48 protein-coding genes (2 of these 48 running past the window's edge) are annotated in these 57,671 nt (G+C 47.8%); 25 read left to right on the top strand and 23 right to left on the bottom strand.

The window, feature by feature from the left end; all coding sequences use genetic code 11:
• Together glnE and BM359_RS10940 are read right to left on the bottom strand one after the other, a co-directional pair.
• Positions 1–1,105: the 5' portion of a bifunctional [glutamate--ammonia ligase]-adenylyl-L-tyrosine phosphorylase/[glutamate--ammonia-ligase] adenylyltransferase gene (gene glnE, locus BM359_RS10945; RefSeq protein ID WP_054489189.1), read on the bottom strand. It extends 1,766 nt beyond the left edge of the window; only the first 1,105 of its 2,871 coding nucleotides appear in the window; it begins with the start codon at positions 1,103–1,105; its stop codon lies beyond the left edge, outside the window.
• A 7-nt stretch (positions 1,106–1,112) separates the two neighbouring features.
• On the bottom strand, positions 1,113–2,612 hold the full coding sequence (locus BM359_RS10940) for a CYTH domain-containing protein (protein WP_054489191.1): 1,500 nt from the start codon (positions 2,610–2,612) through the stop codon (positions 1,113–1,115).
• 225 nt (positions 2,613–2,837) lie between these two features.
• Between BM359_RS10940 and putA the strand changes: the two genes are divergently transcribed.
• A complete protein-coding gene (gene putA, locus BM359_RS10935) occupies positions 2,838–6,005 on the top strand; it encodes a bifunctional proline dehydrogenase/L-glutamate gamma-semialdehyde dehydrogenase PutA (RefSeq protein WP_054489194.1) in 3,168 nt (1,055 codons plus the stop codon).
• A gap of 50 nt (positions 6,006–6,055) precedes the next feature.
• Here putA and BM359_RS10930 read toward each other — a convergent pair whose 3' ends face one another.
• The 4 genes from BM359_RS10930 to BM359_RS10915 form a co-directional block, all read right to left on the bottom strand.
• Positions 6,056–6,493, bottom strand: coding sequence for a hypothetical protein (locus BM359_RS10930; RefSeq protein WP_054489196.1), 438 nt, complete (start codon positions 6,491–6,493; stop codon positions 6,056–6,058).
• Complete coding sequence (locus tag BM359_RS10925) at positions 6,483–8,267, bottom strand: acyl-CoA dehydrogenase C-terminal domain-containing protein (protein ID WP_054489198.1); 1,785 nt, start codon at positions 8,265–8,267, stop codon at positions 6,483–6,485. The genes BM359_RS10930 and BM359_RS10925 overlap by 11 nt, the downstream gene beginning before the upstream one ends.
• A 109-nt stretch (positions 8,268–8,376) precedes the next feature.
• Entirely contained in the window at positions 8,377–9,084 is a 708-nt protein-coding gene (locus BM359_RS10920; RefSeq protein ID WP_054489200.1) for a general secretion pathway protein GspB, read from the bottom strand.
• A gap of 2 nt (positions 9,085–9,086) precedes the next feature.
• Positions 9,087–10,517 carry an ExeA family protein gene (locus BM359_RS10915; RefSeq protein ID WP_054489203.1) on the bottom strand — a complete coding sequence of 477 codons (1,431 nt, stop codon included), beginning with the start codon at positions 10,515–10,517 and terminating at the stop codon, positions 9,087–9,089.
• A 109-nt stretch (positions 10,518–10,626) separates the two neighbouring features.
• Between BM359_RS10915 and BM359_RS10910 the strand changes: the two genes are divergently transcribed.
• The gene (locus BM359_RS10910; protein ID WP_054489205.1) at positions 10,627–11,739 is read left to right on the top strand and encodes a tRNA nucleotidyltransferase/poly(A) polymerase-related protein; all 1,113 of its coding nucleotides are present in this window, start codon (positions 10,627–10,629) and stop codon (positions 11,737–11,739) included.
• On the opposite strand, the gene folK is transcribed toward BM359_RS10910, so the two are convergent.
• Entirely contained in the window at positions 11,736–12,245 is a 510-nt protein-coding gene (folK, locus tag BM359_RS10905) for a 2-amino-4-hydroxy-6-hydroxymethyldihydropteridine diphosphokinase (protein ID WP_054489207.1), read from the bottom strand. The two genes, BM359_RS10910 and folK, sit on opposite strands and share 4 nt — an antisense overlap.
• An 11-nt stretch (positions 12,246–12,256) precedes the next feature.
• Complete coding sequence (gene folB, locus BM359_RS10900) at positions 12,257–12,640, bottom strand: dihydroneopterin aldolase (protein WP_054489209.1); 384 nt, start codon at positions 12,638–12,640, stop codon at positions 12,257–12,259.
• Between the two features lie 97 nt (positions 12,641–12,737).
• Between folB and plsY the strand changes: the two genes are divergently transcribed.
• Positions 12,738–13,328 (top strand): glycerol-3-phosphate 1-O-acyltransferase PlsY, encoded by a 591-nt coding sequence (gene plsY / locus BM359_RS10895; RefSeq protein ID WP_054489211.1) that lies wholly within the window; start codon positions 12,738–12,740, stop codon positions 13,326–13,328.
• On the opposite strand, the gene tsaD is transcribed toward plsY, so the two are convergent.
• Positions 13,312–14,346, bottom strand: a complete 1,035-nt coding sequence (tsaD, locus tag BM359_RS10890; RefSeq protein WP_054489395.1) for a tRNA (adenosine(37)-N6)-threonylcarbamoyltransferase complex transferase subunit TsaD — start codon at positions 14,344–14,346, stop codon at positions 13,312–13,314. The two genes, plsY and tsaD, sit on opposite strands and share 17 nt — an antisense overlap.
• 126 nt (positions 14,347–14,472) lie before the next feature.
• Here tsaD and BM359_RS10885 point away from each other — a divergent pair, with 126 nt between their 5' ends.
• Positions 14,473–16,029 (top strand): amidase, encoded by a 1,557-nt coding sequence (locus BM359_RS10885; RefSeq protein WP_054489213.1) that lies wholly within the window; start codon positions 14,473–14,475, stop codon positions 16,027–16,029.
• On the opposite strand, the gene BM359_RS10880 is transcribed toward BM359_RS10885, so the two are convergent.
• Together BM359_RS10880 and BM359_RS10875 are read right to left on the bottom strand one after the other, a co-directional pair.
• Positions 16,007–17,047, bottom strand: coding sequence for a metallophosphoesterase family protein (locus BM359_RS10880; RefSeq protein WP_054489216.1), 1,041 nt, complete (start codon positions 17,045–17,047; stop codon positions 16,007–16,009). The two genes, BM359_RS10885 and BM359_RS10880, sit on opposite strands and share 23 nt — an antisense overlap.
• Positions 17,047–18,081: a type IV pilus twitching motility protein PilT gene (locus BM359_RS10875; protein WP_054489217.1), complete on the bottom strand. Its 1,035-nt coding sequence runs from the start codon at positions 18,079–18,081 to the stop codon at positions 17,047–17,049. The genes BM359_RS10880 and BM359_RS10875 overlap by 1 nt, the downstream gene beginning before the upstream one ends.
• A gap of 36 nt (positions 18,082–18,117) precedes the next feature.
• On the opposite strand from BM359_RS10875, the gene BM359_RS10870 reads away from it, so the two are divergent.
• Genes BM359_RS10870 through BM359_RS10855 form a run of 4 tightly spaced genes read left to right on the top strand, consistent with a single transcriptional unit; the run spans position 18,118 to position 20,637 of the window.
• Positions 18,118–18,828, top strand: a complete 711-nt coding sequence (locus tag BM359_RS10870; protein ID WP_054489219.1) for a YggS family pyridoxal phosphate-dependent enzyme — start codon at positions 18,118–18,120, stop codon at positions 18,826–18,828.
• Positions 18,828–19,652 (top strand): pyrroline-5-carboxylate reductase, encoded by an 825-nt coding sequence (gene proC / locus BM359_RS10865; RefSeq protein ID WP_054489221.1) that lies wholly within the window; start codon positions 18,828–18,830, stop codon positions 19,650–19,652. Before BM359_RS10870 ends, proC begins: the two co-directional genes overlap by 1 nt.
• Before the next feature lie 8 nt (positions 19,653–19,660).
• Positions 19,661–20,188 (top strand): YggT family protein, encoded by a 528-nt coding sequence (locus tag BM359_RS10860; protein WP_054489223.1) that lies wholly within the window; start codon positions 19,661–19,663, stop codon positions 20,186–20,188.
• 23 nt (positions 20,189–20,211) lie between these two features.
• On the top strand, positions 20,212–20,637 hold the full coding sequence (locus tag BM359_RS10855; protein ID WP_054489224.1) for a DUF4426 domain-containing protein: 426 nt from the start codon (positions 20,212–20,214) through the stop codon (positions 20,635–20,637).
• On the opposite strand, the gene BM359_RS10850 is transcribed toward BM359_RS10855, so the two are convergent.
• Positions 20,634–22,364 (bottom strand): potassium/proton antiporter, encoded by a 1,731-nt coding sequence (locus tag BM359_RS10850; protein WP_054489226.1) that lies wholly within the window; start codon positions 22,362–22,364, stop codon positions 20,634–20,636. The genes BM359_RS10855 and BM359_RS10850 overlap by 4 nt on opposite strands.
• A gap of 137 nt (positions 22,365–22,501) precedes the next feature.
• On the opposite strand from BM359_RS10850, the gene rdgB reads away from it, so the two are divergent.
• Both rdgB and hemW read left to right on the top strand, forming a co-directional pair.
• Positions 22,502–23,113: an RdgB/HAM1 family non-canonical purine NTP pyrophosphatase gene (gene rdgB, locus BM359_RS10845; RefSeq protein WP_054489228.1), complete on the top strand. Its 612-nt coding sequence runs from the start codon at positions 22,502–22,504 to the stop codon at positions 23,111–23,113.
• Complete coding sequence (gene hemW / locus BM359_RS10840) at positions 23,110–24,261, top strand: radical SAM family heme chaperone HemW (RefSeq protein WP_054489230.1); 1,152 nt, start codon at positions 23,110–23,112, stop codon at positions 24,259–24,261. Before rdgB ends, hemW begins: the two co-directional genes overlap by 4 nt.
• Before the next feature lie 16 nt (positions 24,262–24,277).
• On the opposite strand, the gene trmB is transcribed toward hemW, so the two are convergent.
• On the bottom strand, positions 24,278–24,994 hold the full coding sequence (gene trmB / locus BM359_RS10835; protein WP_054489231.1) for a tRNA (guanosine(46)-N7)-methyltransferase TrmB: 717 nt from the start codon (positions 24,992–24,994) through the stop codon (positions 24,278–24,280).
• Between the two features lie 112 nt (positions 24,995–25,106).
• On the bottom strand, positions 25,107–26,198 hold the full coding sequence (locus BM359_RS10830) for an OmpA family protein (protein WP_054489233.1): 1,092 nt from the start codon (positions 26,196–26,198) through the stop codon (positions 25,107–25,109).
• Positions 26,199–26,313: 115 nt separating this feature from the next.
• Here BM359_RS10830 and mutY point away from each other — a divergent pair, with 115 nt between their 5' ends.
• The 4 genes from mutY to BM359_RS10810 all read left to right on the top strand — a co-directional run bounded on the left by mutY (position 26,314) and on the right by BM359_RS10810 (position 30,157).
• Positions 26,314–27,357 carry an A/G-specific adenine glycosylase gene (gene mutY / locus BM359_RS10825; protein ID WP_054489396.1) on the top strand — a complete coding sequence of 348 codons (1,044 nt, stop codon included), beginning with the start codon at positions 26,314–26,316 and terminating at the stop codon, positions 27,355–27,357.
• 7 nt (positions 27,358–27,364) lie between these two features.
• Positions 27,365–27,637 (top strand): oxidative damage protection protein, encoded by a 273-nt coding sequence (locus BM359_RS10820; protein ID WP_054489235.1) that lies wholly within the window; start codon positions 27,365–27,367, stop codon positions 27,635–27,637.
• Between the two features lie 154 nt (positions 27,638–27,791).
• Complete coding sequence (gene proB, locus BM359_RS10815; RefSeq protein ID WP_054489237.1) at positions 27,792–28,907, top strand: glutamate 5-kinase; 1,116 nt, start codon at positions 27,792–27,794, stop codon at positions 28,905–28,907.
• Entirely contained in the window at positions 28,904–30,157 is a 1,254-nt protein-coding gene (locus tag BM359_RS10810; RefSeq protein ID WP_054489239.1) for a glutamate-5-semialdehyde dehydrogenase, read from the top strand. Before proB ends, BM359_RS10810 begins: the two co-directional genes overlap by 4 nt.
• Positions 30,158–30,235: 78 nt before the next feature.
• Here the strand turns inward: BM359_RS10810 and BM359_RS10805 are convergent, their stop codons facing one another.
• Both BM359_RS10805 and BM359_RS10800 read right to left on the bottom strand, forming a co-directional pair.
• Positions 30,236–32,221 carry a 3-deoxy-D-manno-octulosonic acid kinase gene (locus BM359_RS10805; protein WP_054489242.1) on the bottom strand — a complete coding sequence of 662 codons (1,986 nt, stop codon included), beginning with the start codon at positions 32,219–32,221 and terminating at the stop codon, positions 30,236–30,238.
• Between the two features lie 5 nt (positions 32,222–32,226).
• The gene (locus tag BM359_RS10800; protein ID WP_054489244.1) at positions 32,227–33,003 is read right to left on the bottom strand and encodes a hypothetical protein; all 777 of its coding nucleotides are present in this window, start codon (positions 33,001–33,003) and stop codon (positions 32,227–32,229) included.
• Between the two features lie 123 nt (positions 33,004–33,126).
• Between BM359_RS10800 and BM359_RS10795 the strand changes: the two genes are divergently transcribed.
• Together BM359_RS10795 and BM359_RS10790 are read left to right on the top strand one after the other, a co-directional pair.
• Entirely contained in the window at positions 33,127–34,683 is a 1,557-nt protein-coding gene (locus tag BM359_RS10795) for a cryptochrome/photolyase family protein (RefSeq protein ID WP_054489245.1), read from the top strand.
• 11 nt (positions 34,684–34,694) lie between these two features.
• Complete coding sequence (locus BM359_RS10790; protein ID WP_054489247.1) at positions 34,695–35,231, top strand: lipocalin family protein; 537 nt, start codon at positions 34,695–34,697, stop codon at positions 35,229–35,231.
• Here the strand turns inward: BM359_RS10790 and BM359_RS10785 are convergent.
• Positions 35,228–37,006, bottom strand: coding sequence for a DEAD/DEAH box helicase (locus tag BM359_RS10785; protein WP_054489249.1), 1,779 nt, complete (start codon positions 37,004–37,006; stop codon positions 35,228–35,230). The two genes, BM359_RS10790 and BM359_RS10785, sit on opposite strands and share 4 nt — an antisense overlap.
• Positions 37,007–37,350: 344 nt before the next feature.
• On the opposite strand from BM359_RS10785, the gene BM359_RS10780 reads away from it, so the two are divergent.
• From BM359_RS10780 to nspC, 9 genes are all read left to right on the top strand, one after another.
• On the top strand, positions 37,351–38,793 hold the full coding sequence (locus tag BM359_RS10780) for an NAD-dependent succinate-semialdehyde dehydrogenase (RefSeq protein ID WP_054489398.1): 1,443 nt from the start codon (positions 37,351–37,353) through the stop codon (positions 38,791–38,793).
• Positions 38,790–40,163, top strand: coding sequence for an aldehyde dehydrogenase family protein (locus tag BM359_RS10775; protein ID WP_054489251.1), 1,374 nt, complete (start codon positions 38,790–38,792; stop codon positions 40,161–40,163). Before BM359_RS10780 ends, BM359_RS10775 begins: the two co-directional genes overlap by 4 nt.
• A gap of 82 nt (positions 40,164–40,245) precedes the next feature.
• Positions 40,246–41,097: a thioredoxin gene (gene trxA, locus BM359_RS10770; protein ID WP_054489253.1), complete on the top strand. Its 852-nt coding sequence runs from the start codon at positions 40,246–40,248 to the stop codon at positions 41,095–41,097.
• Between the two features lie 76 nt (positions 41,098–41,173).
• Complete coding sequence (gene zapE / locus BM359_RS10765) at positions 41,174–42,295, top strand: cell division protein ZapE (RefSeq protein WP_054489400.1); 1,122 nt, start codon at positions 41,174–41,176, stop codon at positions 42,293–42,295.
• Between the two features lie 250 nt (positions 42,296–42,545).
• Positions 42,546–43,964, top strand: coding sequence for a sodium-dependent transporter (locus BM359_RS10760; RefSeq protein WP_054489255.1), 1,419 nt, complete (start codon positions 42,546–42,548; stop codon positions 43,962–43,964).
• Position 43,965: 1 nt separating this feature from the next.
• Positions 43,966–45,804, top strand: a complete 1,839-nt coding sequence (locus tag BM359_RS10755) for a tRNA(Met) cytidine acetyltransferase TmcA domain-containing protein (RefSeq protein ID WP_054489257.1) — start codon at positions 43,966–43,968, stop codon at positions 45,802–45,804.
• A 65-nt stretch (positions 45,805–45,869) separates the two neighbouring features.
• Complete coding sequence (locus BM359_RS10750; protein ID WP_054489259.1) at positions 45,870–48,026, top strand: prolyl oligopeptidase family serine peptidase; 2,157 nt, start codon at positions 45,870–45,872, stop codon at positions 48,024–48,026.
• 72 nt (positions 48,027–48,098) lie between these two features.
• Positions 48,099–49,298 (top strand): saccharopine dehydrogenase family protein, encoded by a 1,200-nt coding sequence (locus BM359_RS10745; protein ID WP_054489261.1) that lies wholly within the window; start codon positions 48,099–48,101, stop codon positions 49,296–49,298.
• A gap of 15 nt (positions 49,299–49,313) precedes the next feature.
• Entirely contained in the window at positions 49,314–50,447 is a 1,134-nt protein-coding gene (gene nspC / locus BM359_RS10740; protein ID WP_054489263.1) for a carboxynorspermidine decarboxylase, read from the top strand.
• 35 nt (positions 50,448–50,482) lie between these two features.
• Here nspC and BM359_RS10735 read toward each other — a convergent pair whose 3' ends face one another.
• The 6 genes in view from BM359_RS10735 to BM359_RS10710 are tightly spaced (at most 37 nt apart) and all read right to left on the bottom strand, a layout consistent with a single transcriptional unit that may run on beyond the window.
• Entirely contained in the window at positions 50,483–51,109 is a 627-nt protein-coding gene (locus BM359_RS10735) for a tetratricopeptide repeat protein (protein WP_054489265.1), read from the bottom strand.
• A 37-nt stretch (positions 51,110–51,146) separates the two neighbouring features.
• A complete protein-coding gene (locus BM359_RS10730) occupies positions 51,147–51,935 on the bottom strand; it encodes a type III pantothenate kinase (protein WP_054489267.1) in 789 nt (262 codons plus the stop codon).
• Entirely contained in the window at positions 51,922–52,917 is a 996-nt protein-coding gene (gene birA, locus BM359_RS10725; protein WP_054489269.1) for a bifunctional biotin--[acetyl-CoA-carboxylase] ligase/biotin operon repressor BirA, read from the bottom strand. Before birA ends, BM359_RS10730 begins: the two co-directional genes overlap by 14 nt.
• Positions 52,914–53,915: a UDP-N-acetylmuramate dehydrogenase gene (murB, locus tag BM359_RS10720; RefSeq protein WP_054489272.1), complete on the bottom strand. Its 1,002-nt coding sequence runs from the start codon at positions 53,913–53,915 to the stop codon at positions 52,914–52,916. The genes birA and murB overlap by 4 nt, the downstream gene beginning before the upstream one ends.
• Entirely contained in the window at positions 53,912–57,385 is a 3,474-nt protein-coding gene (locus tag BM359_RS10715) for a PAS domain-containing hybrid sensor histidine kinase/response regulator (protein WP_054489274.1), read from the bottom strand. The genes murB and BM359_RS10715 overlap by 4 nt, the downstream gene beginning before the upstream one ends.
• Positions 57,382–57,671: the final stretch of a response regulator transcription factor gene (locus tag BM359_RS10710; protein ID WP_054489278.1), read on the bottom strand. It continues 343 nt past the right edge of the window; only the last 290 of its 633 coding nucleotides appear in the window; the start codon falls outside the window, past its right edge — the gene reads right to left on this strand; it ends in the stop codon at positions 57,382–57,384. The genes BM359_RS10715 and BM359_RS10710 overlap by 4 nt, the downstream gene beginning before the upstream one ends.

The following is a 57,671-nucleotide window of genomic DNA, read 5'->3' as shown; positions in this document are numbered from 1 at the left end:
TTAAGTCTAACTCAGTCAGTTCATTCATCGCTTTATAAACCGAGCGTGTCTGCAAAGATTTTTCCTGTCCCCCGCGAATAAGCTGATGTGCCTGAACAATGAACTCGACTTCTCTGATGCCACCGGCACCCAGCTTTATATTATTTTTCACGCCCTGGCGCCGGGTTTCCTGCGTAATAAGAAGCTTCATTTTACGCAAGGCTTCAATCGCACCAAAATCAATGTAGCGACGATAAACGAAGGGTCGTATTAATTGCTGAAATGCCTGCTGGTATTGTTCATCTGCGCCTATCATCCGGGCTTTTACCATAGCGTAACGCTCCCAGTCACGCCCTTGCTCCTGATAATAATGCTCTAACGCGTTAACACTGGTCACTAAAGGACCCGACTGGCCAAAAGGCCGAAGCCTCATATCAACCCGGAAAACCTGGCCGTCGGCGGTCGTTTCATCGAGTAAACCAATAAGCGACTGCGCCAATCGTTTATAAAAAACACCATGCTCTAAGTTACGGCCCGGCCCCTGAGTCTCACCTTGCTCAGGGAACGCAAAAATAAGATCGATATCCGACGAAAAGTTTAATTCCCTTCCGCCCAGTTTTCCCATACCAATAATCAACAGCGGCAGGAGGTTGCCTCCGGCATCAAGCGGCTTACCATGACGGTTAATATAACGATCGAACAGCCAACTTAAGCTTTCGCTGATTGCAGCATCAGCAATAGCACTATAGTGAGCCAGAGACTCTTTTAGAGAAAGTTGCTGTAAAATATCAGCGGTGGCCAGCTTTGCCATCCAGCAATGACGCAATTGCCGAAGGCACTTTTTGGCGTCCTCTTCACTATTTAAAGGTTCTAACGCCTCTGCAATATGCGCTTCATAGCCGCTCACGTCGGGCAGCTGAATGGCTGTCTTACTAGCAACAAAAAGCTCAGTGACCAATTGCTCGGGATAACTTTCTGCTACGCGGCCTATGAATGGGCTTACAGCAAATAAAGACCTTAGCAGTTGCTGCTGTTCATTGTTTAACAGGGAACCGGAAGCAACATCCTGGTAGCGTTGCCAGGCGGCCTCACTCTCTTTAAGTAATTCTTTGCCGGGAGTCAGCATAGCTACCTTAATTCATCCAATAGGGTTCACGTTTCAGAGCTGCTTTTCGCGAATACTCCAGCGCTTTCAACAAGGATTCTCGCTGCACCTTTTGCCATTCCATTAACTTTTCATCAATTTCGTCGTCACGTTCTTTGATACGTTCATGCAAAATATGCAGGGCCGTAATTTCGCGGATGCCTCTTGCTAAATCTTGCCACGGCAAACGGAATTTTTCCCTTAAGTCAGGATCAAACAAATGACCGAAGCACGTCCCCATAAGCAAGCTGTTTTGCAGGGGGGTCAGCAATTTCAGGTAACCTTCTTCATTTAATCTTTCGTGCTCTGAAAAAGCCGTTTGCACGAGTTGCCAGTCACTTTTCAATAGCTGGCTGCTCCAGGGCAAAACTGGCTGCTCCAACTCTTCGGTCATTTCTTCTTTGAAAAGAAATTCAGACAGTTCCAGTAGCGTTCTCTGATAGCTGACGGAGTGAACCAGCTCCGAAACTTCCGTCAGCCTTATCACATCCTCCTGGCTATTAAGCAGCGACTCATAAAGCTTGTTATAGCGCTTAAGCGCGCGATGATACGCCCCATCTTCAGCGGTTAATTCGTCCAGCCCTTCAAAACGTTTTAACCACTGCAGCTTCGACATTATTTGCGAGATATTGGTCAGTAGCCGGCGCTCTCCTATACCATTTTCAATCAGCTGCTCCAGTACAACCTGCACCATTTGAATACCATCTGCCATGCCCTGCACGGCTCTTACACTGGGCTGAAACTCCAGACAGGCTTCATTGTGCTGCCAATGACGTAGCCCCGATTCTAACGACCGATATAATGCCTGACCGACATTATATTCCGACTTTAGCGGTACGTAATGCATCTGCGTAAATGGTTCAAGCAGGCTTTTCCCTGCTAATAAGTAACCTCTTGCAGCTTTACTGAGCGAGCCTACTCTCGCACCCGCTTTTTTAACCAGTTCATTTGCCAGTCGATAGGCCTCAGTTAAAGAGCCCTTTTGCACTTCAAGCTCAATTTCAGCTATCGGCTCACGTTGCTCCCCGGACTCAATATAGCCATCATCAAAAACCATCTCGATAACACCTTCACCACTGGGGAGTCGCCATTGGGTTCGGGTGAAGTCAGTAACAAACAAGGTGTCTAAGTCTCGCTGAATATCGTACACCGGGAAGTCATCCGGCCATATTTCGTTGTCAAATAAGGTTAAGTCAGGCTTGTCTTTATCAACATTTACATTGTACTCGGGTCTTTGATGCATACCGCCCATAACCCGACCAGCTAATTTGATTGTTTGCTCTTTATGATCTTTATAGCTACGTATCCGTAATCCAATATCGAACTGACGTAAACGCAAATCGGATGTGTCAAAGTAAGCGTTTGTAAGTTCAAACTGCTCTTTATTGGGCTTAGCCTGATTAGCATCCGCCAACGACTGGCAGACTTCGAGTGCTTTTTCTCGTTGTTCCGGAGCAATCAGTAATTTGAGCTCAACTTCTTGTGACATAAATCGATTCCGATGCGTTTAATAAGTTAGATTAAAGGTACTGGCTTGGCGGCTAACGGTCAACAAACACGGGCATTTAGTTCACTTGACACTAAGGGTGAAAAGTTGCAACGTGAGATCCGACCATAAAGGGTCTTTACCAGCGCAATAATAAGCTTATACTTGCGCTGATTCCCAACATTGGGGAAGCACGCCGAGCTTCGGCCTGGCTATACAGGAGATGCTATGTTCAAAGCGAGTGAGGTGCTATCCAAACAGCATCAGGCTGAGGACTTAAAGTCCTTACAGCAGGCAATCACTGACAATTATATTGTTGACGAAGACCAATATATGCGTGAGCTACTGCCGCTGGTTCCTGCTGATGATGAAACGGTTAGCGCAGTTACCGAGCGCGCAGCTAAATTAGTTGAGCAAGTGAGGGAACGGGCAGATAACGGCGTTGTTGACGCCTTTTTGCAAGAGTACAGCCTGGATACTAAAGAAGGTATCATTTTAATGTGCCTTGCCGAGGCACTGTTACGTATACCCGATGGTTATACAGCAGACGCATTAATTCAGGACAAACTGTCCGGCGGCGACTGGCAAAAACACATGGGCCAGAGCGCCTCATGGTTAGTCAATTCCGGTACCTGGGGTCTGGCACTGACAAACAGTGTAACGAACCCCACCGGCAAGCCAATGGAAACACCACGCGGTGCTTTTCGACGCCTTATCCGTAAGCTCGGCAAGCCGGTCATTCGCAAGGCGACGTACACCGCCATGCAAATTATGGGTAAGCAGTTTGTGCTGGGACGCAGCATTGAGGAAGCCCTGAAAGAAAGTCGCGACAACCGCGACAAAGGTTATACTCACGCTTACGACATGCTTGGTGAAGCCGCATTGACTATGAAGGATGCGAACTACTACAAGCAGCAGTACGTCAACTCAATTAAGACCATTACCAAAGAAGAATTTAATAACCCGGATGCACCACGACCGACCATTTCAATTAAATTATCGGCATTGCATCCACGTTATGAATCAGCGAACCACGAGCGCGTACTGACTGAGCTTGCCACCACCTTAACTGACTTAGTTAAGCTGGCAAAAGAAGCCGATGTTGGGGTGACCATTGCTGCCGAAGAGGCCGACCGCCATGAGCTCTCGCTGGAATTATTTGAAAAAGTCTATCGCAGCGGTGTTTGCAAAGGCTGGCCTCGGTTTGGTCTGGTAGTCCAGGCCTATTCAAAACGTGCCCTGCCAACTTTATGTTGGATAACAGCTCTGGCCAAAGAGTGTGGCGACGAAATACCGGTACGCCTCGTTAAAGGCGCCTATTGGGATAACGAAATTAAGTGGACGCAGGAAAATGGTCTGCTTGGCTACCCGGTGTTTACCCGCAAGTCTCATAGTGATATTTCCTATCTGGCCTGCGCACGCTATTTGTTAAGCGACGACACCGACGGAGCTATTTATCCGCAGTTTGCTACTCACAATGCTCAAACCTTTGTAGCCATTGAACAAATGAACGAAACCCATAAGCGGCGCATTGAATATCAACGCTTACACGGCATGGGTGACAGCTTATACGACACCATAATGGAGCAAAATCCGGGCATGGTTGTGCGCATCTATGCGCCAGTTGGCCCACACAAAGATTTGCTGCCGTATTTAGTTCGTCGTCTGTTAGAAAACGGTGCTAACTCGTCGTTTGTTCACAAGCTGTTAGATTCAGATACGCCAGTCAATGAACTGGTTGAACACCCCATGAAAACAGCTTCAGGTTACGAAAAATACGCAAACAGCAAAATTCCACTTCCCCCGCAAATGTATGGGGATCGCACAAATTCGTTAGGATTGAATATGAATATTCACTCACAAGCAGATGATTTTATTGCAGCGGTTCAACAGTACCGTGACAAACAATGGCAAGGCGGTCCCATCGTTGATGGAAAAACCGTAGAAACCGACCATCATGTCAGTATTACCAGCCCTCAGGAAACGGCCAAGAATGTAGGCCGCATTTATTGGGGCGATAAAAAGCTTTCTGAGCAGGCATTACAAAGTGCCAACGCCGCCTACAAGTCCTGGCGCGATGTGCCTACCGAAGAGCGCGCGAAATGCTTAGAGAAGTTTGCCGACTTGATGGAAGCTAACCGCAATGAGCTGATTGCTCTGTGTTCAGTCGAAGCCGGTAAAGGCTTACAGGACGGTATTGACGAAGTTCGTGAGGCGGTCGATTTTTGTCGCTATTACGCTAATCAGGCCCGCGAGCTAATGGGTAAACCCATTCAGCTGCCAGGACCGACAGGCGAAGACAACGAGCTGTTCGTTGAAGGTCGCGGCACCTTTATCTGTATCAGCCCGTGGAACTTCCCGTTAGCAATTTTCGTCGGTCAGGTTGCGGCAGCGTTAGTTACCGGTAACTCAGTTATTGCCAAACCGGCAGAGCAGACTGGTTTAATTGCCTACCGCGCGGTGCAGTTAGCTTTAGAAGCAGGTATTCCGGGCAACGTATTGCACTTTATGCCGGGTAGTGGTGCCGAGGTCGGTAGCTACTTAACCAGCCAGGAAGATATTGGCGGTGTTTGCTTCACCGGTTCAACCTATACAGCTCAGGCAATTAACCGTGCATTAGCGGCACGTACTGGTCCAATCGTACCTCTGGTAGCTGAAACCGGCGGACAGAACGCTATGATGGTTGATTCCACCGCCCTGCCGGAACAGGTTGTCACTGACGTTGTCGCCAGTGCCTTCCAGAGCGCCGGACAACGCTGCTCGGCCCTACGTGTTCTCTTTGTGCAGGATGACGTGGCTGATCGCATTATCGACTTGCTACGCGGTGCTATGGAAGAGCTGCAGGTTGGCGACCCATTACTGCATGAAACCGATGTCGGTCCGGTTATTGATGGTATCGCTAAAACCAATCTGGAACAGCACATTTCCGATATCCAGCAGGCAGGTCGCTTAATCGCTCGTGCCCCAATGCCGGATTACGCTATGGGTGGCACCTTTGTCGCACCAACCGCCATAGAAATTGACAGTATTAGCCAATTGGTTAAAGAAAACTTTGGTCCAATACTGCACGTGATTCGTTATAAAACCAGTGAAATTGATGAGGTTATTGACAGCATCAACAACACCGGCTTTGGTTTAACCTTTGGCATTCACAGCCGTAACGAAACCTTTGCGTACGATGTTGCAAGCCGTATCGATGTGGGTAACGTCTATATTAACCGTAACCAGATTGGCGCAATTGTCGGAGTGCAACCATTTGGTGGTCGAGGCATGTCAGGTACCGGGCCAAAAGCTGGTGGTCCACACTACCTTACTCGTTTCATTACCGAGAAAACGCGCAGTGATAACATTACTGCCGTTGGTGGTAACGCAACGCTCTTGTCTTTAGACGATTAAAAGAAAAGTAAGGCACAAAAAAGCCAGCGATTCCTCGCTGGCTTTTTATTTTATTCTTCGTAATTTTTCAATTCTATTTGATAGTCATCCAACTTCTGCCTGAGGCTATCATTAAAAACGATAATAATTTCCTGCCGACGTCCTTTTTCATCAGCAAAACTCAACCCGGCCAGGTCTTTCTCGTATCGGTGTAATACCGGTGGTTTATCGAGCTGATAAGTTCTGGGAGGCAAAATCAGGCGCTTTTCCGTCAATTCAAGGTCACGATAAAACGCAGCCGGCTGCAATGGCCTGAATTTCACGACAATCGTCATAACAATCGCCATGGTCAGCAATGCGCCCGTGATGATAATCCACAGGGGAACTGCATCACCAATATAAATTGCCATCCATATCGCTAAAAAGAAGCCGCCCCACGCTTGGGGGCGGCGACTGTCACGATAAAACGTCAGTGCTGTTTCTTGTGATTTTTCGTTTTTAGAAGTCATCGTCACTATGTAAGTAAAGGCTCTCACTGCCGTCTTTTATCGCTAAAGCCAGGCTATGAATACGTGGCAGAATACGCGCAAAATAGAAGCGGGCCGTTTTTGTTTTGGTTGCCAAATAGGGTTTCTCGTTTACCAGTGGCTCAGCTGCTATCGCCATCTTCAACCACAAGTAAGCGTAAGAAACATAACCCACCAGATGCAGATACTCAACCGCTACGCTGTTAACAAGGTTTTCATCGCCCGCGGCCTTTTGCAGTACTTCCTCGCTGACACCATTCAGTATATTCAGCGCCTGCTGCAATTGCTCACGCTGCTTGATCCATTCACTGCCGGTAGCCGTTTCATCCAGAAAGCTCTGAATTTCTTCATTAAACGGCTGCAATAGTTTGCCTTGCGAACCAAACACTTTACGACCCAATAAGTCCAGTGCCTGAATACCGTTTGTGCCCTCATAAATTTGCGCTATACGAGTATCACGAACCAACTGCTCCTGACCCCATTCCCGCACGTAACCATGGCCACCAAAAACCTGCTGCCCGTGAATCGTGCACTCGAGTCCGGTGTCAGTTAAAAAGGCTTTAGCGACAGGTGTCAATAACGCGACCATCGCGTCTGCTTTTTGTCTAACCTGCTCATCTTCCGCGTATTTCGAGCGGTCGAGCTGCTGACCCACCCAGGTTGAGAACGCGCGACCGCCTTCAGTAAGCGACTTCATGGTCAGCAACATACGGCGCACGTCGCCGTGCACTAAAATTGAGTCAGCTTCGGCCTGGTCGTTGCGAGTTGCTTTAGCGCCACGTCCCTGAATGCGATCTTTAGCGTATTCCAGAGCATTTTGATAGGAGCGCTCCGCAGCTCCCAACCCTTGAATGCCAACCCCCAGACGCTCGTAGTTCATCATGGTGAACATAGCCGGCAGCCCGCGATGAGGTTCACCGACCAGCCAGCCTTTTGCGCCGTCAAAGTTCATGACGCAGGTGGCTGACCCATGAATACCCATCTTGTGTTCTATTGAGCCACAGCTAACGGCGTTACGCTCGGTCAGGTTGCCTTGCTCATCGGACAAAAATTTAGGCACCACAAACAAGGAAATGCCTTTTGTACCTGCCGGAGCATCAGGTAATTTGGCCAACACTAAATGAACGATATTCTCCGCTAAATCGTGTTCGCCACCGGTGATAAATATCTTAGTGCCGCTGATAGAAAAACTGCCGTCCTCAGCTGGTATCGCTTTACTGCGAATAATGCCTAAATCTGTTCCGGCATGAGATTCTGTCAGGCACATAGTGCCTGTCCACTCACCTGAAACCATGCGCGGTAGATAATGATTCTTCAGTTCGTCACTACCATGCGAGTTAATTGCCATAATAGCGCCGGAGGTTAAGCCCGGGTAAAGAGAAAAGGCGATATCGGCGCTACAAAGCATTTCTTCGTATTGAGCCGACAAAGACTTAGGTAAACCCATGCCGCCAAAGTCCGGATTAGCTGTTACGCCAACCCAGCCGCCTTCAGCCAACTGACGAAAGTTTTCTTTGTAACCTTTAGGAGTTGTTACTACCCCATCTTCAAATTTAACGCCTTGCTCGTCGGCTTCACGGGCCAGCGGCGCTACTAAGTTTTCAGCAACCTTGGCACCTTCATCCAAAATAGCACCGGCAGTTTCGACATCCATCATGTCGGCAAGCTCAGGGGTTTGCTGCCAGTCGTCGGCAACTCGGAATACATCGTGCAGGACAAAGTCCATATCGTCGCGGGGAGCTCTGTAGTCAGCCATATCATTACCTCTTGTATGAATCACAGGGGCATTCAAACAAATAATTCAAACGCCTGTTTAAACTTTATCGCACAAGAGTATGAATCCCTTTGCGGGATGTCAATAATTTCTACGGTTGCCAGTCTTCTAAAGCGGCTTGTGAGAATGCTTGTGAATCCATCACCAACACCACTTTCTGCGGCTCTATTCTCAGAATAGTCAATTGATTCAGCGCATCGCCCTCGTATAGTCGCTGGCCATTGAGTTCAATCCATCGCTGGGACGCACTGGAACGGTACATATGGCTATCGTAGCTAAAGGCTGGCACCTGTCGCTGAAATGAACGCGAAAGCTCACCTAGTGGCGGAATAACGCTTGTATCGGCATTATCACTAGTGTTACTACCGGTATCATTCACTGCGGCTTCAAAACGCTCTAACAAGTCGGGCGACACGGCAGACAAATCGAGAGCTTCACGCTGTGGTTCTGTTTGTTCGGGTTGAGATGCGTCCGTGGAAGCTGGCTCTGGCAACTCTGAGCGCTTAGCAACCTCGACTGTTTCTTCTTGCGGTTCAGCATCCCAGCTTATCGCTTCAACGGTTTCGGTTTTCCCCCAACTAAAGCGCTCCGCCGCAACAGTTTCAGGCTCTGGTTCTTTCGCGAGCCACTGAGCGGTTCCTGCCCCCAGCACTCCCCCTGCAACAATTATTGCGGGCCATATTAGCCACCCCCAACGTCGGGTACTATTGTCGGTAGCCATTAAAGACGCGTCTAATATTGACCGTTGCTTTAATAGCGGCGACTGCTGTTGCTTTAATGCTTTTAATAAGGAGGACATGACTAACTCTCTTTACTCGCTCTTTTATTCAATCTGGGCCCAAAATCTGAAGCTCTTGAGGCCAGCCATGCCATCGTTGCTTCATCAAACTTGCCGGTCACGCGAAGTCCCTGGCTCTTTTGCAACGCTTTAAACTGCTCCTCAGATGACTTTTTTTGCCATTCTGAACTTACATGTTCGCGCACTTGTTCACGCACCCACTGTTCTTTTTCATCTGGACTGTCTGCCAGCGGTTTCTGGTACAAAATTAAAAAGGCACCATTCCAGCCGTTAGTGTCTATAGCCGTACCATCGGTAACCAGATTCGCCATTTTGTCGCGTTTATAAAGTAAGGCCGGGTAATTAATACTGCGCAACTGTTGCAGGCTTTGCCGTAACTCCAGGCAAGCAAGGTCATATTGTTCTACCCACTTGCAAAAATCGGTGTCTAACGGAGGCTCTGGTAAACCCCATACACTGGCCAGCTCTTGCGCTGCCTTATACTGCATGGTGGTTGTCCTGTCCGGCTCAGGGGCCGTTTCTCTGACCAGGCTATAGCTTCCTATAGCACTGGCCACGAATAAGATAAGTGCGCCAGCCCAACGCCAGAAGGGTGACTGGTGCTTAACACCGCTTCTTCTGTCAGCCGGACCATTGAGCTCGGCATGTGCTTGTTGTAAGTGCCGTGGTAAAACTTCTGCACTTGATTCCGTATAGGCCGCCAGTAGTGCCCGGTCGCAATACAGGTTTAATAAACGGGGAATCCCCTGAGTCAGTTGATGCGCTTTACGCGCCGCAGCTGCACTGAAAAGTGGCCGGTTCGCTCCTGCCACCTGAAGTCGATATGCAATATAACGTTGAGTATCAGCTTCTGTCAGCGGCAAAATATGATAACGGGCGGTAATTCGCTGTGCCAGCTGACGCAATTCCTGCCTGCGCAATAGATCCTGAAGCTCTGGCTGACCAATTAAAATCACTCGCAATAACTTTCGATCATGAGTTTCTAAATTGGTTAACAACCGCAACTGTTCCAGCACTTGCGGGCGCAAATGCTGAGCCTCATCAATAAGCACCACACACTGACGACCTTCATCATTGGCTTTCAGGAAAAACTGACTGAGTTTGTCAGTCAAGGTTTTACGAGTGGCGGATCGTTTTTGATAACGGATACCAAATTCATCGCACAAACTGGCAAGCAATTCGTCCTCATTCAGCATAGGGTTCAGAATAAAGGCGGTTTCAGTCGACTCTGGCAATTGTTCCAGCAACGCCCGCGACACCGTGGTTTTTCCCGTCCCCACTTCACCGGTCAATAAGATAAAACCACCGCTGCCCTGCAGCCCTTGCGTGAGGTGCGCTAAAGCTTCCTGATGCCGTTCACTCAGGTAAAGGTAGTTTGGGTCCGGGGCAATAGAAAAAGGCTCTGCCTGAAGACCAAAATAGTTTTGATACATATCGGTCCGCTACTGTGCTGATGTTATTATTTGTCCAACAGTGTAACGACTTGCTTGCACATCGACCAGTGATTCGACATGATCATGCCAAACAAAGTTGAGGTGAACAGTGGAAGTCTATTTAGTCGGTGGCGCAGTACGCGACAAACTCCTTAAATTACCCGTGCATGAACGCGACTGGGTGGTCGTTGGCGCCCGCTCAGAAGAGCTGCTGAACCAGGGTTTTCAGCAGGTGGGTAAAGACTTCCCGGTGTTTTTGCACCCGGATACGCATGACGAATATGCGTTAGCCCGTACCGAACGAAAGTCAGGCAGAGGTCACACAGAGTTTACCGTTTATGCCTCGCCAGAGGTTACTCTCGAGCAGGACCTTGCTCGTCGTGACTTAACCATTAATGCCATTGCAGAAAGCGAAGACGGAACAATTATTGACCCTTACAAAGGTGTGCAGGACCTTGAGGCTCGTAAACTGCGACATGTATCAGAGGCTTTTACAGAAGACCCTCTCCGAGTTTTGAGAGTTGCACGGTTCGCGGCTCGTTTTGCACATTTAGGGTTTAGTGTGGCTGCAGAAACCCAGCAGCTACTGCAACAGATGTCGGAAAGCGAAGAGCTCAGTCACTTAGTTCCCGAGAGAGTCTGGAGAGAATGGGAAAAAGCACTGTTAAGCGAAACACCTTCCGTCTTCTTAAACTTACTTAAAAGTATCGACGCACTGCCCCAGGTTTTACCGGGTATCACGGCCGGTGATAGCCAGCTGCAAAGACTCAACAGGACTTCAGCTTATTCAGATTCGGCAATACTGCGTTTTGCCTGTTTATTTGTAGAGCAAAAGACACCCGATGATATCAAGCAGTTTTGTCGCCGACTGGCTATTCCAAACCACTACCGCGATGCCGCGACCCTTGCCAGGAATAATGAGCTCTTTATAACCCAGGCTAAGCTTCCTGAGGCAGAGTCGCTTTCGGCCACTTTAAAACAAATTGACTACTGGCGACGCCCGGAGAAACTCGAGCAGTTACTTCAATTAAGGGAAGCCGAGTTTAGTCGGTCAGAACAAAAGACAACTATTGATAAGCAGCACCAAAAACTGCGCTTAGCTGCCGAGAAAGCGTCAGCACTTAGTTCTCAGGCTTTGCAGCAGCAGGGACTCACCGGTAAAGCACTGGGCAATGCACTGCGTGAACAGCGCGAGCAAATACTTGCAGAGGCGCTGGTTTAACCCTCCAGCCAGCCAGTATTTTCAATAGGCTCTAACTGCTGCGGCACCTGCTTGTTGGACGCCTGATACTGTTCCCACAGTTGCTGATAACTGACTTCCAAAACAGGATGCAGAAGATCGCCAGCAATTTCAGCTAACGGCCAGAGAACAAACGCATTTTCAAGGATCTCAGCACGTGGTAATTGCGGCTGTTGCGCTCGTATTACATCATCATAGAGCAGCACGTCAATATCCAGCGTCCGTGGACTGTACTTGGCACTTTCAGGCACTCGTCCATTTTGCTGTTCAATGCGCTTACACTGGGCTAAAACCTCGGTAACCGAGCGGCTTGTCTCCACTTCTACCACCAGGTTGTAAAAATCACTGCCGGAAAATCCAACCGATTCACTGCGAAAAATTCGTGAACGCTGACGCCAGCCAAAGCTTTTGGCAATTGCTTCTAAGCCGGCACGAATGTATTTTTCACGATCCGTATTAGAGCCTACCCCGAGAAAAACTTGCGCCACAACCTTACCTCTTACCCAAACGGACTATCAAACACGCTTCGGCGAACCGTAACCGCAACATTTTTCGCATTGGGCACTGCCCCGGGCTTAGCTACGCGCACTTCAACATTCTGAACACCAAACTCATTCAGAATTAAGGTAGCAACCCCTTCAGCAACCGTTTCAATTAACTGTCTCGGCTTCTCTGCCACCCAGGCAGAAACCCGCTCGCTGACCAGAGCGTAGTCTAAAGCGTCATCGATATTGTCGGTAGTTGCTGCACGCTGGTTGTCCCAGCTCATTTGAATATCCAGCACTAACGACTGTTTTTTTTCTTTTTCCCAGTCGTAAACGCCAATAATGGTTTCTATGGTTAGACCCTCAATACTGACGACATCAATATCTGCTTGTTCCATTTGTGTTAACCCGTGGTAATTGCCCAAAAAACCGCTTATTCTATGGGCATTGACTTTTAATCGCAGTCTACCTTAACCAACGAGGGATTCGTACCCCATGACAGCGCTTACTTTACTGATGATACTTTCAGCCTACCTTCTGGGCTCTATCAGTAGCGCTGTGGTTATCTGCCGGCTTTGGGGGCTGCCTGATCCGCGCAAAGAAGGCTCTGGTAACCCCGGAGCAACCAATGTTTACCGGGTGGGCGGAAAGATTCCCGCACTATTAACTCTTTGGTTTGATGTTTTAAAGGGTATGGTTCCGGTATGGGGGTCTTACTTTCTCGGCATTGAACCATTTTTCCTTGGCTTAATTGCCGTTGCTGCCTGCCTTGGCCATATCTTCCCGCTTTACTTCCATTTTCGTGGCGGCAAAGCCGTAGCGACCGCCTTAGGTGCGATGTTTCCTGTGGCCTGGGAAATGGCCTTATTGCTTATTGTGACCTGGTTATTAGTTTTCCGTATAAGCCGGGTATCTTCTTTAGCCGCTCTGGTAACCGTTTGCCTGGCACCGTTTTATGCTTATTGGATAAAACCTCAATACACGGTGCCGGTTATTATGATTTCACTATTAATTCTCTGGCGTCACCAGGCCAATATTCTGCGCTTGTCGTCGGGCGAAGAAAAAGCCTTTAAACGGCGTCGTTAATATTCACCATAGGTTTCAAATCCGTCATCGGCCATCTTGGATGTGTTTTTACTGCCAGTGACTCACGTTCTCCCGCTTGTAACCGCAGGGCGCCAGCTAAAGCAATCATCGCACCATTGTCGGTGCAGAACTCAGTACGGGGGTAAAACACCTGCCCATTTTGCTTTTGCAACAAAGCCTCAAGTTTGGCGCGTAAGTGTTTATTGGCACTGACACCACCAGCAACGACTAAACGCTTGTAGCCGGTTTCTTTTAATGCCCGGCGACATTTGATCACCAGCGTATCAACGACCGCATCTTCAAATGCCCGTGCAATATCGGCCAGAGTCTGCTCGTCATTATCATTAGCGGCCAGAGTATTAGCTGCGGAGGTTTTCAAACCACTGAATGAAAAGTTAAGCCCGGGTCTGTCAGTCATTGGTCTGGGGAAAGTAAACCGTTCACTGTTACCTTGTTCTGCCAGCGCGGCCAGTCGTGGTCCTCCCGGATAATCCAGCCCCATTAGCTTAGCCGTTTTATCAAATGCCTCGCCAGCTGCGTCATCGACGGATTCGCCCAGCAAATGGTAATCGCCTATGCCTTTTACCTGCACTAATTGAGTATGGCCACCAGACACGAGCAAAGCAACAAACGGGAATTCGGGTTGGTTCTCTTCCAGCATAGGAGCCAGCAGATGCCCTTCCATATGGTGAACACCCACTGCCGGCAAGTTCCAGCCGAAAGCTAAACTGCGGCCAATGCAAGAGCCAACTAACAGTGCCCCGACTAACCCCGGCCCCATGGTATAGGCCACGCCGTCTAATTGCTGATGTGTAATACCGGCTTCTTTAAGCGCCGCCTTAATTAACGGTAACGTTTTACGCACATGGTCACGAGAGGCAAGTTCGGGCACCACACCACCATAGTCTGCATGCAATTTAACCTGAGAATACAGCTGGTGTGCCAGTAACCCTTTTTCAGTGTCATACACCGCAACCCCTGTCTCATCACAGGAGGTTTCAATACCCAATACCCGCATAGCGCTAACCACTTCAGTTCTTTATCGACAATTGCTGCCATTTTACCTGATTTTTATTCGCATGACTCGCCTTACGTCCAAAGTTATGCCACTTTATGAAAACACAAAAACAACAAGGGTTTAAGCATGAGACAACTGGTTTCACTTCTGTTTGTTCTGGCCTTAACAGCCTGCCAGACATCACCTGCAGATCACACCGAATTTACCTGGCAGGATGCATCTGTAACTGAGCTTCAGCAAGCCATGAACGAGGAGCAACTAACTGCCGAACAGCTCACACAGTATTACCTGCAACGCATCCACCAAAACAATCAGCAGGGTCCCGAACTAAGAGCGGTAAATAGCCTGAATGAAAACGCATTAGCTGATGCCAAACGGCTGGATAAAGAGCGCCAGCAGGGAAAAATTCGCGGTCCACTGCATGGTATACCGGTTCTTCTGAAAGACAACATTGATACCGCCGAGGGCATGCCAAACACCGGAGGTTCGCTTCTGTTTGCAGAAAATTACCCGGAAGACGACGCATTTTTAGTGCAACAACTGAGAAATGCCGGTGCGATTATTCTGGGCAAAGCCAACTTAAGTGAATGGGCTAACTTTCGTTCAACGCGTTCAAGTTCAGGCTGGAGCGCCATAGGCGGTCAGGCCGTAAACCCTTATGACAGAACCCGTTCAACTTGTGGTTCAAGTGCAGGTTCCGCTACTTCAGTCGCGGCAGACTTCGTTGCGCTATCGGTCGGTACGGAAACCGATGGTTCGTTAGTCTGCCCTGCCGCTGTTAACGGCATTGTCACCATAAAACCAACACTGGGGCTTATCAGTCGCGACGGTATTATTCCTATCGCACACAGTCAGGACACCGCAGGTCCAATGGCACGCACTGTCACCGGCGCTACCTTGATGCTCGATGCAATGAAAGCACATGACCCGGGCGACCCTGCCGGCTACCGCAGTGAAACAACCTTTGCTTCTCATTTAAAAACAGACGGACTAAAAGGCAAACGCATTGGTGTGGTTCGCAATTTAATGGGATACAACGAGCTACTGGACAAACAATTTGAACAACAGCTTGATATTCTGAAAGCGCAGGGGGCGCAACTTGTTGATGTCGAAATGCCAACCTACGGCGAATACGGCGGTGACGAGTTCACAGTACTGCTGTATGAGTTTAAGACTGACATGGCTTCGTACCTTGCCGACACCCAGCTTCCTTACCGCAACCTCGGCGACATGATAGAAGCCAATAATGAACTGGCTGAACAAGAGCTTTTATTATTTGGCCAGGAACTTTTTGAAATGGCCAATGCGCAGGAAGATGAAGCGGCTTATCAGCAGGCCCTGGCTAACAGCAAAAAGCTGGCCGGTAAAGAAGGTATTGATACCATGCTTAGCGAAAACAACCTTGATGTACTCATTGCTCCAACAACCAGCCCGGCCTGGAAAATTGATCATGTTCTCGGAGACAATTATTCAGGTTCGGCCAGTTCACCCGCGGCAGTTGCCGGGTACCCGCACATCACCGTGCCGATGGGGTACATTCAAATAGGTGACGAACCGGCTCTACCTGTTGGAATGAGCTTTTTTGGGGCAGCACGCTCTGAAGCAACACTGATAGAAGCGGCTTTTGCTTACGAACAAGCCACACAACATCGTATAGCTCCTAATCTGGTTGCAACTGACTAAGGTTAAGTTTACGACTATCGAGCGGCCGGCCATCAATATCTCTGAGCGTTAATACCAATTCCGGCTGCTCTTTCCATATCACTTCAATTTGACCATAACGGCTTTCCGTAAAAGCCTTTCCGTCGCGATAACTCGACTGGTAAGGCGTATCACCGTCAAAGTTAATAGTACCCGGAGTTACCTGCCATAGTGGGTAAGAAAGAAACTCGTCAGACTTTGCAAATTCACCAAAAAACCTATCGCCGCTGGCCAAGAGTAAACCAGAGGGCTTCAGCTCAGTTAACAATTCTTTTAAGCGTTTTTGTTCACGTTTATAGAGCGCCCAACTGTCATAGCCGTTTGCCGGAGCCAGTACCGGTGTCGCGCTCATAATAATACGAACCTCAGCTGGCTTTTGTAACTGTTCAGCAAGCCACTGCCATTGTTCATCACCCAGTAAGGCACCGGTATTATTTGCCTGATAAGGACCTAAGTCAGAATTAAAACGGCGCGTTTGGCGCTCCATCCACCCCACGGTAGTGAGTGGGTCTCTATTCCAGCGCCCATCGAGCACAATGACTTGAACACGTTGTGGTTCACTGCCAAAAATCACGCTCTTAGCGATACCGTGCGTCTGAAAAAGTCGTTCCGAGGTTGCGGGTTCGCGCCAGAAGGTCAAAAAGTGATTCCTGACGGCATAGCGATTCGGGTTATTCTTGCCACCGTTGCCATCCAGGCTGTAGTCGTTACGGTTCCACACGGACATTACTGCCGAGTTGCGGCGTAAAACCCTCGGCCCCCGGTAACGGTTAAAAACCTCGTAGGCATCGAGTAGGTCATCCATATCATCAGCATCGACATCAACCGTGTCGCCCAGAAAAACAAACACTTCAGGCTGTGCGTGGTTAACGGCATCCCAGATTTCCTGCCGACTGGTATGGTCAATGCAGCAACCAAAGGCCACTCGTGTTGATTGTTGTGCCGACACACTGGACGCAAAGGCCAGTAGTAAAAACAGCCAAACACTCCGTATTTGCATCAGAAATCCTCTTTATTCACCGCGCAGCGGCGCGCCTCACTTGCTTCTATATCGCCACGTGCCACCAATTTCTTGAGCGCCTGATCCAATGTTTGCATGCCACGCTCTGCCCCTGTTTGTATGGACGAGTACATTTGCGCCACTTTATCCTCACGGATAAGGTTCTTGATAGCGGGTGACGACAGCATAATTTCATGGGCAGCGACGCGACCACCGCCAACACGCTTCAGCAGACTCTGTGAAATTACTGCACGTAATGACTCCGACAGCATAGAGCGGATCATGGGCTTATCATCCCCCGGGAACACATCAATTATACGGTCAATGGTTTTTGGCGCCGACGTTGTATGCAAAGTACCTAAAACCAAGTGTCCTGTTTCAGCTGCTGTCATGGCTAAACGAATGGTTTCCAAGTCACGCATTTCCCCTACCAGGATAACGTCAGGGTCTTCACGCAATGCAGAGCGAAGCGCCGCACTGAAACTTCGCGTATCCCGGTGTACCTCGCGCTGACTGACCAGACTTTTCTGGTTGTCGTGAACAAACTCTATCGGATCTTCGATAGTCAAAATATGTAACGACCTGGTTTGGTTTAAATAATTGACCATAGCCGCTAAGGTCGTTGATTTACCGGAACCCGTTGGCCCGGTCACCAAAACTAAACCACGGTTGGCACTGACAATGTCTTTAAATATTTCAGGAGCGTCCAGTTGTTCCAGTGTGGTGACTTCACTGGGGATCATACGAAACGCTGCCGCAATACCTTTTCGTTGTGTGAATACATTCGCCCGGAAACGCGCAATGCCTTCAAGCTCGAACGAAAAGTCACACTCAAATTTTTCTTCAAACTCCTGCCACTGACCTTTGCTCATCACCTCAAACAACATATCTTTCAGCTCATCAGGCTGGTGCTCGGGTTGATTTAATGGCCGAATGTCCCCATCCACTCTAATCATAGGAACACTGCCGGAAGACAGATGTAAGTCCGAGGCATTTTGTTTCACACTAAAGGCCAGTAATTCGTTAACATTCATATATCTTATTCCTGAATCAGTGAGATGACGGTGGCAATGACAACTAAGGTATCAGAAAAGATAACAAATAATCTTGCGGAAATACGTCAGCAATTGCAGATTTTAGCCGAAGAGTCGCAACATGGGCAGTCAGTGAAACTGCTAGCCGTGAGTAAAAAACACTCTTTGGATGCAATAAAAGCCGCAATCGCCGCCGGACAAATGCATTTCGGCGAAAACTACGTTCAGGAAGCGGTTGATAAAATCACCCAGCTAAAAGAACACATACCCGACCCGGTCCAGTGGCACTTTATTGGACCGATTCAGTCCAATAAGACAAAAGATATTGCTCAGAACTTTGACTGGGTACAAAGCGTGGAGCGGGAAAAAATAGCTCGCCGCCTGAATGAACAGCGCCCAGACAGTCTCGAGCAACTCAACATTTTACTACAGGTGAATATTGACGACGATGACAACAAGTCGGGTCTGGCGCCAGAGCAAGTTGAAGAATTAGCTGAGTATGTGATGAGCTGCTCAAAGCTTAAATTACGCGGCTTAATGACCATACTCAAAGCAGGAACAACGGAAGAGCAACGCAAGCAAAGTTTTCAGCACATGTTTCGCCTTTATGAGCAACTGCAACAAACCTGTGGCGAGCAAATTGATACCTTATCCATGGGGATGTCGGGCGATATGCGACAAGCAGTGCTTGAGGGTGCTAACATGGTACGTATTGGAACAGCAATTTTTGGAGAACGGGAGTCCTAATGAACGACATTCGCAATATTGCCTTTATCGGCGCAGGTAACATGACACAAAGCATTGTCGGTGGTATGTGTAAAAGCGGTTACCCTGCTGACAAAGTCTGGGTCAGTAACCCCAGCGATGCCAAATTAGAGAAAATGAAGTCGGAGCTGGGCGTTAATACCAGCAATGACAATCTGGAAGTTGTGAATAATGCTGATGCTATCGTATTGTCCGTTAAGCCTCAGTTAATGGCAGAAGTTTGTGCTCACTTACGTGAAAATATCCACAACCTGACCGACAAACTAATTATTACCATTGCTGCGGGTATTCGTATTCCGAAATATCGCGAGTATTTAGGCGAAAACATCCGTATTATCCGCGTTATGCCCAATACGCCATCATTGGTTGGCCAGGGCATGTCGGGGTTAGTCACAGACAACTCAGTGGACGATGCCGATAAAAACTTTGTCACAGAAGCATTTAACGGTGTAGGTGAAACCCTCTGGGTTAGTGATGAAGATCAGCTCGATATTCTCGGTGCTGTTGCCGGAAGCGGACCAGCTTACTTTTTCGAGTTTATGGACAGCCTTGCAAAAGCAGCGACCGAGCTTGGCTTTGATGCAGAGAAAGCCCGCGCAATGGTTCAGCAAACCTGTTTAGGCGCCGCACAAATGGCTAAAGAAAGTGAACTGTCATTAGAAGACTTGCGCAAGCAAGTCACCAGTAAAGGCGGCTCAACAGCTAAAGGTGTTGAAGCCTACCAGGACTCTGACTTACACGGCATTTCGGAAAAAGCCGTAAAAGCAGCGGTAAACCGTAATCAGGAAATGGCGAAACTCTTCTAGGAGTCACTATGAATAACGCCCTCACATTTTTAGTCGCCACCCTAATTGATCTGTATCTGATCATTGTGCTGTTGCGACTCTGGATGCAGTTAACCCAGGCAGACTTTTACAACCCGGTCAGCCAATTTGTGTATAAAGCAACACAGCCCGTTGTCGGACCGCTTCGTAGCTTCATGCCAATGATAGGTAAGCTGGATACTGCCAGTTTAATATTTGCGCTAGCGCTAGGCATGTTGAAAGTGGCAGCTTTGGTCTGGCTAAATGGTCTGGCTGTGGGTCCACTGGTTATTGTCATTCAGGGCATACTAACAACCATTAGCAGCCTGCTGTCGATGCTGTTCTGGGTATTGATAATCCGCGCCATACTCAGTTGGTTCTCACAGGGGTATAACCCGGTAGAAGCCATGCTGCATCAAATTACAGAGCCTCTGTTAGCACCTGTACGTAAAGTTATTCCGCCAATTGGTGGCCTAGATTTATCGGTACTGGTTGTTATTATTGCCCTGCAGTTTTTACGAATATTAATTGGCGTTTAACGTTACTGGTGGAGGATAAAGTGATGAGTAAAACATTCTTTGTTAAGACAGTAATAGCTATGTCCATGCTGCTCTCTGCCAGCCTTATGGCTGAGCAAAAAAAGACTCTTGGTCAATGGGATGTTCACTACAGCGCTTTTTCCTCCACCTTATTAGCTCCGGCAGTAGCAACGCAATATGACTTAACCCGAAGCGCCTCAAAAGGTGTACTTAATATTGCCGTGCTCGACAAACAAACTCAAAAAGCACAAACCCCTGGCGTTACCGGGCAAGTTATTAACCCGCTGGGCCAAATACAGGAACTCGAGTTTCAGCAGGTAACAGAAGGCGATGCCAGTTACTATCTGGCACAGTTTAATTACACCAATGCCGAAACCCTGCGCTTTACTATTGAAGTTGGTGACCAGCAAACGCTTAAATTTAACCAGGAGTTTTGGTTAAACGACTAGCCTTTTACCGGCTTGACACCAATTGACTGGATATCGCCTTTGTCACTGACTTTTCGTACGGTCAGAATAACATCACCTAAACGTATGGTGTCGCCAATAACCACTCGCCGGTGGAATTTCAGCAAGAAATAGTCGGATATCGTCGTGCTCAATAAACCTTCGTTAAGTTCCCCCACAGGGTAGAAGCTACCGACATCGGCCAGCGTCAGATCGCCACGTAACGTGAAGTCACCAAAGAAGTCTTTTTCTGATACCTTTAAGCCTTTACCACCTGATGCAAGAATTCGACTGACCTCGTCAATATCTTTCACCGTAGCAGCCACCAGCAAACCGTCACCTTCTTCAACCATGGGCTGGGTTTCCGGCTGCAACCATTCGCCGTCGCGGATCAACCCAACGAAAGTGGCAGGCGCAGTTAACTTCAGCTCTTTCCAGGTATGGTCACAGGCAGGTGAGTTTTTATCAATGCGATAAAGCCAGACCTCCAGCGCCTCTTTACTGGGCACAGATGATAGTGGCATACGTTGCTGCGGTTTTGCTTTTAACGGCACTTCCAGCCCCAGCCAGCGCGCTACCGGCGCAATACTCCAGCCCTGAATAATCAATGAAATCATTACCACAACAAAAGCAATATCGAAGTAAAGCTCCTGATTTGGTACGCCACTCAGCCATGGGAATAAAGCCAAAATAATGGGGACGGCTCCTCTTAACCCCACCCAACTAATAAACACCTGCTCTCGCCAAGGAAAGCTAAAGGGCAATAAACTCACCACCACCGCCAACGGACGAGCAATAAATATTAGAGTAAAGGCAATACCAATTGCGACCGGTGCGTTAGCGACTAAGTAAGAAGGAACAACAAGTAATCCGAGAATGAGGAACATCGCTATCTGGCTGAGCCACGCCAGCCCGTCCTGCACCTGCAGAATATGAACCAACTGAGGCAACCGGGCGTTACCAATAACAAACCCCATTAAATAAACAGCCAGAAAGCCGCTGGCGTGCAGTTTCGCCGTTAATGCGTAAATGGAGATAGCACAGGCTACGGCCAATAAGGGGAAAAAGCTAAAGCTTAACGGCAGTTTTCGAGCGGCAATAATGAATAGCCGCCCACCTAACCAACCTATTGTCAGACCGCCAATTAACTGCCAGACAATATCAAGACCTATCCAATACCAATCTGGAAAACTGCCACTGGCTACGGCGCCGGTCATCGTTAAAGTCAGAATGACCGCCATTGGATCGTTACTGCCCGACTCTATTTCAAGTGTTGAGGCAACCCGCTCTTTAATTTGTAGTCCTCTGGATTGAAATATACCAAACACCGCTGCCGCGTCAGTTGAGCTCAGTATCGCCCCCATAAGCAAAGCTGCAGGCCAGGGCAAAGAAAACCAATAAACAGCGAGGGAGGCAACTAAGGTACAGGTTAAGGCAACACCTATTGTTGCCAGGCTAATGGCAGGCCACAAGGCGACCCGAAAGCGTTCTGGGTGAGTTCGCATCCCCCCGTCAAAAAGGATAATGACCAGAGCAGCAGAGCCTATAAAAAAGGCGATATCCGGATTGTTAAACTCGACTCCCAACACTCCTTGTTCACCGGCAAGCATGCCAACTAACAAAAAAGTCAGTAGTACAGGGGCTCCCAGTCGATTGGAGGCCACAGCGGCTAAAATGCTGACAACCAACAACAAGCCACACAGTAAAATCAAGGTGTTAGCCGAATCCAAATAGAATCTCCTTATCTCTGTCTCTGTCTCTGCCTATTTATCATAACAGATTTAACTTAGACGCTAATGTAAGATTTCAAATCCCGTTAAAACCCTTTATCCTGTGCCTCTTAATAATGAGTGTACAGGTCCGTTTTATGAAGCCACAAAAAACTTTGGTATTGGCTACCGGTAATGCAGGTAAAGTTGCCGAGTTACGTCATATGTTAAGTCGAACAAAGGCTACTGCCGACTGGCAGGTCCGCCCACAATCCGACTGGGACTTCACTGAAGCTGACGAAACTGGAACCACCTTTGTCGAAAACGCCATTATTAAAGCGCGGCATGCGTGTCAACAAACCGGGCTACCCGCTATTGCCGACGACTCAGGGCTTGCCGTTGCAGCGTTAAACGGCGCACCGGGGGTTTATTCTGCTCGTTATGCCGGCTCCAATGCGACAGATTCCGATAATATCAATAAATTATTACAGGCTTTAGAGGGCGCTGAAGAGCACCAGCGACAGGCCAGTTTTCATTGCGTATTGGTCTATATGCAAAGTGCAGAAGACCCAACGCCAATTATCTGCCAGGGCCGCTGGGACGGACGCATATTAACAAAGCCAGTCGGTGAACATGGTTTCGGCTACGACCCCGTTTTTTGGGTTGAAGAAAAAAATGCTTCAGCCGCACAACTTGATAAAACAGAAAAACAAGCGCTCAGCCATCGTGGTCAGGCTCTGAAACAACTGATTGAGCAGCTCACTAAATGACTTACCCACTGACGCTTCCGCCGTTATCTCTGTATATACACATTCCATGGTGTATTCAGAAATGCCCTTACTGCGACTTCAACTCACATAAGCTAACGGGCGATGTGCCCGAAGCAAGTTATGTCGGACGTCTGCTGGAAGATCTAAGGGCCGACCTTGAGTGGGTACAGGAACGAGAAATTCGGTCTATCTTCATTGGCGGAGGCACACCCAGTGTACTCTCGGCTGCAGCAATACAGCAATTAATGGACGGTGTGCGGGCAACCGTAACCCTGAGTTCTGACTGCGAAGTAACCATGGAAGCCAACCCGGGTACTTTTGAGACCGAAAAATTCTCCGCGTTCGTTGCTGCTGGCATAAATCGATTGTCTATTGGCATTCAAAGTCTGCAGGAGCACCAACTGCAGCGTCTGGGGCGTATTCATAACCCGCAGCAGGCAAAAGAAGCAGCCCGACACGCAAGTCAGTTACCGCTCGCCAGCTTTAACCTTGACCTTATGCATGGACTGCCGGACCAAACCGTAGAAATGGCATTAGATGACTTGCGTCAGGTCATCGCGCTGAACCCTCCGCATATTTCCTGGTATCAGTTAACTATTGAACCTAACACCCTGTTCGCAAGCCAGCCGCCTGAGTTGCCTGACGATGACACCTTATGGGAAATTTACCAACAGGGTCATAAGCTTTTGGAAGCGGCCGGTTACCATCAGTACGAGGTGAGTGCTTATGCAAAACCGGGTCACCAAAGCCTCCACAATAAAAACTATTGGCAGTATGGCGATTACTTAGGCATTGGCTGCGGAGCACACAGCAAAGTCACACTTCCACAGCAAAATAAGATTCTGCGCTGTGAAAAGATAAAGCACCCTAAAGGTTACTTGGATCTGACTAAAGCTCTGCGTTATCAGTTAAAAGAAGTTGCAATTGACGACCGTATGTTTGAATTCTTTATGAATCAGTTCCGTTTACTGGAGCCAGTTAGCAAAGATAATTTTGAACATACTACCGGACTTCCCGCCGACTTAGCGTCAGAACACTTGGGCAAGGCAAAATCTCTGGGGTTGGTAATTGAAAACACACAGCACTGGCGTTTAACACAGCAAGGCCATCGCTTCCTGAACTCAGTTTTAGATACGCTTCTGGATTAATCCAGAAGCGACATCACTACTTAACCTGAAACTGTAAATCCCAGACGCCATGCCCTTTACCTTCGCCCCGGCGTTCAAACTTGGTTTTGGGTCGACTTTCTGGTCTGGGCACGTAATCTCCTGAAGCTGATAAATTGCTTAAATCAGAGGCTCCATTTAACACCTCTAGCATGTGCTCAGCGTAATTTTCCCAGTCTGTTGCCAGGTGAATAATCCCACCAGATTCTAGCTTCTGAGTTAATAAGCTCAAAAACTCGGGGTTCACTATACGACGTTTATGATGACGCTTTTTATGCCAGGGATCAGGGAAGAAAATCTGAACGCAGTTTAGGCTTTTGTCCGGAATACACTGTTTCAACACCTCAACGGCATCTTCGTGAAATACCCGAAGATTGTCTATCCCCGCTTCTTCGACAGCCATAAGGCAGGCACCAACACCAGGCTCATGAACTTCGATACCAATGAAGTCGCGCTCGGGGTCATTAGCAGCCATTTCAACCAGTGAGTGCCCCATACCAAAGCCGATTTCTAAAGTTACGGGAGCCTTTCGATGAAAAACCTGGGCAAGATCCAACCGACCACTATCCAGCGTTAAGCCAAGAGTCGGCCAAAGGCGCTCAATTGCAGTTGCCTGCCCTTTCGTTAGCCTTCCTTCTCTTTTAACGAAACTCCGAACTGTTCTGACATACTTACCCGCCGCTGCGGCTTCTTCGGCACTTTTAAACTGGCTCATGACTTTCCTGACAATTAGTGACTTAGCTAATACCAAAAAAACAGGCCTGAAAAATCAGGCCTGTTTACAGTAGAGCTATTATCGCTATTTCAAGCAATCAATACAATTGGTATTAACGTGTTTTAGGTACACGGTTAACAACTTTCAATGTTGCTTCAATGCGACGGTTTTTCTGGCGGTCAGCCGCACTGTCTTCACGAACTCTAGGCTGAGACTCACCGTGTCCTTTAAAGTCCACTCGGCTTCTGGCGATACCATGCTTTTCAACCAATGCGTTGGCAACAGTTTCTGCACGACGTTCAGACAACCACTGGTTGTACTCAGCTTCACCTGTGCTGTCGGTGTGTCCATGAATAGTAATATCGAGTTGTGGATGCTCTTTCATGAACTCCGCCATTTCCTCGATATCGTTACGTTCGCCACTACGAATCTCAGATGAATTCAGGTCAAACTCAACGAGTAACTCTTCAGTGATAGTCTCGTTTTCGTATAAAATACAACCGTTTTCATCCACTGAGTAATTCTTAGGCGTATTTGCGCAATTGTCTTTAGAGTCAACAACGCCGTCACCGTCTGAATCTACAGGCTCTGATTCAGGCTCAGGTGCTGCTTGTTGAGGTTCTGGCTGTGGTTCAGGACGTGGTCTTGGCTCAGGGCTTGTATCGCGGCCGCCGAAGAACCACTGCAAACCAATGTTTGCAAACATTTCGGTGTAGTCTTCTTCCCAACCACGCTGGGCTCCACCTTCAATCCGCCACGCCAGGTTATCGTTAATAAAGCTACGGTGACCCAGGGTCAGGCGAGCTGCGACATCGGTTACATCACCAATTTCAGTGTTATTCACACCTAAACCGGCATAAAAGCTGTTATTGAAGTGATACAGCGCATCAACACCATAGCTGTCGCCATAGCCATCGCCGCCGCCAACTAAGTCAGCTTCCATGTAATCGTAATAGATACGGGCTTCCCATGCCTCAGTAAACATCATGCCAGCTTCAATACCTGAGGTGATGGTTTTGAAACCGTCATCAACAAAAAATAACTGCTCATTTTTGACCGCAACGCGATCATCATCAGCAGAAAATACGCCCAAACGCGCACCCAGATAAAAGTCGTTTTGCTCAACCTCAGTCTGCTGTGCAAAAACCGGAGCAGTTAACCCGGCGGTAAGCAAAGATAAAGTAATTAGGTTTAAGGTTTTCATTGCAAAGCTCCTTTTAATTGCAATAACAATCATGCTCGGAATATGAGACACTGTGTATGTCATAAAGAATAGTACATTCTTGAAATTAGTCATTTTTATTTGCAGAGATTTACAGTTGACTCAAACATTCAGCTCTCAAGTCCTTCGCTGGTTTCAACAGCATGGTCGCAAGCATCTTCCCTGGCAGAAAAATGTCACCCCATACCGTGTCTGGGTTTCAGAAATCATGCTCCAACAAACCCAGGTCACCACCGTTATTCCGTACTTCGAACGTTTTATGGAGACATTTCCCACAGTTCAAGCATTAGCCGAGGCTCCGCAAGACCGAGTACTGAACTTATGGACAGGTTTAGGCTACTATGCCCGCGCCCGTAACCTTCATAAAACCGCAAAAATCATTTGCACCCGTTTTAACGGTAAGTTTCCTAAAAAAGTTCATGAGCTTGAAGAATTACCCGGTATTGGTCGTTCGACAGCAGGCGCTATTCGTTCACTTGGGCATGGTGAGTACGCTCCAATTTTAGATGGCAATGTTAAACGTGTCTTAGCCCGCCACTTTGCTGTCGCAGGTTGGCCGGGTAAAACCAGTGTATTAAAAGAGCTCTGGCAACTCAGCGAAGAGCTTACTCCTGAGAGTGACTCTGGTGCCTATAATCAAGCCATGATGGATATCGGTGCAATGATATGCACCCGAACTAAGCCGCTCTGCGAGCAATGTCCCGTCAACAATACTTGTTTAGCCAAAGCAAAGAATACAATGGCACAGTACCCGGGTAAGAAGCCAAAAAAAGCCAAGCCAGTCAAGGCAACGCATATGCTGCTTTTCCGCCACCAGGGTCAGTTGTTATTGGAGAAAAGACCGCAAACAGGTATTTGGGGAGGACTGTGGTGTTTCCCTCAAAGCTCAGAAGAAACAGAAGTGCCCTCAGTGATCAGGCAGTACGGGTTAACTGAGCATAGCCGCCAACAGTTGCACGGTTTCAGGCACACCTTCAGCCATTTTCATCTGGATTGCTACCCTCTGCTGATAGACGTCGTTCCCGCTGAAACTCAGCTTAACGAAAACCAGCACCTCTGGGTAGAACCTGACACCGATAAGGACTTGGGCTTTGCTGCACCAACCGTTAGACTGATGAAACAATTAATGACCAATAAGTGAGTACAACATGAGTCGTACCGTATTTTGCCAGCATTATCAGAAAGAAGCCGAGGGACTGGACTTTCAGCTTTACCCCGGTGAACTGGGCGAACGAATTTTTAATAACATATCAAAAGAAGCCTGGGCTGAATGGCAAAAGAAACAGACCATGCTGATTAATGAAAAGCGACTAAATATGATGGATCCATCTGATCGCGAATTTCTTGAAGCCCAAATGACGGCCTTTTTATTTGAAGGCAAAGATCCCCAAATAGAGGGCTATACTCCTCCCGAGAAGTAATTGTCTCAGTAATCTTTTTTAAAGAATGCTCTTTTTTCTTGTCAATCTAAATTATTGTCTAATATATTGACAATAGGTATGGCTTATGAGCCTCACTGGAGCTTAGACAGCCAATCTGTTAGACTACTAACGAATTCAACAAAAGGGAGTCTCTATGAAAGCGCCATCCTGGCGAAGAGCCGTACTGAAAGTGGGGAGTGCGCTCATCGCGCCAGATGAAACTGGGGTTAGTACCAAATACCTTTTACCCATCGCTCGTTTTATTAACGAATGCCGCGAACGCGGACAAGAAGTTGTCTTAGTGTCATCGGGCAGTGTCGCTGCCGGACGCAAGCATATTAACTTTGAACACAAGAAAGTTCCTGTAGCCGTACGCAAAGCAATGTCAGCCGTCGGTCAGAATGAAATGATGGGCTACTGGTCGCGCTTCTTTGATTCCCCCTGCGCCCAGTTGTTAATGACACACAGTGACTTACGCGACCGCGCTCGCTACGTAAGTATTAAAAACACCTTAAACAGATTGTTAGAGCACAACATTTTACCTGTGGTAAATGAAAACGATGCTCTGGCTACCGACGAAATGAAAGTAGGCGACAACGACAACTTGTCAGCCATGGTAGCCACGTTAGTCGACGCTGACGCTCTGTTTATTTGTTCAGACATCGATGGCCTGTACGATTCCGATCCCAACCTGAACCCGGACGCCAAGAAAATACCGGTGGTTGAACAAATTGACGAAAGTATTTACTCACTTGCCGGTGGTTCTGTGAGTTCTGTAGGTACTGGTGGTATGCGGACCAAAGTTGAAGCCGCTGAGAAAGCCACTTCCCATGGTATCGATACCTACATAGTCAACGGTCGCAAAGGTGAAACCTTTGAATCGTTGTTACAAGGTGACATCCCCGGCACATTATTCCGTCGCCAATCTGATCCAATTAGCAACAAAAAGCATTGGTTAAGACATACCTTGGTTGCCCAGGGTGAAATATTGGTTGATGAAGGTGCTGAAAAAGCATTAATTGAGAACGGTGCCTCGTTATTAAGTTCAGGCATTGTTGATGTACAAGGCGATTTTGATCGCGGTGACGCCGTGCTGGTTCGCAGCGCCAATGATACTGACGCTATTGCAAAAGGTATTTGTCAGTACAGCGCGCATGAACTTATGCACATTAAAGGGCAGCAAACAGAAGACATAGCTGAAAAATTTGGCTATAGCCCAATTACAGAAGTCATTCACCGTGACGATCTAATGATTTTGGAGGACGCATGAGCCAGCAATTAGCAAAAGAGATTTCACAACGCGCCGCAAAAGCAGCACGCGCTGTAGCAACCTTATCTGAAGCAGATAAAAACAGTGTGCTACAAAAGATGGCAGACGCAATTCGCGCACGCCAGGACAAGATTATTGAAGTCAATAAGAAAGACCTGGCTACCGGTAAAGAGAAAGGTCTGAGCGATGCCATGATGGATCGCCTGGAGTTGACACCGGAACGTGTTGAGGGCATGGCTTCTGCCATTGAAGAAATCATTGCATTAAAAGATCCGGTCGGCGACAGCTACGTGCTGGATGAGCGCCCTAACGGAATGAAAATTGAAAAAATGCGCATTCCACTGGGTGTTATCTGCATGATTTATGAAGCGCGTCCAAATGTGACCGCCGATGCCGGTGCCCTGTGCTTTAAGTCTGGCAACGCCGTAATCTTACGTTGTGGCCGTGAAGCAATTGAGAGCAGTAAAGCCATTGCTGAAGCCCTGCACGAAGCTTTAGAAGCCAGCAACTTGCCGAAAGACGTCATCACGGTAGTACCAACACCTGATCGTGAACTGATGACCGAGTTACTGCAACAAAAAGATTATATTGACCTGGTTATCCCTCGTGGCGGCGAAGGTCTGATTCACTTTGTTAGTGACACCAGTAAGATCCCGGTGATTCAACACTACAAAGGCGTTTGCCATCTGTACGTTGATAAAGACGCTGACCTTGATAAAGCCCTGGCGATTTTACTTAATGGTAAAACCCAGCGTACCGGCGTTTGTAACGCGCTTGAAGGCTTACTGGTTCATCAGGATGTTGCTGATAAATTCTTACCTATGGCTGCTAAAGCCCTGGCTGAGAAAAACGTAACAATCCACGCCGATAAACGTTCAGTAAGCTACTTTGACGGCGCTGATGAGATTGCAGACGATGCCTTTGGCGAAGAATACCTTGCTCTGGAAATCGCGGTTAAAACCGTTGATAACTACGAAGGTGCTATTGAGCATATTCAGGAGTTTGGCAGTGGTCATACAGAAGTGATTATTACCGAGAACGACGAAACCGCTAAGCGTTTCATTCGTGAAGTAGATTCAGCCGTTACCATGGCAAATGTCTCGTCTCGCTTCTCAGACGGCGGCCAGTTAGGTTTAGGTGCTGAAATTGGTATTTCTACCAGTAAGCTGCACGCTTATGGACCAATGGGTCTTGAAGCCCTAACAACTGAAAAATTCGTGGTAACCGGTAACGGTCAAGTTCGCGATTAATTCAGTGCTTTAACGCATAAAAAAGCCCCGGCTCATTTGAAGTGAGTCGGGGCTTTTTTTTATGGTATGGCTTGAAGCTTAACGGCGATAACCCGTTAATAACTCAGGCCAGTCACGAGACTCCTTCCAGTAAAAAGTCTCATTCTTTTCTTTTTCTTTGCGCAAGGAACGCAGCAAACGCTGAATATTCGCTTCCTTCCACTCCCCGCTTTCACGGAAATCACACTTATCAAAATCCACAATCCAGGCTTTGTCGTTGTCATCCAGCATAAGGTTGTGACAATTCAAATCCGAGTGATAAACACCAGTATCGTGCAATTGCTTAATAGCACTACCGAGCTTTTGCCAAAGCTCAGCTGAGAGCTGTTTCTCGCGCAATAGTCGATAAACATCAACTGCGCCGGGAATCACTTCAACTAAAATATCAGCTTTATAACTAAATACGCCGGTCTTTTCCATTCTGGCCGCCACAGGGCGAGGAACCGGCAAGCCAATATCACGGAGTTTACAGAGCAAATCAAATTCGTGTATTGCCCGGCTTTTCTCCGCTGGCTCGCGTAAAAAACGGTCTTTATTAATTTTTCCAACCAAACCACCACGGTAATAGTGTCGTAACAAAAGCCCTAAATCGCCTTGTTGAATAAACCAGACAGTTGCACGCCCCGTCGAATTCCCGGCAATCGCCTTTTGTTGCTGCCAATACTGGGCTGAAAAATGCTTATCTTCTATCGTTTCTATAATATCGCTGTCATAGCGAATGAGCCCTCGGGGAGTCTGCTCTGTTTTTATCATACCGCTTCCTGTCAGAGTATATTCCAGTGCTCGCTTTAAGACTCTTAACGTAGCACCCTGATGCGTTTGTAAAACGCTTTTAGCAGCTTCATGTTGCGTTTTCATGACCGCTGCCTGCTGCATCAAACTCACAGCCTGTTTAATTTCTTCGGCATTTTTTACCCACCGCACAGCGCCAACTTTAGACAGCTCAGCGTAAACCTGTGGAAAATTAAATACATGCCGCCCAGACATAACATTGGAGCCAGCAGCAATAACTTCAAGGGGGTTGTGCCCTCCACGCTCAATGATACTTCCACCAATAAAGCTCGCTGAAGCTAACTGCCCCCACAGCATCATTTCGCCCATACTGTCAGCGAGAAAGACATCACAGTCCTGTGGTATCTCATTAAACTCGGTGCGGCGAGCCAACTTTAGTCCAGACTGCCGGGTCAGCTCTGCAACTTTTTCAAATTGCTCAGGATGCCTTGGCGCAATAATAAGACAGGCATCAGGTTGCTCTTCCTGAACCAGCTTATGTGCTTCAAGAAGAACTTCATGCTCCCCGGGATGGCTGCTGCTTGCCAACCAAACATTCCTTCCAGAGCAACTCTGTTTCCACGGGTAAGCTTTATCGATATCCTTGCCGGAAAGTTGGATATCGTATTTAAGGTTTCCGTCTACAAAAAGTCGGCTCTGCGCTACCCCCAGAACCTTCATTCGACGCGCAGTTTCTTTATTCTGAACCGACACCAGAGTCAGTTGTTTCCATACAGCCTTCATAAGCCAATGGAAACGCCGGTACCCCCTAGCGGAGCGCGCCGAAAGCCGGGCATTCAATAAACTTACAGGCACATTAGCTTTGGAAAAATGCTTCAGCATCTGCGGCCAAAGCTCTGTCTCCATTATCCATACCCCTTTAGGTTTCAGCTTACGCACGAAACGTTTCGCTGAACCCGGAGTATCAATTGGCCAATAACGACAACTGACAGACTCGCCAAAATGCTGCTGAATGAGTGTCCTGGCGGTTGGTGTCATACAGGTAATCAACACTTTCTGTCCGGGCTGTTGATACAGTAGCTGCTCTATTAATCGCTTAGCCGCTAAGGTTTCTCCAACAGAAACACTGTGGATAACAAGGCAACCCTGCAGCTTTTTATCAACAGCGCCTAATGCAAGCCTTTCTGACCAGTTCTGGCGATAACGGGCATCCTTCTTACCGCGCAGCCACAACCAGACAAAAACGGCTGGAGTGACCAGCCGCAATAGCATTCCATAGAGCCACAGTCTCATATTCTTTAACGCCAATACTCGGCAATCCACTTAGTCGGCAAGACTTTCCGGTACCACTTACCGCTTCGGCCTTCTAATGCATCATCCGGGTGTGGCTTGCCATGGAAGATAATAACTTTTGCTTCTTCAGGTATACGGGGCTCCTGGAAGAAACTTAACGGGAACGGACGCAGACAATGACGTTTGAAGCTACGACACCACTTTTCCGGCCAGTATTTCAGCTTGTTCTGACGATCGACAAAGTGCGTAATGTACTCTTGTTCATTTCGCACATCGGCGGTAGCTGCATCAGGGTCTTTCTTCAAATGCTCCAGGGCATCTTCATGTGCCCCAATATTGAACCGGAATACCGAGGTATTGCCCGTAGCGTCTGATTTATCCCATTCTTTGATCACCATAAAATCACCTTCAGGTTCAAAGAATTCATCAAGACTGCCAACAATAATAATATCCAGGTCCAGAAACAGTGTAGGCCCTTCCAGGTCATACAAAGGGTTTGCAAAACAAGTCAGTTTTAGCCAACCGTGCCCTTTAGTCCAGGGAAGCTGTTCATCAAAGTCTTTAAAGCCGATTTTAGGAATAGCTTTTACTTCAATGTCGTCATTAATGCCTTCAAAATCGTCGGTAAAACAAACAAAACGGAATGGCCGACTGAGATGTCGGCTGACCATAGAGTGCAAAGTATTGACGTAATCGGAGCCATACTTTTTACCCCATTTAATGCAAATCACATTAACTGTATTTTGCTCTGAAGAGCTCCCGCTCTCTGTAACCTGATTCATAATCACTCCTGGATCTTAAACTACCGCGCATCATGCCATATTTTAGCTCATTTAGGTACGCCGATCTGAATCCTCAGAGCCTGCGTATTGATTGACTGACTGGATATTCAAACTTAAGAGACTATGACAACTCATACCGTTCGGTTAATACTCGGCGACCAACTCAATGTCAGGCACTCCTGGTTCCGGCAAAAGGAGCAAGGCATACTTTATGTCATGATGGAGCTAAAACAGGAGACTGACTATGTCGTTCATCATCGACAAAAAGTTTTGGCTTTTTTTAGCGCAATGCGCGCCTTTGCTAATGCATTAGACTCGGCGGGACATCGCGTACACTACATTAAACTGGATGACAGCGACAACCAGCAAAGTCTGACACAAAACCTTGAATATATTATCGCTCAAAACAAGGGAGCGGTCCTGGAATGTCAGCAACCCGACGAGTATCGGCTCGATCACCAACTTAGAAGCTGGGCCGGCGCCAGAAGCATCAAGTTAAACTGGTATGATACTGAGCACTTCCTCACTACGCGTGATTCATTAAAAGAATATTTTCCCGATAGCAAAAACTACTTAATGGAAACCTTTTACAGAAAGGTGCGCCAGCGATACGACATTTTGATGGAGAATGGTCGCCCGGTCGGCGGTCGCTGGAATTACGATAAGGAAAACCAGAAAAAGATTCCTGCCAATCAAGGTGTAGAACCTCCCCTGGTATTTTCTAATGATGTCTCAGATATCGATACTTTGCTGCAAAAGTGCCATATTCAGACAATGGGCAAAGCTTCCCCAAACCAATTAATATGGCCGGTAAACCGTCAACAATCAAAACAGTTACTTGAACATTTTTGTCAGTTTGGGCTGCCTAATTTTGGTCGTTATCAGGACACTATGGCAACAGCAGACACACTTAAGGAAGCTCACTGGAGTTTGTATCACTCCAGGCTCTCGTTCTCTTTAAACACGAAAATGTTACATCCACTAGAAGTTGTAAAAGCAGCTGTTAATACCTGGTCTGAGAATCAAGAAAGTATATCAATCGCTCAGATTGAAGGCTTTTGCCGGCAAATTATCGGCTGGCGTGAATTCGTCCGGGGGATTTACTGGGCGCATATGCCTGACTACAAAAACCTTAACGCCCTGGATCATAATAGACCTTTGCCTCATTTTTACTGGACTGGTGACACCAAAATGAATTGCCTGCATCACTCTATTGAGCAATCCTTAGAATATGCGTATGCACACCATATACAGCGGTTAATGATAACCGGAAACTTTGCTTTGTTGGCGGGTGTGTCACCAGACGCTCTGGATGACTGGTACCTTGGTATTTACATTGATGCTATTGAATGGGTAGAGATGCCTAATACCAGAGGTATGAGTCAGTATGCTGACAACGGTCTGATTGCCACAAAGCCTTATATTGCCAGTGCTAACTATATGCAGAAAATGGGGCACTATTGTAAAGAGTGCTATTATGACCCAAAGAAGAAAACGGGAGATAAAGCCTGCCCTTTTAACAGCCTGTACTGGCATTTTATTGAGCGTCATAAAGAACAGTTTAAAGATAATCACAGAATGCGCATGATGGATCAGGTATGGGGTAAGAAAACCCACAAAGAACAGCAGGCGTTAATGAAACAGGCCGAAGTTTATTTAGATAATATCAATGAGTTATAAAAGGAAAAATAATGAACAAATGGATAATTCCGCTACTTCTAACCGTTCTGCTGAGTGCCTGTAACACGCAGCCAACACCGGTAGCCAATGTTGTAGAAGACTTTGAAGCAAAACGTTACTTAGGAAAATGGTACGAAATTGCCCGTATGCCACATAGCTTTGAAGAAGGTCTGCAAAGCGTTACGGCAGAGTATCGCCTTAACGGTGATGGTAGCTTAGAGGTTACAAATCGCGGTTATCATGTTGAAGACGAAGAGTGGCAGACAGCCATTGGCCTGGCTAAGCCGGTTGAAAACATGGAAGCAGCTTACAAAGTGACTTTTTTCTGGCCATTCTACGGTGGGTACTATGTCAGCTGGCTGGATAACAACTATCAGTTGGCAATAGTAACCAGTGACTCACACGAATACTTTTGGTTATTGTCGCGGACTCCCGATGTTGCTCAGGATGATATTGACTATGCCTTAGCTAAGGCTCATGAGTGGGGATACGATATCGACCAGATGATCATGGTTGATCATCCGGCCGAATTTCAAGACGCTAATTAATTAAAGCGGCGCGCAGCACCCTTACCGGAGTTGCGCTTAGGTCCGCCGCGAGCATCACGGTCACGCGGTGGGCGTGGCGCACGTTTTACTTGCTCATCGCTTAACTCAAGACCCATTGGCTGCTGACGCACACGGGCTTTTTTCAGTACATGCATAATATCTTTAGGCATCCCCTTAGGTAGCTGCACTAATGAATGATTATCAAACAACTGAATTTGACCAATGTACTTGCTGTCCATTGAAGCTTCGTTAGCAATAGCACCAACGATGTCGCCAGGGCGAGCACCATGTTCGCGGCCAACCTGAATTTTGTAAGTTTCAAAATCCACATCTGCTGCACGACTTGTCGCACGCTCTGCACGAGGTTTGCGTTTATCACCACGGTCACTGCGCTCATTGCGACCTGAACGTTCACTGCGCATTTCGCGCACCGGACGGTCTTCTTTCAGGAACAATGGGCGCTGCTCGTTCTGTTGAGCCAGAAGAGCTAATGCAATTTCTTCAGCACTCAATTCAGACTGTTCCAGCCACTGTCCTAACAGCTTTTCAAGTTTAGGCTTATCAGCACTTGCAGTTTCAGGAGCCAAAGACGCTTGTAGCTTTTCTAGTAACTGTTGCTGACGATACTTGCTCAGTTCGTTAGCGTTTGGTACTTCAAAGAACTCAACCGGAGCGTTGGTTAAGCGCTCATAGTGACGCAACAAATGACGTTCTTTTGCACGGAAGAACAAAATCGCTTCACCTGTACGGCCCGCACGACCAGTACGTCCAATACGGTGAACATAAGATTCAGTGTCGCTTGGCAGGTCATAGTTAATCACGTGCGTAATTTCAGGAACATCTAAGCCACGAGCAACAACGTCGGTTCCTACCAGAATTTCGATATGTCCACTACGTAACTGACTGACGGTCTGCTCACGCTGAGCCTGGTTCAAATCACCGCTTAATGGCGCCGCTTTAAAGCCGTTGCGTTGCAATAATTCAGCCACGTCCATTGTATCCTGACGGGTACGTACGAATATCAATGCGCGCTGATACGGAGTCACTTCTAACAACCGAGTCAGAGCAGTCATTTTAGTCATGCCCTGAACTTTCCAGGCTTTCTGCTTAATGGTCGCCTTCTCGCGAGCAATAGCTTCAATCTGAATGTTCAGCGGATCTTTCAGGAAAGTTTTTGCCAGTTTACGAATTGCATTTGGCATAGTTGCTGAGAATAATGCGCGTTGCGCCGTATTCGGTACAGCTTTTAAAATGGTTTCGATGTCTTCAATGAAACCCATATTAAGCATTTCATCAGCTTCATCCAGAACACCAACTTTCAAACCGTCCAGCTGCAGAACGTTTTTATTCAGTAAGTCGATAAGACGACCCGGGGTACCAACAACAATAGCGGTGCCCTGCTTCAGAGCTTTGACCTGCGGTCCAAATGGCGCTCCACCGTATACCGTTGCGACGCCAACACCACGCATTTTTGCAGCAAAGCCTTCAAGCGCTTCAGCAACCTGAATAGCCAGCTCACGAGTTGGTGTTACTACTAATACCTGAGTTTGCTTAACTGATGCGTCTATTTTTGCCAACGCTGGTAGACCAAAAGCGGCAGTTTTACCTGTACCTGTCTGGGCTTCACCCAATACATCCTGACCTTCAAGCAACGCAGGAATAGCCTGCAGCTGTATAGGAGTAGGGGTTAAAAACTGCATTGCGTTTAATTGTTCAAGCACAGCACTAGGTAAGGCCATGTCGTTAAACGACACGCCCGTTTGGGTATTTGACATATTTGTCTCACTTTATTCCCGTTTGCCCATTGGCAAACACAACAAAAAAGGGGTTATGGCCCGGCAACAGGAATCAGTATTCAGTCTCTAAACTGTCTGGACTGGAATCAGGCGCTGCAACCCCACGAATCAAGGGTGACCGCTGCCTCATCAGTTATGCGGTGTTCCTTGAGGAACGGCGGATTATACGTTTTTTTACCAGGAACGCAATGTATTTGAGCTTTTTTTCACCAAACACATCAATTTCTGTCAAAATCATCGAAAAAGTTGAACCATTTCTCTTTATATTGCCTACATTATTAGAGAGTTTTTTCAAATTTGGAGGCACTATGTCAGCACATTCTATGTCATCGTTGACTAAGAAAGATTGCTTTATCGAAGGTCACTGGGTTCCTACAGACAAACGTTTCTCAGTTACCAACCCGGCAACCGGCGACGTGTTAGCCGAAGTTGCTGACGCCGACGAGGATCTAACGCAACGCGCTATCAATGTTGCTGAAACGGCTTTGAAAAGCTGGCGTAAGAAAACCGCTCGCGAGCGTGCAGTTCTTCTGCGTAAATGGTACGAAGCCATGATGGAAAACAAGCAAGCACTGGGCGAATTAATGAGTGCTGAGCAAGGTAAGCCCGTCGCCGAAGCCGTTGGTGAGGTAGAATACGGCGCCAGCTTTGTCGATTGGTTTGCCGGTGAGGCTGAACGCATCGATGGCGATATATTGCCTAATGCTGACAGCAGTAAGCGCGTCATGGTAACTAAAGAGCCAGTGGGTGTCTGTGCGGCCATTACTCCATGGAACTTCCCGAATGCCATGATCACTCGCAAAATAGCACCGGCATTGGCAGCAGGCTGCACTATCGTAGTTAAGCCGCCCCAGCTAACGCCTTTATCCAGTTTAGCCCTGGCACAGCTAGCCAGTGAAGTTGGTATTCCCGATGGTGTCATTAATATCATTCCAACCAGCGACGCAAAAACAGTCGGCAAACGTTTGGCTACCTCTCCTAAGGTTCGCAAGTTGTCATTTACCGGCTCAACCGGGGTTGGCAAAATTTTAATGCAACAATGTTCAGAGCACGTAACCAAACTGTCATTAGAGCTTGGAGGTAATGCCCCTTTCATCGTCTTTGATGACGCCGATATTGAACAAGCAGCTGAGCAGCTCATTGCCTGCAAATTCCGTAACGGCGGGCAAACCTGCGTATCGGCCAATAGAATACTGGTACAAGAATCTGTCGCCGAGAAGTTTACAGATGCTGTTGTCAGCAAGGTAAAAGGTCTGAAAGTGGGGCCGGGAACTGAAGAAGGCGTCGACTTAGGTCCACTTATCGATCAGGATGCAGTTGATAAGGTTCAGCGGCTGGTATTGTCGGCCAAGTCTGATGGTGCAACCATAGAAACCGGCGGTTCAGTAATGACCGAACTCGGCGATTTATTCTACGCTCCGACGGTATTAACTGGCGTCACAGACGACATGGACATAAGTGAAGAAGAGATCTTTGGCCCGGTGGTGGCTATCAATACCTTTGAAAGCGAAGAAGAAGGTATCGAGAAAGCGAATAACACACCTTTTGGTCTGGCGTCTTACTTTGCAGCAAAAGACACAGCTCGTATCTTCCGCGTCAGCGACGCGCTTGAATACGGCATGGTCGGAGTTAACACGGGTGGAATCTCACACGCCTACAATCCGTTTGGCGGCATTAAAGAGTCCGGCGTTGGTCGTGAAGGTTCTAAATATGGTATTGACGAATACCTTGAGTTAAAAACAGTGACTCTTGGCGGACTTGGATGAACCCATTCGAAAGCACACTTAAACAGCTGAAAAGCCATTTCGACAGCGGACTTACCCGTCCGCTGTCATGGCGTTTAAATCAACTAAAACAACTGAAACGCTTCCTGGATGAAAATGAAAAGCCTTTACTGGAAGCATTAAAAAGCGATCTGAACAAACATCCGAGTGAAGCACGCTTAACTGAATTGCAGTTCCTGCAAAACGATATTAAACACACGATAAAAGCCTTACCGAAATGGAGCAAAGCCCGTAAAGTCGGCAACCCATTACTCGCCTGGCCTGCTAAAAGTCAGTTAGTCCCGGAGCCTTTAGGTACCGTATTAATTTTAGGGGCCTGGAACTACCCTTTGCAATTGCTTTTAGCACCTTTAGTGGCGGCTATTGCCGCGGGTAATTGCGCGTTAATAAAACCATCCGAGCATGCATCTGCAACGGCGGATTTACTGTCCCGACAGCTCCCCGACTACCTGGATAACTCCGCCATAAAAATTGTGACCGGAGCGGCAACCGAGTCGCAACAGCTGACAACATTGCCTTTTGACCACATTTTCTATACCGGTGGTGAACATGCCGCTAAATCAATTATGGCAGCCGCAGCTGAAAATTTAACGCCCGTCACACTTGAGCTTGGCGGCAAAAGTCCCGCGGTAGTTTTAGCCGACGCACCTATTCAGGTAGCAGCCCGACGCATTGTCTGGGGTAAATTCCTAAATGCCGGTCAAACCTGTATTGCACCTGACTACGTACTGGTCGAAGACAGCGTAAAAGAACAACTCATTAGCGCTATGCGTCAGGAACTGGTTAACTTTTACGGCGATGACCCGCAGAACAGTGACTGTTACGGCAGAATTATTCATCAGGGACATTGGCAGCGTCTCACGCAAATGCTGGATCAGGAAAACATCGTTATTGGAGGCGACTTTGATAAAGCGGAGCGTTATATCGCACCAACCATAGTCGATGGCGTTAAAGAAAACAGTGCCCTCATGCAGGAAGAAATTTTTGGCCCAATACTTCCTGTTATTACCATTAAATCAGCAGCCGATGCGATTGAGACAATCCATCGCCATCCTAAACCGCTTGCGCTTTATGTCTTTAGCAACACTCAACGGCTACTCTCTTTATTTACCGAGAAAGTTTCTGCCGGAAACGTGTGCTACAACGATACGCTCATGTTTATGCTTAACGACAAACTGCCATTTGGCGGTGTTGGTCGCAGTGGCATGGGTCGCTACCATGGTAAGTTTGGGTTCGACACATTCAGCCATTTAAAGCCCGTTATGAAGCGCAGTTTTCGGTTTGATGTTGCCTTGCGCTACCCGCCTTACAGCAAGTTTAAGGACAAAATCTTATCCTGGTTTAGTCCCTAGGCATTGAAATTCAGCGGGCGCGTCTGCATATCACTAGTAACAGTTTAGTGAAATGAAATATCTACAGGAGCGTGCGCTGCTAATGTCTGAATCCAACATCGTTAACGTTGACTTGCAAAACTTCCAGCAGGTTCTACTGGAAGGTTCAAAAGAAAAACTCATTATTATCGATTTTTGGGCAGACTGGTGCGAGCCCTGCAAACAGCTCATGCCAGTACTGGAAAAGCTGGCCTCGCAATACAGTGAGCAGGTTATCCTCGCCAAAATAAACTGTGATGAACAGCAAGAGCTGGCAATGCAGTTTGGTATTCGAAGCCTGCCTACAGTCGCCTTTTTTAAAGATGGCCAGCCCGTAGACAGTTTTGGCGGAGTCAAAACTGAAGGCGAAATTCGTGAGATACTGGATAAACACCTGCCCAGTCCGTCTGACGACTTGATTCAGCAAGCTCAAACCGCAATGGGCGAAGGCGATGCAAACACAGCTTATACCTTAGCGAAACAAGCTTACGATATCGACAGCAGCAATATGCAGGCATTGAAACTGCTGGCCGAAGCTGCCGTTGATGCTGGCCGCCTCGACCAGGCAAAAGAACTGGTCTCTAAAATTCCAATGGTTGAACAAGATGGCGACTATCAGCGCATAAAAGGCAAACTTGAACTTGCCGAGGATGCCGCCGACTCACCGGAACTGAGAGCTCTGCAGGAGCAGGTCGAAAAGCAACCCGACGATTTATCTCTAAAGCTGCAGCTTGCTCTTAAACTTCATGAAGCGCACCGCGATGAAGAAGCCTTAGAGCTGGTATTCACCGTGTTAGCTAAAGATGTGAACTTTGCTGATGCGAAAAAATACGCGCTCGACATTATCAATTCCTTACCGGATGGTGATCCTCTGGCAGCGACCTATCGTAGGAAGTTATACAGCACTATGTATTAATGGCTGTTCACTAGCAACTTTGGCCGGCTTCCTCAGCCGGCTTTTTTTTATCCTGGCTTTTCGTGATAATAACTCCATGCAGAAAATCTATCATCAGCGTATTCAGTCCGGGTCACTTCAGTCCGATAAACACCAACACAGTGCTGTTAATGCACTGCAACAGCGACTGGACTCACTTGCCCGAGGTAATCAACCACAAAGCCTGTACCTGTTTGGCCCTGTAGGCCGTGGGAAAACGCTTTTAATGGACTTGTTTTACCAATACCTTCCGAAAGACAAAGCCATACGTCTGCACTATCACCACTTTATGGCAAAAATTCATACAGCCCTTAACCAAAGACAAGGCGAAGCCGACCCTATGGAAGCCATTGCAAGTTCCTGGGCGCAGCAATATTCGGTTATCTGTCTTGACGAATTTTTTGTCGAAGACATTGGTGATGCAATGATCCTGGCCAGGTTATGGGAAGCTCTGTTCAATAACGGCGTTACCTTGGTAACCACTTCAAACGCACCGCCCAAAGAACTTTACAAAGGTGGTTTGGCACGTCACCGTTTTGAACCTACCATCGACTTACTGAATAAAGAATGTGAATGTCTGGATTTAGGCTTAGGCATCGACTATCGGCGGCTTAAGAATACAGACCTGCCGTTTTACCTCAAACAGGGGACTCAAAAGCAGTTGCGTTCGGTCGCAGAAAAGCAGTTTGGGGAAACTCTCCGATGCTCCTCTGTTTCGGTTATGAACCGGTCAATTCACTCTTTATGGCGAAACAATAACGTCATTGGCTTTGAGTTTATGGCACTTTGCTCAGGCCCCAGAAGCCAACGCGACTACATGGAGTTAGCCGCTCAATATAGTGCAATTGCGGTGCATGGTGTGCCCACATTTTCTTATCTGCCCGATAAAGACCTGGTACACGGCGTTGAAGAAACTTATCAACGTGAGCATCAAACCAATAGCGTCAGCAAACTGGATAATGAAGCGCGTCGTTTTATCGCTTTGGTTGACGAATGCTACGACAACAAGTGCCTGCTAATACTGACCGCAGAAACCGATATCGATAAGTTGTATCAGGCAAAGCAGCTGGAGTTTCCTTTCAGACGGTGCGTTTCTCGTCTATTTGAAATGCAGCAGTGGGGAAACTCAATGAAAGGAAACACGCTGGTAAAAAGACGCCAATCTGTTCCAGAGAGCTAAATTCCCTGTATTTACCAGCGTGTTAAAACTGAGTTATAAAAAGGTTATATTATTTTTAACAAATTCCAATATTGCAATTGTAATGGATGTTAAAATAAATTTTGTTTTTAAACCTAATTTCCCGCATTCTGCCGCACAATCACTGATTAGCTGCTTGCCGTTAAATTGCCACCTTGCTAGGATTGCTGAAATTTGCTGAACGGCAGCGCTTACAAGGCGTTAAAACAATAACGAGAAAAGAAGGTTCAGAATGAGCGAACAACGCGATCAATTTAGCTCTAAGATTGGATTTATATTAGCGGCAGCAGGTTCTGCTGTCGGCATTGGCAACCTGGTTGGCTTCCCGGTTGCGGCTACCAAGAACGGTGGCGGTGCATTTTTAATTATCTATGCCTTGTTCGTTGCTTTCATCTGTATACCGGTCATGCTTGCCGAAATGGGTCTCGGCCGTCGCGCACAAAAAAGCCCTCTCGGCTCCTATAAGGCCTTATCGCCAAATAATAAAGGGTGGCACATTGCTGGCATACTGGCGGTGATTACGCCATTCATGATTGCCGTTTTCTACATGGTCATTACTGTCTGGATATTTGGTTACCTGTGGCATTCCATCATGGGTAACCTCGATATGCTTGCCAACCCGGAGTATTTTTCTCAATTCGTTAACGACTACGGTTTTGTTGGCTTTCTTGTCGCCGTCACTATCATTATTAACGTTATTTTGATTGGAGGGGTTCGCCAGGGTATCGAAAAAGCGGCCAAATTCCTTATGCCAGCCTTGTTCATTATGCTTATTCTGCTGGTTATCTTTGTTCTTTCGCTAGACAACGCCGTACTCGGACTGGAGTTTTATTTAGTCCCTGACTTTTCAAAAATTGACGGTTCAGTGATAAACGGCGCTTTAGCACAGGCATTCTTCTCGCTTTCTCTGGGCATGGGTATTTTAATTACTTATGGCTCTTACTTTAGCCGTCGCGATGACATTGTTACTTCAGGTAAACTGGTCGCATTAACAGATACCGCCGTAGCCTTTACCGCAGGTTTAATGACACTGCCGGCAATATTTGCCATCAACCCAAATACTGACCCGGACGCATTAAGTGACTCATCGGTTAGCATGATCTTCTCGTTTTTCCCGCAAATCTTCATCGCGCTTGAAGGCGTTGTCGGTTATGTAGGAGCGAGTATTGCGGCGACGGTCTTCTTTCTTCTGACCTTTATTGCAGCCATTACTTCATTGGTTTCAATTCTTGAAGTTCCGACCGCAGCGGTTATTGAGCAAGCCAAGATCAGCCGTAAAAAAGCCCTGCTGTTTATGGGTATTGCCGTTACCGTTTTAACTCTTATTGCCGCCACCTCCTTTGGTTTTGTTCCGGCATTTACCGAGTTTACTTCCTATGCGGACACGCCAAAGTCAGTTTTTGATGTTATTTATGACGTTTTCTACGACACTATTTTGCCGCTGAATGGCCTGCTGATTTGCTTGTTTGTCAGCTTCCACTGGCGCCGCAAAAATCTGGACGCTGAACTTGCCGAAGGCAACCCAGGGTACCCAAATACGCTGCTGGCTAAATACGTGCGTTTATCCATTTGCACCTTTATTCCACTGATATTGGCAGCAGTATTTATTAATACGGTGCTCACGAAGTTCTTCGCAATTTCTATTTTCTAGCATGTCTAAACGCAGCGGTTACAGAAAACTTGAACTGCTGCATGATGCGAGCCTTTGGCAACAACATTGTCAGGCTCGCTCCGGCCTTTCTATCTATTTATCCGACAAGGATAAACGGGCAGATGCTGCGCTCTCACGTTATCGTGACTACCTTGGCCATGAATTTGAACGTGTCTTTATAGATTGCCGCGACAGTTTGCATGCTGACGCCATTGCGGCGCTTTGCGGAACGGTAACCGCCGGCGGGCTCTTATCGATACTGCTACCTGAAAAGCCCAATGCCATGAGTCAGCGCATGGAATATTTTGCTTTGAAGCACTGGAGCAATACTGTCGCTGACCTTTCTCCTGAAACCTCTACTGAATCTTTACCGGCAGGTAACAAGCTTAAACTCACATCGGAACAAAGTGACATTTTGGAGCTCGTTAACGAGACCGTTTCAGGCGCTAAGAGTGAGCCGACAACTCACATCATAACGGCTGAGCGTGGACGGGGTAAAAGTACTTTACTGGGGCAGGCTCTCGCCCATGCAAAGAATAAAAGCTCTGTTATTGTCACCGCCCCACGAAAAGCCAACGCCAAAGTTTTACTGCAACAAGCTCCTCAGGCTAAGTTTGTCGCCTGGGATAAGCTTCTCGAACAACCAGACGCCCCCGACAAGCAGTTAATTATTGATGAAGCCGCCGGTCTGCCGCTTTGGGCAACTGAGAGGCTTTGTCAAAAGTTTACACCGTGGCTGCTTGCCACCACAGTAGCCGGATATGAAGGCTGTGGCCGTGGCTTTGCGGTGCATTTTACAGACTGGGCAAAGAAAAACCTGGCCGGAGTTGCTATTCACCAGCTGACTCAGCCCATGCGCTGGCCCGTCAATGACCCACTAGAACAATGGCTAACAGAAACTTTTTTGTTAGACGAAAAACGCCCCTTGGCTTCCTCAACTGAAGCCATAACAGGCACCTTTATAAAGCACGCGTCTGAACTCGAAGAAAGCCTCTTACAACAATGCTTTCAACTCTTGCTAAATGCTCACTACCAAAGCAGTCCTAACGACTTGAACCTCTTACTAACCGAGCCGCTGCATAAAGTTGCGTATAGCCTTGAGCAAGGCAGAGTTACTGCTGTTGCCTGGTTAATGGCTGAAGGCCCTATTGACGCACCATTAAAGCACGATATTAAACAGGGGCGACGCCGTCCAAAAGGTAACTTACTTCCTCAGGCTATCGGCTATTTCCTGCAACAAGAATGGGCTTTCGATTTATCCTGGTTACGAGTAGCCCGAATAGCAGTACCTGCCGACAAGCGTCGCCGCAAATACGCTTCAGCATTACTCGCTGAAATTTCCACGTGGGCCGGAGATAATCACTTTCAAGTATTAGGAACCAGTTTTGCCTGGTCATCAGAGTTAGATGCGTTTTGGCAAAATAACAATTACGCGCCATGGCGTATAAGCAGTCGTATTGATTCCGTTTCCGCCCGCCCTGCTGCTATTTATGCATACCCGCTTAGCACCAACAATTCGCAACAGTTTCAACGCCTCAGTGCGTGGGGGCAGCAGCAGTTACAGTGGCTGTCTAAAGATATAGCTGCGTTAGCTTCCACCGAAAATCTTAGCGAAATAAGAGCCCTGATTATCGATGCCTATACTCGCCATATAATTCCCTTCGATGCCGCGCATTTTGCCTTAGCACAGTGGCTTTACTGGCAACATCCCGACCACACATTAACATCGTTGATCTGCAAGCCAGATATAACACTGAAACAACTCGGCCAAGTCTGGGGCGGGCTTTCGCAGCGGCAAGCTAACGAAAAACTGTGTAAAGACATACGAGCACTGCGCTAATGTGACTTGTTGTTTTCGTTACAACTTTCTATCATCAACACAGAACTTCACCAGGAATCTCTACCATGACTCGTTATTCGGTTTTTATTGCTTGTTCTACTGTGCTGATACTGAGCGCCTGTAGTTCTTTTGAAAAGGAGAAAGAACAACCTGAAGGCCCTTACCCGGAAACAAAAACCGTTGATCAACAAGATAACTACCACGGGACTCTGGTGGAAGACCCTTATCGTTGGTTAGAACAAAACAACCAAGAAGTTGAGAACTGGGTTAACGAGCAAAACCAGCTATCAACACCAGCGCTTCAGGACTACTCTCAATTTCAGAACATTAAAGACAGAATGACGGAGCTTTGGAACTACGAAAAAGTGAGTACGCCCTTTCGCTATGCTGATCGTTACTTCTATTTCTCCAACGACGGGCTGCAAAACCAAGCCGTTCTCTATACTATGACCGACCTAAGCAGCGCACCGGATGTACTGATTAACCCTAATACATTTAGCGACGACGGTACCGTTTCACTGGCCCGCATTAGTGTTTCACCACAGGCAAAATACGTGGCATACGCACTATCTGACGGGGGCAGTGACTGGACACAGATAAAAGTCCGTAATATTCAATCAGGAAAAGACACCAGCGATCTGATTAAAGGAGTGAAATTTAGTGAGGTGGCATGGCTGCCTAACGAGCGTGGTTTTTATTACAGCCGTTATCCGCAAAAAGAAGACGGAAGCTTTGATGACTCAAAGCCGGTCAGTGTCTATTTCCACAAGCTGGGAACCAAACAAAGTGAAGATGAGCTCATTTTTGCTTTTGATAAAAAACCAAGCTGGAACCCTTATCCAAAAATATCTGACGACGGCCAGTACTTACTCGTTGATGTATTCAAAGGCTATGATGCCAACGCGGTATACGTGCGACCTTTAGCACAGGAAGACGCGCCCTTTAAGAGCTTGTTCACAGCGTGGGACGGGCAATACCAATATGTTACCAGTCACAACGGAAAGCTTTATTTTAAAACCACAAATGGCGCACCAACTGGCCAGGTTATTGCCGTTGACCCTGAGCAACCGGCTCCCGAAAACTGGACAGAAATTATTGCACCTAAAACTCATACCTTAAAAGAGGTCAGCGCCGTAGGTGGACAGCTGTTTGCTCACTACCTGCAGTCGGCTCGCTCGCGGGTGGCTATCTTTGATATCGAGGGAACGATGCTGCAGGAGCTTGCTTTACCGGGTATTGGCTCAATTGACGGTTTTAAGGGCAGCCACAAAGCGCCGGATACATTCTTCACGTTTAAAGGTTTTACCGAGCCGGCCAAAGTGTATCGTTACCAACCAGAACAACAGCGCACAACCCTTTGGTATGAAACCGAGGTGCCAGCGAGTTTAGACCAATATACAACCGAGCAAGTGGTGTATAACAGTGCTGATGGCACCGAAGTGCCTATGTTCCTTGTTCATCATAAAGACCTGGAACTGAATGGTAACAATCCGACGCTGTTATATGGTTACGGCGGTTTCAATATTTCCCTCACTCCCGGCTACGATACAACTCGTGTTGTCTGGCTGGAAATGGGCGGCGTACTGGCCATTCCCAACTTACGAGGTGGCGGTGAGTTCGGCGAAAAATGGCATCAGCAGGGCACTAAAGAAAACAAGCAAAATGTATTTGATGACTTTATTGCCGCGGCCGAATGGCTAATAAATAATAACTACACGAATAAAGACAAACTGGCTATTCAGGGGCGCAGTAACGGTGGCTTACTGGTAGGAGCAACAATGGTTCAGCGACCTGAACTCTTTGCTGCGGCTCTTCCGGCTGTTGGCGTGCTGGATATGCTGAGGTATCAGCTTCCCAGCGCGAATGCCAGAGGCTGGAGTAGTGAGTTTGGTCTAAGCGAAAACGAGGAAGACTTTAAGACATTGTACGAGTACTCCCCTGTTCACAATACAGAGAGTGGTACCTGTTATCCGCCAACCCTTATTACTACGGGTGATCACGACAACCGAGTTGTCCCCTGGCACAGTTATAAATTTGCAGCAGCACTGCAGCGAGACCAAAGCTGCGACAACCCAATATTATTAAACGTAGAAACCCGGGCCGGACACGGTGCCGGCACACCAACCTGGATGCGCATTGAAGAACATGCCGAAAACTGGGCATTTTTACATAAGCATTTAGGTATGGATTCCGAGGCAGCACAAAGCAACGCTTCTGAATGATGATTCCATAAAAATATGCTATCTTTCGCAGCAACTTTATTAGTTAAAAGATTTCTGTGAAGGATAGCATTCATGTCTAAAGTTCTAATTATTGGTGCCGGCGGTGTTGCTGGCGTAGTCGTACAAAAATGTGCGGGCCTGCCGGAAGTATTCTCTGAGATTCACCTGGCCAGCCGTACCCTGTCAAAATGTCAGGCGTTGCAGGAAAAAGCGGGTAAAGACCGCGTTGTTGGTGTGTATCAGGTAGACGCCGATGATTCAGCAGAAGTGGCTGAGCTCATCCGTGGCATTAACCCGTCACTGGTTATTAACGTCGCACTTCCGTATCAGGACTTACCTATCATGGACGCTTGTCTGGAAACCGGCGTGCACTACCTTGATACCGCAAACTACGAACCAAAAGACGAAGCCAAATTTGAATACTCATGGCAGTGGGCTTATCAGGAACGTTTCAAAGAAAAAGGCTTAATGGCGTTATTAGGAGCCGGGTTTGATCCGGGCGTAACCAACGTCTTTACCGCCTATGCCGCTAAGCATTACTTTGATGAAGTCCATTACCTGGACATTGTTGACTGTAACGGTGGTGACCACGGTCAGGCCTTTGCCACCAACTTTAACCCGGAAATTAATATTCGCGAAATTACCCAAAAAGGGAAGTACTGGGAAAACGGCGAGTGGCACGAAACAGATCCTATCAGTGTTCGTAAAGATCTGGACTACCCTAATGTTGGCGTGCGCCCTTCTTACCTGCTGTTCCACGAAGAGTTAGAGTCGCTGGTTAAGCATTTCCCGACCATTAAACGCGCACGCTTCTGGATGACCTTTGGCGATCAATACCTGACTCACCTACGCGTACTTGAAAACGTTGGCATGACCTCTATCCAGCCGGTAGAGTTTGAAGGCAAAAAAATTGTACCGCTGGAGTTTTTAAAAGCCGTGCTACCTAACCCGGGTTCTCTGGCAGAAGGCTACACCGGCAAAACTTGTATTGGTACTTATGTGACAGGAATGAAAGACGGTCAGGAAAAGACCATCTTCATCTACAACAACTGTGACCATGCCGAAACTAACAAAGAAGTGGGCGCTCAGGCGGTATCCTACACTACTGGCGTACCGGCCATGATTGGCGCATCGATGATGTTGCAGGGTCATTGGATGGAGCCCGGTGTCTGGAATATGGAACAGTTTGACCCGGATGAATTCATGGAGCGCCTTAATAAATATGGCCTGCCATGGCAGGTTCAGGAATGCGACAAGCCATTTGAGAAGTAACAGAGAAGACAACGCATGAGCCAATATACATCGCCGGAAATTCCGTCTCCCTGCTATGTGCTGGATGAAAAACTGCTGCGCAAGAACCTGGAGCTGATGCAAAAGGTGCAAGAGCAAAGTGGTGCTGACATTATTCTGGCACTGAAAGGCTATGCCATGTGGTCGGCCTTTCCGCTTATCCGTCAGTATCTGAAAGGCTGCACAGCCAGCTCTGTCTGGGAGGCAAAGCTGGCAGCGGAAGAGTTTTCACGCGAAGTTCACGCTTATGCGCCAGCTTATAAACAAGAAGACATCGACGAGCTATTGCCGTTGGTCAATCACTTGTCCTTCAACAGTATTTCTCAGTGGCATAAATACCGTGAACAAACTGCAGCTGTCGGTGTTTCTATTGGTCTTCGTATTAACCCGGAGCATCAGGAAGCAGAAACCGAGCTTTATGATCCCAGTGCTCCCGGTTCACGTCTGGGGATTCGCGCCAGCGAGCTTCAGCAGCAGGACTTAACCGGAGTGGAAGGTCTGCATGTGCACAATCTCTGCGAGTGCGACTCGTTTGCTCTTGAGCGCACACTTGATGCTGTTGAAAGTCGTTTTGGCGAACAGCTGAAACAAATGAAGTGGCTGAACTTAGGCGGTGGGCATCTCATGACCCGTCAGGGCTACGATGTTGATCACCTGATAAAGCAGCTGAAACGCTTGCGCGAAACTTATGATCTGCAAGTGATACTGGAGCCTGGCTCGGCAGTGGCCTGGCAAACCGGTCCGCTGGTCTGCGAAGTGGTGGATATTGTTGAGAACCAGGGACAAATCGCTTTACTGGACATTTCAGCAACGGCTCACATGCCGGACGTGCTGGAAATGCCATATCGCCCGGTCATTACCGGCGCAGGCTTACCCGCCGAAAAAGCCTTCAGTTACCGCTTAGGTGGCAACAGTTGCTTAGCCGGGGACGTTATCGGTGAGTACAGTTTTGATCAGCCTCTGGCTGTTGGTGACCGTTTAGTTTTTGAAGACATGATGCACTACACCATGGTGAAGACATCCTTCTTTAACGGCGTTCAGCATCCGGCTATTGGTATTTTACGGGAAAGTGGTCAGTTTGACTGTGTACGGCAATTTAGTTACGAAGATTTCCGCAACCGCTTGTCTTAAGCACAAGTAAACTTGCGCAACTCAAACAAAGGCCACTAATCCAGTGGCCTTTTTGCTTTTTCAACGACCGAAGGTGGCATTCTCTCAGCCAGCTTTGCCAGTTTTTGCTCAATATCCTGATAGGTGCCCTGGTTTGCTGTTATCGCATTATGTAACCAATGATAGGCCTTTTCGTAGTCATACGGGCTGCCTTTATCCGCTAGCAAGATCTCAGCAAAGCGTCGTTGCGCCGGCAAATTCCCTAGCGAAGCAGCTTCACGAAGATACAAAATGGCGCGGTCAATATCCTTTTGAACCAGAACTCCTTCATGATAATAGCGCCCCAACTGCTCCAGAGCTTCCAGTAAGCCATGCTGAGCCGCTTTTTCCATATAAAGCAGGCCAAGTTCAGGGTCACGGTCATAACAGACGCCCCAGGCCATCATGTCGCCATATAAGAACTGATACGTTGGACGACGCTCGAGCTCTGCCTGAGCTTCAATATCCTGCGCCAGCTGGCAGCGGTCGGTATCGCGTACTCGTTTAAGATGCGCGTTGGTTGCAAACATCTCAACAAGTTCGGCGTCTGAGTACAGTTGCACAGCCTCAACGTCCTGCGCCTGCGCTTTGTGCACTGCGGTCAGTCCGGCTACAGCAATCAGCATTGGAATGACTATTTTCATAAAGTTGCCTGTGCTCTCTCTGAATTTACCTAAAGGTTTAACTGTTTAGGTTATCGGCACAGAGTCGCAAACCCTTAAACAACAAATCGTCATAACGACGAAATTTACCAGACAAGGTTCGCATTAAATGCTCACCATCGCCACCGGTAACAACGACATCAAAAGACTCTTGCGAGAAATGCTCCCGAGATAACTGAATAGCCTGTGCAATAGCGCCTGTGAGCGCAGCTTCCGTTCCCTGAGCAATACCGTCAAAGGTATTTTGCCCGGCCGCAAGCCCGTCACGCTCAATGTCGTCTACCGTAATACCTTTTAAATTCGCTGTTCCCTGGCCAAGGGCATTTAGCATGAGCTGCCGTCCGGGGACTATCCAGCCTCCCAGATGTCGGCCGTCAGCTCTCAGCCAGTCAATCGTTAATGCAGTACCGGCATCTACTATCAAGGCATTCTTTTGAATTTGCTCGTGACAGCCAAGTAATGCCATCCAGCGATCAGAACCCAGACGCTCAGCTTGTTCACCATAGCCGTTAATGACTCCGGCCTGTTCCGCTTTCGTTTTTTGCCAGACAACACTGATACCAAGCTCCGCCAGTGAGCTATTCAGGGTGTCCATCACCTGTACCGCAGCAACGCTGCAACCTATGGCTTTTTGCTCGTGCTGAATTTGTTGGTTACTGATCACTTCCAGCAATAGCTCTTTTAGCGAATGACTCAAGTCATTAAGCCAACTTTGGTGAGGTATCGCACCCAGTATTTCAATCTCGTCGGTGTCAGTATCCCACCAGGCAAATTTACTGCGGGTATTACCGGCATCAATTAATAGCATCTTGCGCCCTCAATGAAACTTCACCACCAAAATAGCGACGTACGCCCTGCTCATCTTCTACGAGTAAAGCACCGTTCTCATCAATCCCACGGCAGGTTCCTAAGCAAACCCTCTGCCCCATAATCAGTTTTACCGGTTGATCGATAAAGCGGTCGTACTGCTGCCAGCGTTGCTGGAACGCGGAAAGCCCGCTCTGTCCATACTGCTGCAAAGCAGACAACACCGATGCCCGCACCTCGGCCGCAACCTTATTACGTGAAACAGGTTGTGGTAACTCAGAGTTTAAATCTGTCCACGCCTGATCAATTTTTTCTCCGACATGGTCCGGCATTCTTAAATTAATACCAATACCAATAATGCTGTGCGCAGCACCTTCCGGAGCGGTTTCTAAATCAACCAGAATTCCGGTCACTTTCTTACCAGCAATATAAACATCGTTAGGCCATTTTACACTGACCTCATCAATACCCAAATTGGTAAAGCATTCCGCCAAAGCAACACCAACGGCTAAACTTAACCCCATAGCGCCATGAATACCGTCATCCAGCGGCCAGTAAATACTTAGGTAGAGGTTACTGCCAAAAGGCGAGTACCACTGTTTGCCTCGCCGCCCACGACCGGCTGTCTGAGCTTCTGCAAATAAGGAGAAGCCGGCGTCCAAAGTTCCTGACTTAGCAAGTTCTTTTACCTGGTCATTGCTGGAATCAACCACGGAGCGTACTTCAAACTCTGGTTTATTTTTCCATTGCGCCGGTGTTTCTTTTTCAATCGCTTGTGAGCGCAGCAATTCAATAGGCCTTGCCAGTTTGTAGCCACGCCCTGTGACAGAAAACAACTCAAGACCAAGCTCTTCCAGCTTATGAATATGCTGATTAACCGCTGCCCGGGATATCCCCAGAGACTCACCAATAGCTTGCCCGGAGTGAAATTCACCATTAGCTAACAAGGTAATCAGTTGATCAAGGCGCTCTGATTGTTTCATTTTTCTGCCGCCAACTGCACAAGCCCGTGCTGGCCAACCAGACGAACTTCCGGCTCCAGTTCAATTCCACTGGCTTCTTTTACGTGCTTCATAATTTTCTGTGCCAACCGGCTGACATCTGCTCCAGTCGCTCTTGCCCGGTTAATTAACACCAGTGCCTGATTCGGATTAACCGCTGCATCGCCCTCGTTTAAGCTCTTCAAACCCAGGTGTTCAATCAGCCAGCCAGCTGCTACTTTTGAACGACTCTCGTCAGCGGGAAAATAGACTATATCTGGCCATTTCTGCAATAAGCTTTCCAGTAGCGCATTAGAAACAACAGGGTTCTTAAAAAAGCTTCCTGCGTTCGGAATGACTTTGGGGTCAGGTAATTTTTTCTGGCGTACTTCTATAACCTTGTCGAAAATGCTTTGTGCACTCGCATTATCGCTCAACTGGTTCAGTGGAGAGTAATGAGTCACAGGCCGCCAGTCTTTAGGTAACCGAAAAGTTACGGATGTTATCAGCCAGCGCCCGGGGTGCTGTTTAAACAAACTGTCCCGGTAAGCAAACTGGCAGTCCTCTGTGCTCATACTCACCCAGCACTTTTCGCTAATATCCCAGGCTGTTACCTGTTCAATAAATGTCGCCACTTCCACACCATAGGCCCCAATATTTTGAACAGGAGCCGCTCCCACTGAGCCGGGTATCAATGCCAAATTTTCCATACCATCAATGTTTCGGCCGCGTAAGTCGGTCACAAAATTGTGCCAGTTTTCACCGGCTGCCGCGGTAACTAAAAAGCTTGTCTCCAGCTCTTCAATGCACACGCCAAGCAAACGGTTACAGACAACGGTTCCCTGAAAGTCTTCCAGAAACAAGGTGTTGCTGCCTTCACCCAGCAAGTAATAAGGCTCTTCAAAAGCTAACTGCTCAACCTCGTCGCTGCTGTTCAGTTCAATTAAAGTCCGGCATTTGGCCGGTAACTTAAAAGTATGTCGCTCAGCAAGCTCTATCAACTTCTGGCTCCTCCTGCCTTTCGGGTGCTGATGTACTTCAAAAATGCTTTTAATGCGGCGGGTTTAGCCGGTTTTGGTAAAAATTGCAGGCCGCTTTTTCTGGCGGCCTGTTTCACAGCGTCATCACGCATTGCAGTGACTAACGCCGCCGGTATCTTTTGCTGCCAAATGTCACGTAACTCTTCTGCTAAGGCTAAACCGTCGCCGTCACCGAGTTGGTAATCCAGCAGCAGCCCCTGAGGAGCTTTATCACCACGGTGTGCCTTGGCATAAGCCAAAGCTTTGCTATAACTGTTAAAAGTCAGAGCTTCACACTCCCACTTACTCAAAAGAGCACTTAAGGCACTCAAATTTTCATTATCGTCATCCACAACCATCAGTTGCAGGCGGTCAGACAGCGCATCTTCCTGTTGTTTTTTAGGGCGGCTGATGACTTGAGCGGCATTACCTAACGGTACTCGCACCGAAAAACAGGAACCTTTGCCTTCAACCGATTCAACCTGAATATCGCAATTGAGTTGCTCACCCATACGTTGAGCAACACTTAACCCTAACCCGACTCCGTCTACCGTCTGGTTCTGCACTCGATAAAATGCATCAAATACTTTGTTCTGTTGCTGCGCAGCAATACCCGGACCGGTATCCCACACCGCAATTTGGAGTTCGTCTCCGCGCTTACGAACCCCTAATAATACACTGCCTTTCTGCGTGTATTTAATGGCATTAGATAAGAAGTTCTGCACGATACGCCGTAAATACGTCGGATCGGTATACACAGGCCTGTCTTTGTAAAAAGCGCGAAAGTCCAGCTTTCTCTGTTCAGCAAGTACAGCGTATTCTTCCACCAGAGGATCCAGAACGGAACTGAGCTGAACATGCCGGAACTGCGGCTTTAACGCCCCCTGATCCATCTTCGCTATCGACAGTAAAGTCGACAAAAGATGCTCGGTTGAGCCAAGCGCCGTATCGAGTTTACCCACTAACGACAAGTTACGCTCTGAGAGTTCTTTTTCCTGAATTGCCGAGAGGTATAACCGTGCTGCATTTAGTGGCTGTAAAATATCATGACTGGCCAGGGCCAGAAAGCGTGTTTTCGAAGCATTTGCAGCTTCAGCCTCTGCTTTCGCCTTTTTTAATTCTTCTTCTACCTGACGACGCCTATCGATTTCAGCCGTCAGCTCCTGGTTAATTTCGCGAATTTCCTGCGTACGAACATCAACCCGCTGCTCAAGGTCAATATTTGCATCTTCCAGCGCCTGCTGAGTCTCAACGTGTGACGTAATATCGGTAAAACTGGTAACAAAGCCGCCGGTTGGTAACGGGTTTCCTACCATTTCTATAACCCGTCCATCGGCTCTGCGGCGAATAAAGCGGTGCGCCGAGCCCATTTGCATATAACGCAGACGCTTATCAACCAGCTCGTCCACCTCACCCGGACCGCATTCGCCACGCTCTGCATTGTAACGAATGAGCGTAGCAATCGGCTGCCCCGGCTTAACCATGCCCTCAGGGTACTCGAACAAGTCCAGATACCGCTTATTCCAGGCTACCAGTCGTAACTCAGCATCGACAACACTAATACCCTGGGCCAGGTTCTCAAGCGAACTGAACAGTATTGACTGCTGCGTTTGTAGCGCCTGAGTCGTGTCGTCAAAAAAGTGAACAACCTCTTCCAGGTTAAGCTGCTTATCCCTCAGGGCGGCATCAATTAACGAACGGGCTGTTGCAGAACCCAAGACACCGGCAATAGCCCGTTCAACAAAGCTAATAAACGGCTTTTCTGCAATTTCTTCGAGCTTAAGTTCCGTATTTTCGGGACGCTGATAGTACTGCATAAGTTGCTGGGCACGCTCTGCGCCCAGGAAGGTTTTGAGCAGCAACAACATGTCTGCGTTGGTCGCGTTGTCGTTCTTGTTTAAGTGTAAGTCTGGTAGAGCCGCTCTTGGTTTTACAAAAGCCGTTGACTGAATCCTGTCGACTAACCGCGGCTTTGCCAGCAGAGAAAAAACAATAAAACTGAAGGTATTAAGCCCCAGTGAAACAACGGTTCCACGGGTGATAATTTCGACATCGGTCAGTTGGCTGTTCGTATACAAAGGAATTAATACCGCGATGACCCAACCCACGGAACCAGCCAGCAGCCCGGCATAAACACCACGGGCGTGACCTTTTCGCCAATAAAGTGCAGCGAGTAAAGCCGGCAGCAGCTGCAAAACCAGAGAAAACGCCAGCAAGCCAATACTGACCAGGTTGGTACGTGCGGCCCAGAAGTAGTAGCACAGAAAAGACAAAACCATAGTCACGGCAATGGCCACACGGCGGATTAACAATAACGCCCGGTCGTATTCTCTTCGTCTGTGCTTTAACGGCAAGCGCGATTCACGCTGCAGCAAAATAGGCATGATGACATCGTTAGTGATCATGGTACTCAACGTGACAGAGGCAATAATCACCATAGCCGTTGCGGCCGAAATTCCGCCAATAAAGATAACCAGAGATAACCACAACTGATCTTTCAAAAGCGGCAGCTGCAGCGCATAAGTTGAACCGTCAGAGCTTGCCGAAAGATAAAAGGTACCGGCAATAGCAATGGGAACTATAGCGGCGGCCGTTAACGCTAAATAAAGTGGGAACCCCCAACGGGCAGTGCGTAAGTGTCGAACGTCGACATTGTCCACAACCGCAACGTGAAACTGTCTGGGCAGACAAAGAATTGCGCCGGCGGCCATAAAGGTCTGGACAATAAACTCAAACTCGCCGAATGAGGCGAAAGACCACTGCGGCTTACTAATGTCGGTAAACGAACTGATTAAATCAGACTGCGCATCGCCCTGAATAAGAGACCAGGCAAATATACCCGCAGCCATTAGTGCCACCAGTTTAATCATGGACTCTACCGCTATCGCCAGAATCATACCGCTGCGATACTCGGTAACCTCAACATGCCGGGTGCCAAACAGCATGGCGAAAATAGCCATTAAGGCCGCAGCACCCAATTCTTTGATTGAGAACTCAGCCATCATGCCGGTATTTTCGGTTAATACGGCAAAGCTGATACCTACAGCCTTAAGCTGAAGTGCTATGTAAGGAATGATAGCAACAGCTGCAATGCCGGTAACAGCTACGGCAAGGCGTCGTCTTTTCCCAAATCGGGATGAAATGAAATCGGCAATGGAGGTGATGTTTTGTTGTTTACTAACCGAAACCAGTTTTTCCAGAATTCGGATACCAAACAAGAACAGAAGAATAGGCCCCAACAAAATAGGGAAAAATGCCCAACCGTCGACAGCGGCATTTCCTACAGCGCCATAATAAGTCCAGGACGTGCAATAAATTGCCAACGACATGGAGTAGACAAAAGGTTTATGGCTAACCTTATTCGCCCAGGAACCAATCCGGTCACCCCAGGTGGCAACAGCGAAAAGAAAGATCACATAAGCCAGTGAGGCAAATATTAGTAGCCAGGTCATAATTGCAGACGTTCAGCCACCAAAACAGCCTGGGTACGACTGTAAACTCCCAGTTTTCGGAATATTGCAGTAATGTGCGCTTTAACCGTTGCTTCGGTTATTCCCAGTTGATAGGCAATCTGTTTATTCAACAGACCCTCGTGAAGGAAATGCAGCACCCGGTATTGTTGCGGGGTCAGTTCGGCAACCTTACGTGCCAGCTCCTGATCTTCATCTGAAATCACATCCAGCCGCTCCCGGGTTTCTTTTGGAACCCAGGTCTCACCTTGTAAGATGGTATCTATAG

Source organism: Idiomarina abyssalis (genome assembly GCF_900116625.1).
GTDB classification, from domain to species: Bacteria; Pseudomonadota; Gammaproteobacteria; order Enterobacterales; family Alteromonadaceae; genus Idiomarina; species Idiomarina abyssalis.
The sequence above is the reverse complement of the archived record's forward strand: the minus strand, read 5'-3'. Positions and strand labels throughout refer to the sequence as shown.

What these genes read in the sequence shown, in the direction of transcription:
- BM359_RS10940 (WP_054489191.1), bottom strand. Translation starts at nt 2,612, where the DNA reads ATGTCACAAGAAGTTGAGCTCAAATTACTGATTGCTCCGGAACAACGA.
- BM359_RS10760 (WP_054489255.1), top strand. Translation starts at nt 42,546, where the DNA reads ATGAGCGAACAACGCGATCAATTTAGCTCTAAGATTGGATTTATATTA.
- BM359_RS10780 (WP_054489398.1), top strand. Translation starts at nt 37,351, where the DNA reads ATGTCATCGTTGACTAAGAAAGATTGCTTTATCGAAGGTCACTGGGTT.
- BM359_RS10730 (WP_054489267.1), bottom strand. Translation starts at nt 51,935, where the DNA reads ATGCTATTAATTGATGCCGGTAATACCCGCAGTAAATTTGCCTGGTGG.
- tsaD (WP_054489395.1), bottom strand. Translation starts at nt 14,346, where the DNA reads ATGCGGGTATTGGGTATTGAAACCTCCTGTGATGAGACAGGGGTTGCG.
- BM359_RS10820 (WP_054489235.1), top strand. Translation starts at nt 27,365, where the DNA reads ATGAGTCGTACCGTATTTTGCCAGCATTATCAGAAAGAAGCCGAGGGA.
- BM359_RS10715 (WP_054489274.1), bottom strand. Translation starts at nt 57,385, where the DNA reads ATGACCTGGCTACTAATATTTGCCTCACTGGCTTATGTGATCTTTCTT.
- trmB (WP_054489231.1), bottom strand. Translation starts at nt 24,994, where the DNA reads ATGAGCCAGTTTAAAAGTGCCGAAGAAGCCGCAGCGGCGGGTAAGTAT.
- BM359_RS10795 (WP_054489245.1), top strand. Translation starts at nt 33,127, where the DNA reads ATGACAACTCATACCGTTCGGTTAATACTCGGCGACCAACTCAATGTC.
- BM359_RS10920 (WP_054489200.1), bottom strand. Translation starts at nt 9,084, where the DNA reads ATGTCCTCCTTATTAAAAGCATTAAAGCAACAGCAGTCGCCGCTATTA.
- nspC (WP_054489263.1), top strand. Translation starts at nt 49,314, where the DNA reads ATGAGCCAATATACATCGCCGGAAATTCCGTCTCCCTGCTATGTGCTG.
- BM359_RS10860 (WP_054489223.1), top strand. Translation starts at nt 19,661, where the DNA reads ATGAATAACGCCCTCACATTTTTAGTCGCCACCCTAATTGATCTGTAT.
- birA (WP_054489269.1), bottom strand. Translation starts at nt 52,917, where the DNA reads ATGAAACAATCAGAGCGCCTTGATCAACTGATTACCTTGTTAGCTAAT.
- BM359_RS10755 (WP_054489257.1), top strand. Translation starts at nt 43,966, where the DNA reads ATGTCTAAACGCAGCGGTTACAGAAAACTTGAACTGCTGCATGATGCG.
- hemW (WP_054489230.1), top strand. Translation starts at nt 23,110, where the DNA reads ATGACTTACCCACTGACGCTTCCGCCGTTATCTCTGTATATACACATT.
- putA (WP_054489194.1), top strand. Translation starts at nt 2,838, where the DNA reads ATGTTCAAAGCGAGTGAGGTGCTATCCAAACAGCATCAGGCTGAGGAC.
- trxA (WP_054489253.1), top strand. Translation starts at nt 40,246, where the DNA reads ATGTCTGAATCCAACATCGTTAACGTTGACTTGCAAAACTTCCAGCAG.
- BM359_RS10790 (WP_054489247.1), top strand. Translation starts at nt 34,695, where the DNA reads ATGAACAAATGGATAATTCCGCTACTTCTAACCGTTCTGCTGAGTGCC.
- BM359_RS10805 (WP_054489242.1), bottom strand. Translation starts at nt 32,221, where the DNA reads ATGAGACTGTGGCTCTATGGAATGCTATTGCGGCTGGTCACTCCAGCC.
- zapE (WP_054489400.1), top strand. Translation starts at nt 41,174, where the DNA reads ATGCAGAAAATCTATCATCAGCGTATTCAGTCCGGGTCACTTCAGTCC.
- folB (WP_054489209.1), bottom strand. Translation starts at nt 12,640, where the DNA reads ATGGAACAAGCAGATATTGATGTCGTCAGTATTGAGGGTCTAACCATA.
- proB (WP_054489237.1), top strand. Translation starts at nt 27,792, where the DNA reads ATGAAAGCGCCATCCTGGCGAAGAGCCGTACTGAAAGTGGGGAGTGCG.
- BM359_RS10745 (WP_054489261.1), top strand. Translation starts at nt 48,099, where the DNA reads ATGTCTAAAGTTCTAATTATTGGTGCCGGCGGTGTTGCTGGCGTAGTC.
- BM359_RS10915 (WP_054489203.1), bottom strand. Translation starts at nt 10,517, where the DNA reads ATGTATCAAAACTATTTTGGTCTTCAGGCAGAGCCTTTTTCTATTGCC.
- rdgB (WP_054489228.1), top strand. Translation starts at nt 22,502, where the DNA reads ATGAAGCCACAAAAAACTTTGGTATTGGCTACCGGTAATGCAGGTAAA.
- BM359_RS10885 (WP_054489213.1), top strand. Translation starts at nt 14,473, where the DNA reads ATGAGACAACTGGTTTCACTTCTGTTTGTTCTGGCCTTAACAGCCTGC.
- BM359_RS10870 (WP_054489219.1), top strand. Translation starts at nt 18,118, where the DNA reads ATGACAACTAAGGTATCAGAAAAGATAACAAATAATCTTGCGGAAATA.
- BM359_RS10875 (WP_054489217.1), bottom strand. Translation starts at nt 18,081, where the DNA reads ATGAATGTTAACGAATTACTGGCCTTTAGTGTGAAACAAAATGCCTCG.
- plsY (WP_054489211.1), top strand. Translation starts at nt 12,738, where the DNA reads ATGACAGCGCTTACTTTACTGATGATACTTTCAGCCTACCTTCTGGGC.
- BM359_RS10775 (WP_054489251.1), top strand. Translation starts at nt 38,790, where the DNA reads ATGAACCCATTCGAAAGCACACTTAAACAGCTGAAAAGCCATTTCGAC.
- BM359_RS10830 (WP_054489233.1), bottom strand. Translation starts at nt 26,198, where the DNA reads ATGAAAACCTTAAACCTAATTACTTTATCTTTGCTTACCGCCGGGTTA.
- BM359_RS10800 (WP_054489244.1), bottom strand. Translation starts at nt 33,003, where the DNA reads ATGAATCAGGTTACAGAGAGCGGGAGCTCTTCAGAGCAAAATACAGTT.
- BM359_RS10855 (WP_054489224.1), top strand. Translation starts at nt 20,212, where the DNA reads ATGAGTAAAACATTCTTTGTTAAGACAGTAATAGCTATGTCCATGCTG.
- BM359_RS10750 (WP_054489259.1), top strand. Translation starts at nt 45,870, where the DNA reads ATGACTCGTTATTCGGTTTTTATTGCTTGTTCTACTGTGCTGATACTG.
- proC (WP_054489221.1), top strand. Translation starts at nt 18,828, where the DNA reads ATGAACGACATTCGCAATATTGCCTTTATCGGCGCAGGTAACATGACA.
- BM359_RS10785 (WP_054489249.1), bottom strand. Translation starts at nt 37,006, where the DNA reads ATGTCAAATACCCAAACGGGCGTGTCGTTTAACGACATGGCCTTACCT.
- BM359_RS10880 (WP_054489216.1), bottom strand. Translation starts at nt 17,047, where the DNA reads ATGCAAATACGGAGTGTTTGGCTGTTTTTACTACTGGCCTTTGCGTCC.
- BM359_RS10925 (WP_054489198.1), bottom strand. Translation starts at nt 8,267, where the DNA reads ATGGCTGACTACAGAGCTCCCCGCGACGATATGGACTTTGTCCTGCAC.
- BM359_RS10930 (WP_054489196.1), bottom strand. Translation starts at nt 6,493, where the DNA reads ATGACTTCTAAAAACGAAAAATCACAAGAAACAGCACTGACGTTTTAT.
- BM359_RS10735 (WP_054489265.1), bottom strand. Translation starts at nt 51,109, where the DNA reads ATGAAAATAGTCATTCCAATGCTGATTGCTGTAGCCGGACTGACCGCA.
- BM359_RS10810 (WP_054489239.1), top strand. Translation starts at nt 28,904, where the DNA reads ATGAGCCAGCAATTAGCAAAAGAGATTTCACAACGCGCCGCAAAAGCA.